We start from the raw sequence: 57,671 nt of genomic DNA, 5'->3' as shown, positions 1-57,671 counted from the left end.
GTGCGGTTGGCGACACCATGATCATCTCGCCGCCGCTGGTTATCAGCGAGGAGCAGATCGACGAGCTGATCGGCAAGGTGCGTCTGTGTCTGGATGCAACGGCCAAGGATGTGTTGGGTTGAGCGTGCGGCAGTTGGCGCCGCTCAGCTAAGGTTGTCGATTGCAGGTTGGTATGCGTTCGGCTTGTTGAAAAAAAGCCTCTGACCTTGCCAGACTGCGCGCGTGCTGGAAGCCAGACCTAACCAGGGGTGTGTCGATGCCGGCACACCTCCAGGCCGTCGCGCTGTTCATGGCCTGTTCCACTGCCCCGACATTAATGATGACAACAGGAGCTGCACGGATGAATCCCTTCGCCAAGACCCTACTTGCCATGACGCTGGCCGGCACCGTTGCCGGGGCTGCGCAGGCCCAGGAAAAGGTACTGCACGTCTACAACTGGTCCGACTACATCGCCGAAGACACCTTGGAGAACTTCACCAAGGAAACCGGCATCAAGGTCGTCTACGACGTTTTCGACAGCAACGAGGTGCTGGAAGCCAAGCTGCTGGCCGGTAGCTCCGGTTATGACGTGGTGGTGCCGTCCAACCCGTTCCTGGCCAAGCAGATCAAGGCTGGCGTGTTCCAGAAACTGGACAAGTCCAAGCTGCCGAACTGGGAAAACCTCGACAAGGATCTGCTCAAGGCGCTGGAGCCGAGCGACCCGGGCAACCAGTATTCGATTCCCTACATGTGGGGCACCATCGGTATCGGCTACAACGTCGACAAGGTCAAGGCGGTGCTGGGTGACAACGCGCCGGTGGACTCCTGGGATCTGGTGTTCAAGCCGGAAAACATCGAGAAGCTGAAGTCTTGCGGTGTCGCCTTCCTCGACTCGCCGACCGAGATGCTGCCGGCCGCGCTGCACTACCTGGGTTACGCCCCGGACAGCGGCAAGGCCGACGAGCTGAAGAAGGCCGAAGACCTGTTCATGCAGATTCGTCCGCATGTCGCCTACTTCCATTCCTCCAAGTACATCTCGGACCTGGCCAATGGCAACATCTGCGTGGCCATCGGCTACTCCGGCGACATCTACCAGGGCAAGTCGCGCGCCGAGGAAGCGGCCAACGGTGTCAATGTCGGCTACAAGATTCCGAACGAAGGTGCCGGCAGCTTCTTCGACATGCTGGCGGTGCCGGCCGACGCGAAGAACGTCGAGAGCGCCCATGTCTTCCTCAACTACCTGATGAAGCCGGAGGTGATGGCCTCCATCACCAACTACGTGCAGTTCCCCAACGGCAACGCTGCGGCCACGCCGCTACTGGACGAGGCGATCCGTACCGACGAAGGCATCTACCCCAGTCAGGCGGTGCTGCAGAAGCTCTACACCTTCCCGGACCTCGATCCCAAGACCCAGCGCGCTATGACCCGCAGCTGGACCAAGATCAAATCCGGGCGTTGATCCGGCCGCTCCTGTGTCGGGTCGCATGAGTCGTGCGCACCCGGCATGGGAGGCCGGTCAGCTGACTGCCGTCCCGGTGCTGCGCACCGGGCTGGTGCGGAATGACAGGGCGAAGGCGTCTGCCGGCGGTTCAAGCATTTCCGTTTATTCCCGCAACTGCACCGGTAATTACACCAAATCTGTTGATTTTTAGAGGTTTTTCCAATAAACAGCCCGCCTTTCCCGCCGGGATCACGCGCGGCCTGTAACAAGAGGACTCATCCATGCGCTCGACCCTCAAGTCGCTGATCGTCGCCGCCGCCGTAGTAGCTGCGACCAGCGCCCAGGCCGCCTCCGTGCACATCTACAACTGGTCTGATTACATCGGCGAATCGACGCTGGAAGAGTTCGAGAAGGAGACCGGCATCAAGCCCGTCTACGACGTCTTCGACTCCAATGAAACCCTTGAAGGCAAACTGTTGGCCGGCCGCAGCGGCTACGACGTGGTGGTGCCTTCCAACCATTTTCTCGGCAAGCAGATCCGTGCCGGTGCCTTCCAGGCACTGGACAAGAGCAAGCTGCCGAATTGGGAGAATCTCGACCCGGCGTTGCTCAAACAGCTGCAGAAGAACGACCCCGGCAACGCGCACGCCGCGCCCTATCTGTGGGGTACCAATGGCATCGGTTACAACGTTGAGAAGGTCAAGGCGGCGCTGGGCGTCGATGAGATCGACTCCTGGTCGGTGATTTTCGAGCCCGAGAACGCGGCCAAGTTGGCCAGCTGCGGTATCGCCTTCCTCGATTCAGCCGACGAGATGATCCCGGCCATGCTCAATTACCTGGGCCTGGACCCCAACAGCGAGAACGCTGCCGATTATCAGAAGGCCGAGGAGAAGCTCCTGGCGGTGCGTCCGCATGTGCGTTATTTCCACTCGTCCAAGTACATTTCCGACCTTGCCAATGGCAATATCTGCGTCGCCGCCGGGTTCTCCGGTGACGTGTTCCAGGCCGCCGCGCGCGCCGAGGAAGCCGGCAAGGGCATCGAGATCGCCTACGCCATTCCTACGGAGGGTGCCAACCTCTGGTTCGACATGCTTGCCATCCCCGCAGACGCCAGCAATGTCGAGCAAGCCCATGCGTTCATCAACTACCTACTGCGCCCCGAGGTGATTGCCGCGGTGAGCGATTACGTCGGTTACGCCAATCCTAATTTGAAGGCAGGCGAGCTGATGGACCAGGAGGTGCGTGCGGATGCCTCGGTGTATCCACCGCAGGAGGTGCTCGACCGCTTGTATGTCTCGGCCGAACTGCCGCCGAAGATTCAACGGCTGATGACCCGCACCTGGACCAAGGTGAAGTCCGGCAAGTGAATCCCGGAGTCCGTTCCATTTCGTCCACGGTGCTGCCAGGACGAAGCGGGGCGGCCTGAACGAAGGGCGCGTCCGATGACGCGCTCGTTGCAACGACCACTAGATACCCGGCCCAGGCCGGCCAACCTTTTTCATTTCGGGAGTTCGCGCATGGCCGTTGCCTCCAGCGCCTACAAGAAAGCCCTCAGTGGCGAGAGCAAGAACAAGCAGGTGCTGCTGAAGATCGACCGCGTCACCAAGAAATTCGATGAAACGGTGGCGGTCGATGATGTCTCGCTGAGCATCCATCAGGGCGAAATCTTCGCGCTGTTGGGCGGCTCCGGCTCGGGCAAGTCGACCCTGCTGCGCATGCTTGCCGGTTTCGAGCGGCCCACCGAGGGGCGCATCTTCCTCGATGGCCAGGACATCACTGACATGCCGCCGTACGAGCGGCCGATCAACATGATGTTCCAGTCCTACGCGCTGTTCCCGCACATGACGGTGGAGCAGAACATCGCCTTCGGTCTCAAGCAGGATGGCCTGCCGAAAGAGGAAGTCGAGGCGCGTGTGAAGGAGATGCTCGGTCTGGTGCAGATGACCCAGTACGCCAAGCGCAAGCCGCATCAGCTCTCCGGCGGCCAGCGCCAACGCGTGGCGCTGGCGCGTTCGCTGGCCAAACGGCCCAAGCTACTGCTGCTCGACGAGCCCATGGGTGCGCTGGACAAGAAGCTGCGCTCGCAGATGCAGCTGGAGCTGGTGCAGATCATCGAGCGCGTCGGCGTGACCTGCGTGATGGTCACCCACGACCAGGAAGAGGCCATGACCATGGCCGAACGGATCGCCATCATGCATCTGGGCTGGATTGCCCAGGTCGGCAGCCCGATGGACATCTACGAAACCCCGGCGAGCCGGCTGGTCTGCGAGTTCATCGGCAACGTCAACCTGTTCGAAGGCGAGCTGATCGAAGACATGGGCGACCACGCCGTCATCGCCAGCCCCGGCCTGGAAAACCCGATCTACGTCGGCCACGGCATCAGTACCCGCGCGCAGGACAAACAGATTACCTACGCGATTCGCCCCGAAAAGCTGCTGATCGGCACCGAACTGCCGGAATTGGAGCGCCCTGGCTACAACTGGGCCAAGGGCGTCGTCCACGATATCGCCTACCTCGGCGGTCATTCGGTGTACTACATCAAGCTGCCGTCCGGCGGCGTTTTGCAGGCCTTCATGGCCAACGCCGAGCGTCACGTGAAGCTGCCGACCTGGGAGGAAGAAGTGTACGTCTACTGGTGGGATGACAGCGGCGTGGTGCTGCAGGCATGAAGCGCTCGCCGTTGAATAGCGGACGCCGACTGGTCATCGGCGTGCCCTTCCTCTGGCTGTTCCTGTTCTTCCTGCTGCCGTTCGCCATCGTGCTGAAGATCAGCTTCGCCGAAGCGGATGTGGCGATACCGCCGTACACGGACATCTTCGCCTACGCCGACCAGCAGCTGCAGGTGCTGATCAACCTCGGCAACTACATCTTCCTCAGCGAAGACGAGTTGTATCTGGCGGCATATCTGGGCTCGCTGAGGATCGCCTTCTTCAGCACCTTGCTCTGCCTGTTGATCGGCTATCCCATGGCGTACGCCATCGCCCGGGCGCGCAAGGATCTGCAGACCGTGCTGCTGCTGCTGATCATGATGCCGACCTGGACGGCGATTCTGATCCGCGTCTACGCCTGGATGGGCATTCTCAGCAGCAACGGCCTGCTCAACAGCCTGCTGCTCGGCATGGGGCTGATCGACCGGCCGCTGCAGATACTCAACACCGATATCGCCGTGTACATCGGCGTGGTCTATTCCTATCTGCCGTTCATGATCCTGCCGCTCTACGCCAACCTGGTGAAGCACGACCCGAGCCTGCTGGAGGCCGCCTCCGACCTGGGCGCGCGCAACCTCACCAGCTTCTGGAAGATCACCGTGCCGCTGTCGAAGAACGGCATCATCGCGGGCTGCATGCTGGTGTTCATCCCTGTGGTCGGCGAGTTCGTCATCCCCGAGCTGCTCGGTGGTCCGGAGACGTTGATGATCGGTAAAGTGCTGTGGCAGGAGTTCTTCAACAACCGCGACTGGCCGGTGGCCTCGGCGCTGGCGGTGGTGATGCTGGCGATCCTGCTGGTGCCGATCATCCTGTTCAACCGGAACCAAGCCAAGGAACTGGAGGGCAAGCTATGAAACGCTGGAGCTTTTCCAACCTGATCCTGGTGCTCGGGCTCCTGTTCATCTACCTGCCGATGGTGATTCTGGTCATCTACTCGTTCAACGCCTCGCGGCTGGTGACGGTGTGGGGCGGCTGGTCGCTGAAGTGGTACGCCGGGCTGCTCGACAATTCGCAGCTGATGGGTGCGGTGATGCGCTCGCTGGAAGTCGCGGCCTACACCGCGATTGCTGCGGTGGCGCTGGGCACCATGGCTGCCTTCGTGCTCACGCGCATCCCGGTGTTCCGTGGCCGCACGCTGTTCGGTGGCCTGGTCACCGCGCCGCTGGTAATGCCGGAGGTGATTACCGGTCTGTCGCTGCTGCTGCTGTTCGTGGCTATGGCGCAGCTGGTCGGCTGGCCGGCGCAGCGCGGCCTGGTGACCATCTGGATTGCGCACACCACCTTCTGCTCGGCCTATGTCGCGGTGGTGGTGATGGCACGTCTGCGCGAGCTGGACCTGTCCATCGAGGAAGCGGCGATGGACCTTGGTGCGCGACCGTGGAAGGTGTTCTTCGTGATCACCATGCCGATGATCGCGCCTTCGCTGGCCGCTGGCGGCATGCTCTCCTTCGCCTTGTCGCTGGACGATCTGGTACTCGCCAGCTTCGTCTCCGGGCCGGGCTCGACCACCCTGCCGATGGAGATCTTCTCCGCCGTGCGCCTGGGTGTGAAACCGGAGATCAACGCGGTGGCCAGCCTGATCCTGCTCAGCGTTTCGCTGGCGACCTTCCTTGCCTGGTACCTCACCCGCCGTGCCGAAAAGCGCCGTATCCGCGCGATGCAGCAAGCGATGGATGAAAGCAATGCCAATCCCACCTGGCGTCAGGTGATCGACAGCCGCAAGGTGCTGGTACCGCCCTCGGCGCATAGCTGAGCGTCGGTTTGAGCACTAAACGACAAGGGCGCTTCGATGCGCCCTTGTCGTTTCAGGTAGTCCGTCCCCGCAATTGCGCGAGCCGTAGGGTGGATAACGCGAAGCTTGCCCACCGCTGGGCCTTCTCCGTCCTCGAGTCCGCCTTCATGGCTCGGTTTTCTGTTCGCAGCAACGATTCCCGCCCGGCGATGCAGAGCACCGCGAGAGGACTCCGGGTGTCAGCAGATGCGTCTGAGCACGATCAACTTTGTGGGCCGTACTTTACTGTTGCCAGTCGCAGAAACAGGCCACCGCCAGCGAGTGGGTGGCGCGGACCTTGCGCCCGGCGAGCACCGCATCGAGGATCGGCTCGACGAAGCTGTTGTCCGAGCTGCACACCGCGCCCTCGCTGTACGGGCCGATATAGACCAGTTCGCCGTTCTGGTCCCAGATGCCCACGGCGGGGCTCGCCGGCAATTGCTCGGCACCGGGCAGCTCGCTCAGTGGCTTCAGCGAAGCCAGCGGCGCGGGTAGCCGGCCTTTGCTGCCGGCCTTGCGCACTTCATAGAACTCGACGGGCTGCCCGGCGAAGCGTTTGAGCAATTCCTCAAGGTGCTGTTGATTGCCGACGTTGCATGGGCAACCCGGATCCCAGAAGTGCACGAAGCGCACCGGCCCTGGCCCCTGCAGTTCGGCCGGCAGGCGCAACGCGTCGCCGGAGAACAGCTCGGCACGCTCGCCGTCGAAGGTGCGCAGGTAGCGCGCTTCGAACCACCAGAACGCGGCCAGCATGGCGCCGCCCCAGAGCAGGGCGATCAGGGCGGCGATCAGGTATTTGCGACGGGCACTCATGGCTGGCTCCGATGTGGGTGCGCAAGCTTGCCATGACGCGGCCCAGAGCTGAATATCCCGAGTCCCAACCGTTCAAAGAAAGCCCATGCCTTCGCGTATCCAGCCCGATCGTCTGCGCAACAGCCTGCCTGCCCTGGCGGATGCGGCTGGCGCCTCCGCCGAAACGTTGCACTACCAGGCCTATTACGGCCTGGACATGCCACATCGGCGCAATGTGCAGCGCCGGCTGGGGCGTTTTCGCGTGCACGATTACGACGTGGTCGCTCAGGCCTGGTGGCCCGAACAGCCCCATGCCAGCCTGCTGATCCTGCACGGCTACTACGATCACATGGGCCTGTACCGCCATGTGGTCAACTGGGGACTTGAGATGGGCTTCGCCGTGCTCGCCTGCGACCTGCCCGGCCATGGCCTGTCCAGCGGTCCGCGGGCGAGCATCAACGAGTTCGATGAATATCAGGCGGTGCTCAGCGGGCTGTTCGAGCAGGCGCGTCAGCTCGATCTGCCACGTCCCTGGCATCTGCTCGGCCAGAGCACCGGCGGTGCCATCGCGCTGGATCATCTGCTGCACCAGGCCGACAATCCGGATCTGGGCCGTACCATCCTGCTGGCGCCATTGATTCGCCCGCGTGCCTGGTTGCGCTCGCGCATCAGCTACGAGTTGTTGCGGCGTTTCGTGCAGCAGATACCGCGCACGTTCAGCGAGAATTCCGGCGATCCGCGCTTTCTGGAATTCGTCCAGAGCCAGGACCCGCTGCAGCCGGACATCCTGCCCACGGCGTGGGTCGGCGCCCTGTCACGCTGGATCCCGCGTATCGAAGGGGCAGCAGGCAGCACGCACTCGCCGCTGATCATCCAGGGCGAGTCGGACATGACGGTGGACTGGCAGTACAACCTGCCGATCCTCGAGCGCAAGTTCGCTGGCGCGGAGGTCCTGCGCCTGCCCGAGGCACGCCATCATCTGGTGAACGAACGCGAGGAGCTGCGCCGCGCCTACTTCGACTTCCTGCGCGAGCGGCTTAAGTAACGCCGCTCAGATGCCCTGCTGCGGCTCCAGATCGGCGCCGCTCATGCCCACTGCCAGCCCGGCCCGCAGCGCCTGCAGCGCGGCCTGGTAATAGGCCTTGCCCGTGTCGGACTGGGCGAATTGCACGTACTCCTCCAGCTCGGCGTCGGACAGGTCGCGATAGACGTACAGCAGCGTGTTGTCGAGATCGGCTTCGATCTGCTCGATCATCCGCTTGCGCTGACTGCTCAGGAGGTTTTGCGCCTGATTGCCGCCGAGCAGGCCGGGAATCATCTGACTCAGGCTGTCGGCAGCGACACCGGCGAGCGCCAGGCTGACTTCTGCGCCCGCCTCGCTGGCAGGAATGGCCGTGGCCAGATGGCGGATCAGCAACTGCCGATTGCTGCCGGCTTCGACCCGCGGCAGCCCGTTGCTATGCTGAGCCAGTTGCTCGCGCCGCGCGGCCAGCACTTCGGCAGAGACGATCTTGCGGCCCAGGGTCGATTGGAAGAATTCCAGCGCCGCTTGCGGTTCTGGAAGATGTTCCCGCAACGCCCGTTGCGCGCGCTGGTCGATGGCATGGGAGGCGAAACGGCGGTTGCTGTTGGTCACCAGCGCCTGGAATACCGCAGGCGGCAGGGTGTCCTTGTAACGCTGCTGGGCGGCGCTCAGTGCATCGGCGAAATTGGCCCGCTGCTCGGTCCAGCCGGCGGTTTCGTAGAGTTCTTGATGAGTGTCGGCGAAGCTGGCGAAGCTGAAGGTCAGCAGTACACAGGTTAAAAGGGCGCGCATGGAAGCTCCTGTCTGGCGGGCGGTTCATTTTCCGTGCCCCGGCGCATGCTTGTCGAGGCGCGCGAGTGCTGCAGCCATCTGGCGCAGCGACGGTGCTTGTGGCGGGGTCGTAACAGACCCTAGACTCCTGCGGTATCCCTTCGGAGTCACTTCCTTGCAGTTCTCTTCGATCATCGACGACCTGGCCGAGCGCGGCTGGTCGCTGCAGAGTTCTTTTCTTCCCAGTGATGTGACCCACAAGCTGGCCGACGAGTGCCGCAGGCGCGAGGCCGAGGGCGCGCTGGCGCCTGCAGGGGTAGGCCGTGGCGAGGCACAGGCGGTGCGTGAAGGTATTCGCAGTGATCATATCCAGTGGCTGGAGCCGGGCCAGGCGGCGGTCTGCGACCAATACCTCGGGCTGATGGACGAACTGCGCCAAGCGCTCAACCGCGAGCTGTTTCTCGGCCTGGAAGAATTCGAGTGCCATTTCGCCTTCTATCCACCCGGGGCTTTCTACCAGACCCACCTGGATCGCTTTCGTGATGACGACAGCCGTTCGGTGACCGCGGTGCTCTACCTGAACCCGGACTGGCAGCCCGCCCATGCCGGTGAGCTGCGCATGCACATGCCCGACGGCTCGCAGCTCGACGTGCCGCCGCTGGCCGGCAACCTGGTGGTATTTCTCTCCGGCCATTTTCCCCATGAAGTGCTGGTCACCCAGGCCGATCGCCTGTCGCTGACCGGCTGGTTCCGTCGCCGCCCGGCGGACGTACTCGCCCTCTGACGAACCTGTTCTTCAGGCGAAAAAAAGCCCGGCGCAGGCCGGGCTAAAGGGAAGTAAGCGCTACGGGCTACATGCCCAGCCAGTTCGGCAGTGCCAGGGAAATCGACGGCACGTAGGTGATGATCATCAGGAAGCTCAGCAGCAGCGCCAGCCACGGCATCACGGCGCGGATCACCTGCGTCACCGGCATGCCCGTTACCGCCGAGGCGACGAACAGGTTCAGGCCCACCGGTGGCGTGATCAATCCGATCTCCATGTTGACCACCATGATGATGCCCAGGTGGATCGGGTCGATACCCAGCTGGATGGCGATCGGGAAGAGGATCGGCGCGAGAATCAGGATGATCGCCGAAGGCTCCATGAAGGCACCGGCGATCAGCAGCACGATGTTCACCACCAGCAGGAACATCCACGGTTGCAAGCCGGCCTCGATGACCCATGCGGTGATCGCCTGTGGAATCTGCTCGGTGGTCAGCACGTGGGCGAAGAGCATGGCGTTGGCGATGATGAACATCAGCATGATCGACAGCTTGCCGGACTCCAGCAGCACCTTCGGGCAGTCGCGGATGCGCAGGTCTTTGTAGACGAACAGCGCGACGAAGGCCGAGTACACCGCGGCCACCGCGGCGGCTTCGGTCGGTGTGAACATGCCGGAGTAGATGCCGCCGAGGATGATCACCATCAGCAGCAGGCCCCAGACCGCCTTGCGCGCGGCGGAGAGCCACTCGCGGAAGGTGGCGCGCGGCAGTGCCGGGAGGTTCTTCTTGATCGCGATGATGTAGATCGCAACCATCAGGCCCAGGCCGAGCATGAGGCCGGGGATGACACCGGCCATGAACAGCTTGCCAACCGAGGTTTCGGTAGCGGCGGCGTAGACCACCATGACCACCGACGGCGGGATCAGGATGCCCAGCGTACCGGCGTTACAGACGATGCCGGCGCCGAATGCCTGCGGGTAGCCGGAGCGCACCATGCCGGCGATGGCGATGGAGCCTACGGCAGCCACGGTAGCCGGCGATGAACCGGACAGTGCGGCGAACAGCATGCAGGCCAGCACCGCGCCGATTGCCAGGCCGCCACGGATGTGGCCGACGCAGGCGTTGGCGAAGTCGATGAGGCGACGGGCCACGCCACCGGTGGTCATGAAGGCACCGGCGAGCAGGAAGAACGGGATCGCCAGCAGGGTGTAGTGCTCGGAGGTCTCGAACAGCTTGATCGCCAGCGAACGCACCGAGTCCTGGCTGAAAATCATAATGGTCAGCGAGCCGGCGAGGCCAAGGGATACGGCCACCGGCACACCGATGAACATCAGCGCGAACAGGGCGAGGAACAGGAACAGAATGGTCATTACTTGGGCTCCTCTTCGCCGAGCTTGGCCGCTTCGGCCGCTTCATCGGCGAGGCCGAGTCCGGTCTGCTCGTTGCGCAGGATGCGCACGAAGATTTCGGCGAAACGGATGAACACCATGGCGAAGCCGAATGGCACGATCATGCCGATATGCCACTGCTTGATGCCGATATGGCCCAGGTCTTCCGCACCGATGTTGGCGATGAACAGGGTCTGGATCCATTCGAAGCTGGCCACCGTCAGCAGGCCGGCGTAACCCAGGCAGAACAGGCAGGCGATGATGCCGATGACGCGCTGGATATGCCGCGGTGCCAGCTTGACCAGCGCATCGACACCGATGTGGCCGGCAGTGCGCACGCCATAGGCGAGGCCGGAGAAAATCAGCCAGGCGAACAGCGCCTTGGTCAGCGCGGTGCTCCAGGTCATGGCCTGGGCCAGCCCGATGATGAAATCACCGATGGCGAACCAGAAGTCGGCGCTGCCTTCGAACCGGTCGCCCAGGTCGTAGAAGAGCGTGTAGAGGTTGTTGAGGATCACGTAGACGAAGGTCACCAGTGTCATGGCGGCCAACAGAAAGGCGATGAAACCTTCCTCGAAGTGGTCCCAGACGCGCCAGAGGGCGTTCATGGATGACATCTCCCGATGGACTGCTGTTGTGCGAAGGCAGCACGAGGTGCGCCGTGAACCAGCCGGGGCAGGCTGGGGACAGAGCAATGAAAAACTCTTGTTGTCACTGTCGAAGCGGCGTAGCCGGGGGATCACCTTGGCCAGGCCTGTCTGCCCTTGGTGCGGGCTTCGCCTTCGTCAGCTGCTATGTTTTTTCACTGAGCTGTCGAGTGTTTCGGGTGGTGCAGCAAAGGGGCGGGAGTACCCGCCCCTCGGCAAGGCTTAGTTAGCCTGGTTGGCTGCTTCGGCAGCCTTGATCAGATCAGCACCGATCTCGCCTTCGAACTTCTTCCAGACCGGCTTCATGGCTTCGCGCCACATTTCGCGCTGCTCCGGAGTCAGGTTGATGATCTCGGTGGTGCCAGCATCGACGATGCGCTGCTTGTCGGCCTGGTTCAGCTCGTCAGCCTGCTTGTTCACCGCGACGGTCACTTCGTCCAGGATGCTTTCCAGCTCGCCGCGTACGTCAGCCGGCAGACCGTTCCAGAACTTGGTGTTGGTGATCACCATGTAGTCCAGCAGACCGTGGTTGGACTCGGTGATGTACTTCTGCACTTCGTGCATCTTCTGCGAGTAGATGTTCGAGTAGGGGTTCTCGGCACCATTCACCACGCCAGTCTGCAGGCCCTGGTAGACCTCGGCGAAGCTCATCTTGCGCGGGTTGGCGCGCACGGCCTTGAACTGCTCGTCCAGTACGGCGGAAGCCTGTACGCGGAACTTCAGACCACGGGCATCCTTCGGCTCGCGCAGCGGCTTGTTGGCCGACAGCTGCTTCATGCCGTTGTGCCAGTAGCCCAGGCCGGTGATGTTCTTGTCTTCCATGGAGCGCAGCAGGCTCTGGCCGGCCTCGCCTTTCTGGAAGCGGTCGACTGCCGCGATATCGTCGAACAGGAACGGCAGGTCGAAGACCTGAACGCCCTTGGAGTAGTGTTCGAACTTGGCCAGCGACGGCGCGATCAGCTGAACGTCGCCCAGCAGCAGGGCTTCCATTTCCTTGCCATCACCGAACAGCGAGGAGTTCGGGTAAACCTGTACCTCGACCTTGCCGGCCAGACGCTCTTCCACCAGTTTCTTGAACATCAGCGCGCCCTGGCCTTTCGGCGTGTTCTCGGCGACGACGTGGGAGAACTTGATGGTGATCGGGTCAGCCGCATTGGCCAGACCAGCGATGCTCAGCGACAGGGCGCATGCCAGCGCCTTGGCAGTCAGTTTGAACATTGATGTTTCCTCTTGTTGTGGGTGGGAAGCCGCAGGGCATCCCGGCAGTAACCAGCAGGGCAAGTCTAGGCGCTCAGGCCTGGGTGCGATGCTCTATCGCTACTCGATCCGGCCGGTTCATTGAGTTTCAGGAGCAATGCCTGTGCCAATAGCTGGCAGAGCCGCCTGTGGGCAGCGAGTTTACCCAGCAATAGATGAAGGTTTGAATGGCCAATTGCCCGCAAGCGCGTCTAAGTCGCACCTTTGCGCGGGATTATCGGTACTCGCTAGGGCCGCGGCCTTACGACGGTCATTGCTGACTGGCGCAGCGCAAGCGGGCGGCGGTGATGGCGGTTTTCCGCCATCTATTCGCTTTCATCGGGCGGGCTTCCGCCAGCATCGGTGAAACTCAGGCCATGCTTGCGCAGCTTGTCGTGCAGCGTCTTGCGTGGCAGACCCAGCGCCTCGGCGACGCTGCGCAGCGAACCGTGCGGTCGGCTCAGTTCGGCGGCGATCAATGCGCGCTCGAAAGCCTCGACCTGCTCGCTGAGGTTGCCAGCGCCGGCGATGCCGACAGCCGGTTCGCCCGCCGACTGATCGAGCCCCAGGCCGAGGCCCAGGGCGAAGCGCTCGGCGGTGTTCTGCAGCTCGCGCACGTTGCCCGGCCAAGCGTGACGCAGCAATGCAGCGCGCTGCTCGGGCTGCAGTTCGCGAACCGGCAGGCCGTGGCGCTGGGCAGCGGCTTCGGCGAAATGCTGGAACAACAGCAGGATGTCCTCGTTGCGCTCGCGCAGCGACGGAATCCGCAGCGGTGCGACGTTGAGCCGGTAATACAGGTCGGCACGGAAGCGGCCTTGGTCGGCGGCTACGCGCAAATCCTCCTTGGTCGCGGCGATGACGCGGATATCCAGCGCGATCGACTGGTTGCCGCCGAGCCGCTCGACCACCCGTTCCTGCAGCAGCCGCAGCAGCTTGACCTGGACATCCAGGCTCATGCTCTCGATTTCGTCGAGAAACAGCGTGCCGCCATTGGCGAACTCGAACTTGCCGATCCGCCGCTTCTGCGCGCCGGTGAATGCACCCGGCTCATGACCGAACAGCTCGCTTTCCACCACCGATTCGGCCAGCGCCCCGGCGTTGATTGCGACGAAGGGCCCGTTACGCCGGCTGGACAGGTCATGTAAGGCACGGGCGACCACCTCCTTGCCGGCGCCGGTCTCGCCGAGGATCAGTACATCGGCCTGGGTGCCGGCCAGCGCGCCGATCTGTTCGCGCAAACGCAACATCGCCTTGGATTGGCCGAGCAGGCGCGCCGAAAGCTGCTGGCGGTCCGCCAGGGCCAGGCGCAGCGAGCGGTTGTCCAACACCAGCTGGCGCAGTGCCAGGGCACGCCGCACGCTGTCGAGCAGCGCTTCGCTGGCGAAGGGCTTTTCCAGGAAATCGTAAGCGCCGGCGCGCATGGCCTGTACCGCCAGCTGGATGTCGCCATGCCCGGTGATCAGGATCACCGGCAGCTCGCCGTCGCGGCTGCGCAATTGCTGCAGCAGCTCCAGGCCGTCGATCCCCGGCATGCGAATGTCGCTGACCACCACGCCCGGCCAGTCCGCCGGCAGCCGCGCGGCCAGCTCGCGGGCATCGCCCAGGCTGACCACCTGGAGGCCGGCGAGGTCGAGGGTCTGGCTCAGGGCCTGACGCAGATGCGGATCGTCGTCGATCAGCAGCACCTGCGCCTGGGCGCTGATCGGCTGGTCACTGCTCATTGAAAGTGGTCCTCGGTGGGGAAGGCGACGCCAGGTTCGGCGCAGCGCAGAAACAGGCCAAGTTGTGCGCCACCCTCGGGATGATTGCTCATGCGCAGCTCACCGCCGAGGGCGCGGGTGAGGGTATCGCAAATTGCCAGCCCAAGGCCCAGGCCCTGGGCGCTGGTCTTGGTGGTGAAGAATGGCTCGCGGGCACGCTGCAGCGCTTCCTCGCTGAAGCCGGGGCCGTTGTCGCGCAAGCTGAGCAACACGCCATCGCCCTGCTGCTCCGCGCGCAGCCAGATGCGCCGAGGTTGCGGCCGTTCGGCCAGTGCATCAAGGGCATTGGCCAGCAGATTGGCAAGGATCTGCCGCAGCCGCGTCTCGCCTGCCTGGACCCAGAGGGTGGCCTCCGGCAGATCGCGAATCAGCTCGACGCCCATGGCCTGGCGGCGCTTGGCGAGCAGAGCTAGGGCGTCGTCCAGCGCCGGTTGCAGCGCGACCCGTTCCGGTGCGTGCTGATCGCGCCGGGCGAAGGCGCGCAGGTGGGCGATGATCGAGGCCATGCGGGCGGTCAGTTCGCTGATCAGTCGCAGGTTGTCGCGTGCTTCGGCGTTGCGCTGCTGGTCGAGCAGCACCCCGGCGTTATCGGCATAGCTGCGAATGGCTGCCAGCGGCTGGTTGAGTTCGTGGCTGATGCTCGCCGACATGGTGCCCAGGGCCGATAGCTTGCCGGCCTGCAGCAGCTCGTCCTGGGCGCGCACCAGTTCCTGCTGGGCGTGTTCGCGCTCGAGCACTTCTACCTTGAGCCGACTGTTCAGCGCCTCCAGATCACGGGTGCGCTCCAGCACGCGCTGTTCCAGCTGCTGGCGCGCCTGGGTATCGAGGGCGAGCCGCTCGAGGAAATGGCGACGGCGCTGCATCAGCAGGCCAATCCAGAGCAATAGCGCCAGCAGCGTGGCCGCGCCGATGGCGACCACGGTGCGTACCGGTCGCTCGATCAGGTTTATTGGCGCGAGGATGCGCACCGTCCAGCCGGTCTCCTTGAGCTCCCGGCTCTGGATCAGCCAGGCATCGATGTTCAGCGTCAGATCCTGCGGATACAGGGTCGGATAGGGCTGATCGACGGCGATCTGCTCACGTTCGTCGACGCCCAGCCCGCGGGTCGCGCGAAAACGCCATTCCGGCCGCGAGGTGAGGATGACCACACCGAAGTTGTCGGTCACCAGCAGCTGCTCGGGTGTGCTGCCCCAGAGCGTTTCGGTGTGGTCGAGGTCGACCTTGACCACCAGCACGCCGAGGACCTGGTCGCCGTCGCGCACCGCCGCGCCGAAGTAGTAGCCGCGCTTGCCGGAGGTGGTGCCGAGGCCGAAGAAGCGGCCGAGGCGCCCTTCCATGGCCTGGCGAAAATACGGGCGGAAGGCGAAGTTGCGGTCGACGAAGCTGTCTTCCTCGTCCCAGTTGGAAGCGGCGAGGGTGTTGCCGTCCGTTCCCATGAGGTAGATCACGTCGGCGCCGGTCTGGTTGCGCAGGCGCTTGAGCAGACGGTTGGCGTTGTCACGCACCGCGGGTGAGTCAGCCTGCAGCACGGTGCGCAGCGCCGGCAGGTCGCCGAGAATGCGCGGTAGCACTTCATAGCGATTCAGTGTGCCGAGCAGGTTGGCCACGTAGAGGTCGAGGGTCTGTCGGTTCTGTTCGGTCAGTTCATTGCGGTAGTAGCGCTCGGCGAGCTGTTGCAGCGGCCAGAGCAAGGGCGCCAGCAGCAAGGCCAAAAGGGCGAGGTTGCGCCAGCGAGGGCGACGGGGAGGATGCAGTGCGGTCATGCGTGGGCGCCTGGGTGTCCGGCGCATTATGCACGCACAGCGTGCCGGCGTTCAGCGTCGATGATCGAGCCGGCTCCGTAGCGGGTGGGCCGAACGACAGCTGACAGATTGCCGCCGCCAAGCCGCCATGCGGGCTCAGCGACCGGCTGCGGCGGCCTGTGGGGGGGTAATAATGCCGAAGTCCTGCGACTGGGCAAGGCAGTCATGCATCGCAGTTTCCCAATCCGGTAGGCGGATGCCCCAGTCGCTCTGCAGGCGTGCGCAGTTGAGACGGGAGTTGAGCGGGCGCTGCGCCGCGGTGGGGTAGTCCTTTGACAGGATCGGCGTGATCTTGGCGCGTAGACGGCCCTGCTGGCGCAACTTCTCGGCGATGCTGCAGGCGAAGCCATACCAGGATGTCTCGCCGCTGGCGGTGAGGTGATACAGGCCGCTCGGGCCTGCTTCGCCTGTGCTGCGCTTGCGCACCATCTCGGCCGTGGTACGAGCGATGGTGGCGGCCCAGGTCGGCGCACCGATCTCGTCGCTGACCACCGAAAGCGCATCGCGCTCCTGCAGCAGACGCTGCATGGTCAGCAGGAAATTCTTGCCGTGCTGTGAATAGACCCAGCTGGTCCGCAGGATCAGGTATTCCCCTCCGACCGCCTGAATCGCCTGTTCTCCGGCCAGCTTGCTGGCGCCGTATACGCTCAGCGGCTGTGGCACGTCCGCTTCGGTATAGGGTTCGCCCTTGCGGCCGTCGAACACGTAGTCGGTGGAATAGTGGATCAGCGGCACGCCCAGGCGCGCGGCTTCTTCAGCGAGCACTCCGGGCCCGCGCGCATTGACCGCAAAGGCCAGCTCACGATGAGTTTCTGCCGGGTCGACGGCGGTGTAGGCCGCCGCGTTGATGATCAGGTCCGGCCGCACCAGGCGCACCTGTTCGCGGATCTGGTCCGGATCAGCGAGATTCAAGGCGTTGTGCCCGAGCGCCAGCAGCTTGCCGGCGCCCGCCAGCTCCAGCTGCAGTTCGCGGGCGAGCTGCCCCTGGCTGCCGGTGATCAGGATCTTCATGGAAACAGCTCCGCGTCGCTGAGGCGCTTGCCAGCCTGGTCCTTGGCGGACAGTTGTGGCGGTTCGTCGAACGGCCACTCGATGCCGAGCTCCGGATCGTTCCACAACAGGCTGCGCTCGTGCTCCGGCGCGTAGTAGTCAGTGGTCTTGTAGAGGAACTCGGCACTTTCGCTGAGCACCACGAAACCATGCGCGAACCCTTCGGGAATCCACAGCTGGCGTTGGTTCTGTGCACTCAGGTGCGTGCCGAACCAGCGGCCGAAGCTGGGCGAGCTTTTGCGCAGGTCGACAGCGACGTCGAATACCTCGCCGGCCACCACGCGCACCAGTTTCCCCTGCGGCTGCTGGATCTGGTAATGCAGGCCGCGCAGCACGCCACGCTGGGACTTGGAGTGGTTGTCCTGGACGAACTGGCGCTTGAGCCCCGTGGCCGCCTCGAAGGCGGCCGCGTTGAAGCTCTCGTAGAAGAAACCGCGTTCGTCGCCGAAGACCTTGGGCTCGATGATCAGTACGTCGGGAATGCTGGTTTCGATGATCTTCATGCGTCTTCACCGGCCAGTTTGAACAGGTACTGGCCGTAGCCGGTCTTGCCCAGGGCATCGGCGCGGCGCAGCAGCTGCTCGCGGTCGATCCACTTGTTCTGGTAGGCGATCTCCTCCAGGCAGGCAACCTTCAGGCCCTGGCGGTGCTCGATGGTCTGCACGTACTGCGAGGCCTCCAGCAGGCTGTCGTGGGTGCCGGTATCCAGCCAGGCGAAGCCACGGCCGAAGCGCTCGACGTTGAGATCGCCGCGCTCGAGGTAGGCCATGTTGACGTCGGTGATCTCCAGCTCGCCGCGTGGCGATGGCTTGATCGACTTGGCGATCTCGATCACGTCGTTGTCGTAGAAGTACAGGCCGGTCACCGCGTAGCTGGACTTGGGCTTCTTCGGCTTTTCCTCGATGGACAGCGCCTTGCCGGTCTCGTCGAAGTCGATCACGCCGAAGCGCTCCGGGTCCTTGACCCAGTAGCCGAACACGGTGGCGCCGCTCGGCTGGGCCGCGGCGCGCTGCAGCTTCTCGGTGAAGTGCTGGCCATGGAAGATGTTGTCGCCGAGGATCAAACACACCGAGTCGTCACCGATGAATTCTTCACCGATCAGGAACGCCTGGGCCAGGCCATCCGGCGAGGGCTGCTCGGCATAGCTGAAGTTGACACCGAACTGGCTACCGTCACCCAGCAGGTTCTTGTACTGCGGCAGATCCTGCGGCGTGGAAATGACCAAAATGTCGCGGATGCCGGCGAGCATCAGCACCGAAATCGGGTAGTAGGCCATCGGCTTGTCGTAGATCGGCAAGAGCTGCTTGGATACGCCAAGGGTGATGGGGTGCAGACGGGTGCCGGAGCCTCCGGCGAGGATGATTCCTTTCATGCGTTCTCCAGTGCGCCAAGGCGCTCGCGTTGATAGCTGCCGTCCTGAACGCGACGGCACCATTCGAGGTTGTCCAGATACCACTGCACGGTCTTGCGCAGGCCGGTCTGGAAGGTTTCCTGTGGCACCCAGCCGAGCTCACGCTCGATCTTGCTGGCGTCGATGGCGTAGCGCAGGTCATGGCCTGGGCGGTCCTTGACGAAGGTGATCAGGTCTTCATAGCGGGCGAGCCCGGCCGGCTTGCTCGGCGCTAGCTCTTCCAGCAGCGCGCAGATGCCGCGCACCACCTCGATGTTCTTCTGCTCGTTGTGGCCGCCGATGTTGTACGTCTCGCCAACCACGCCTTCGCTGACCACCTTGAACAGCGCGCGGGCATGGTCTTCGACGAACAGCCAGTCGCGAATCTGCGAACCGTCGCCGTACACTGGCAGCGGCTTGCCATCCAGCGCGTTGAGGATCACCAGCGGGATCAGCTTCTCGGGGAAGTGATACGGGCCGTAGTTGTTCGAGCAGTTGGTGATCAGCACCGGTAACCCGTAGGTGCGTTGCCAGGCGCGAACCAGGTGGTCCGACGAAGCCTTGCTGGCCGAGTAGGGCGAGCTGGGCGCGTAGGGTGTGGTCTCGGTAAACAGGTCATCGACGCCATGCAGGTCGCCATAGACCTCATCGGTGGAGATGTGGTGGAAGCGGAAGGCCTCGCGGCGTTCGGTCGGCAGGCTCTGCCAGTAGGCGCGGGTGGCCTCCAGCAGCTGGTAGGTGCCGACGATGTTGGTCTGGATGAACTCCGCCGGGCCGTCGATGGAACGGTCGACGTGGGATTCGGCGGCCAGATGCATGATGGCGTCCGGCTGGAAGTCCAGCAGCGCCTCGCTGACCCGCTCACGATCGGCGATGTCGGCCTGGAGGAACTGATAGCGCGGGTTGTCTTCCACGGCTGCCAGCGACTCCAGGTTGCCGGCATAGGTCAGCTTGTCCAGGTTGAGCACGCTGTGCTCGGTATCGAGAATGAGATGGCGGATCACTGCGGAGCCGATGAATCCGGCCCCGCCGGTAACGAGAATGCGCATAATGATTGGGCTTCCTTGGCGCGCTGTCGAGCGTCAGGCTCTTAGCATGTCGGCACGATAGACCGGCCGTCGATACAAAAATTCCCGAGCGGTGTCGGTAGCGGATGGCGATTACGGTGCGGCACGGCTTGATGGTTAATCGCGGTACCGGGCGGCCCCGCGTTGCAGAGCAATCGCTCGATGGCCTCGAATGTTCCGAGATGCTCGCAAAGGAGATTGGTCTTGTCGCAGCTTCCGCCAGCAGGTGCTGACCACGATACGCACGCGGTGCCAGCGTCCGGCGAGCAGAGTCATGGTGTCGCCAGCATCCTCGACCGCCTCGATGCGCTGGTTTACGTCTCCGACATGCAGACCTACGAATTGCTTTACCTGAACGAGTACGGCCGCAACGTTTGGGGCGACTACCAAGGTAAAACCTGCTGGCAGGTATTGCAGGCCGACCAGGACGGGCCATGCCGCTTCTGCAGCAATGGAAGGCTGCTCGATGCTCAGGGGCGGCCGGCGGGCGTGCATGTCTGGGAATTCCAGAACACCGCCAACGGTCATTGGTACCAATGCCGGGACCAAGCGATACCCTGGCCGGACGGGCGCATCGTGCGGCTGGAGATCGCCACCGACATTACCGCGCGCAAGCGCATCGAACAGGAACTGCATCTGGCCGTGACACGCGCTGAGGCGCTGGCGCGAACCGACGAGCTGACCGGGTTGAACAATCGTCGGGCATTCTTCGAACTGGGCGAACGGCTCTTCCCGCACAACCGTCGGGCGCGGCCGATGGCAGTCATCATGTTCGATATCGATCACTTCAAGCAGGTCAACGATACCTATGGGCATGCGATAGGCGATCAATTGCTGTGTTCGGTAGGTGAGGCGCTGCGTCCGTTGGTGCGCCCGAACGATGTGCTCGGGCGTCTGGGGGGCGAGGAATTCGCAGTGATTCTCGCCGATACGACGTTGGAACAGGCGGCGGCCACTGCCGAGCGGCTGCGCGCGGTAATCGAGGCGGTACAGGTGGCGGAGGGTGATCGAACAGTACGCTGTACCGCGAGCTTCGGTGTCGCTGCATGCAATTGCGCCACCTGCAACCTCGACGCTGTGCTCAGCGAGGCCGACGGCGCCCTGTTCCGGGCCAAGCACAGGGGGCGTAATCGCGTTGTGGCAGGTAGATCGGCCTAGCGCAACGACACCCGCAAGCGAGACAGTGCGCCAAGAAAGAACACCGCGCCGATCACCACCAGCGCCAGTAGCTGCGGCCAGACGATCGCCGCGCCGGCATTGCGGAACAGGATCGCCTGGGCCAGCTCGACGAAGTGCGTGGTTGGCGCTACCAGCATGATGTTCTGCACCAGCTCCGGCATGCTCTCACGCGGCGTCACGCCGCCGGAGAGGATCTGCAGCGGGATCAGGGTGAGGATCACCAAGAGACCCAGTTGCGGCATGGAGCGCGCCACCGTGCCGAAGAAGATGCCCATCGAGGTGGCGGCGAACAGGTGCAGCGCCGCGCCGCCGGCGAACAGCCACAGCGAACCCTGAATCGGAATATCCAGCCAGCCTTCCACCACGAAGCGCAGGGCGAACGCCGCTGCGGCCAGCACCACCAGGCCCATCGCCCAGACCTTGCCGACCATGATTTCGAATGGCGTCACCGGCATTACCAGTAGGTGTTCGATGGTGCCGTGCTCGCGTTCGCGGATCAGCGCCGCGCCGGTGAGGATGATCGCCAGCATGGTGATCTGGTTGATCACCTCGTTCACCGCGCCGAACCAGGCTCGGCTCAGGTTGGGATTGAAGGCCGTGCGCACCACCGCCTCGACTGGCAAGGCATCGCTGCTGCGATAGCGGCGGACGAACTCGGCGGTCTCGCTGGCGATGATCTGCTGGATATGCCCGGCGCCGGTGAACGCCTGGCTGACCTGGGTGGCATCGACGTTGAGCTGGATGGTCGGCTGGCGGCCGGCGAGCAGGTCCTGCTGGAAGCGCGGCGGAATGTTCAGGGTGAAGGTGTAGAGGCCGTCGTCCATGCCGCTGTCCATTTCCTGCAGGCTGATCGCTTTCGGCTCGATGAAATAGGGCAGCTGGAAGGCGTTGATGATGCGCAGCGAGGCTTGCGAGCGATCCTCGTCGACTACCGCGATGCTCGCCCGGTGCGGTGCCTCAGGCACGGCGGTGGCACCTTCGTAGATGGCCAGGGTGAACGAATAGATGATCAGCACCAGCATCGCCGGGTCGCGGTAGAGGCTGCGCAGCTCCTTGAGGCCGAGCTGGAAGATGTTGCCGAGTTTGCGTTGCAGGTAGCCCATGTCACTTCTCCTGCTTGCGCAGCCCGGCGACGCTGAGCAGGGTCAGCAGCGGGATGGCCAGCAGCATGGGGATGAAGTAGGGATACAGCTCGGCCAGCCCGAGCGCCTTGGAGAACACCCCGCGGCTGATGATCAGGAAGTGACTGGTCGGGTAGAGCTTGCCGATGAAGGCGCCGGCGCCCTCCATCGCCGAGACCGGGTGGATCAGTCCGGAGAACTGGATGGCCGGCAACAGGGTGACGATGGTGGTGCCGAAGATCGCCGCGATCTGGCTGTTCAGGATCGACGACATCAACAGGCCCAGGCCGGTGGCACAGGTCACATAGAGCAGCGCGCCGAGGCAGAGGGTGAACAGGCTGCCCTTGATCGGGATGCCGAAGACGAACACCGCCAGCAGTGCCAGGGTGGCGAAATTGAACATGCCCAGCGCGATGTACGGCAGCTGCTTGCCGAGCAGAAATTCCAGGCGGGTGGTTGGCGTGACGTAGAAGTTGGTGATCGAGCCCAGCTCCTTTTCGCGCACCACACCCAGGGCGGTGAGCATCGCCGGGATCATCATCAACAGTAGCGGGATCATCGCCGGCGCCATGGCCGGCAGGCTCTGCACGTCGGGGTTGTAGCGATAACGGATGGCAACGTCGGCTGGCGACACCTGCCCATCGACACCTGCCTCGCGGGCCAGCTGCTGCAGATACGTCAGGTGGATGCCCTGCACGTAGCCCTTGATGGTGTCGGCGCGCATCGGCATGGCGCCATCGATCCAGAAGGCCACCTGAGGCACCGCACCCCGTTTGAGATCGCGGCCGAAGTTCGGCGGAATCTCCACGGCCAGGCTGATGTCGTTGCTGCGCATGCGTTGATCGAGTTCGGCATGGTTGGCCAACGGTGCCTTCTCGATGAAATAGCGCGAACCGGCCATGTTCAGCAGGTAGTGCTGGCTGGTGGTGGTCTGGTCGCGGTCGAGCACGGCATAGGTCAGGTTCTCCACGTCGAAGCTGACGCCGTAGCCCATGATGAACATCAGCAGCACGCTGCCGAGCATCGCCAGCGTGGCGCGGATCGGGTCGCGGCGCAGCTCCATGGCCTCGCGACGGGTGTAGCTGAGCAGGCGGCGCAGGCTGAAGCGGGCCTGACGGCCATTGTTGCCGGCCGGTTGGATCGGGTTGCGTGTCGCGGCAGGAGGCGCTGCTGGCTGTTCGGCGGCATGTGCGGCGGCGGCTTCCTCCAGGTAGGCGATAAAGGTCTCTTCCAGCGTCGGCAGGCCGCGCTTGGCCATCAAGGCCTGCGGAGTATCACTGTCGAGCACCCGCCCGGCGTGCATCAGCGAGATGCGATCGCAGCGCAGCGCCTCGTTCATGAAGTGGGTGGAGATGAAGATGGTCACGCCGTCTTCGCGGGACAGCTGCACCAGCAACTCCCAGAAACCGTCGCGGGCTACCGGATCGACCCCCGAGGTGGGTTCGTCGAGGATGAGGATTTCCGGGTTGTGGATCACCGCCACCGCCAGCGACAGGCGCTGGCGCACGCCCAGCGGCAGGCTGCTGGGCAGGCTTTCGGCATCGCCGGTGAGGTCGAAGCGGGTGAGCATCTCCTGAATGCGCGTGGCGCGCCGCTCCACCGGCAGGTGGAACAGTCGCGCATGCAGCTCGAGGTTCTGCAGCACGGTCAGCTCGCTGTACAGCGAGAAGGCCTGGGACATGTAGCCGACGCGCTGGCGGGTCTGCATGTCGTGCGGGTCCACCGGTTTGCCGAACAGCAGGGCGTCGCCCTCGCTGGCCGGCAGCAGGCCGGTGAGCATCTTCATGGTGGTGGTTTTGCCACAGCCATTGGAGCCGAGGAAGCCAAAGATCTCGCCGCGGGCAATGCGGAAATTGACCTGATCCACTGCGACGAAATCGCCGAAACGCATGGTCAGGCCGTGAGCCTCGATGGCAATGCTGTCACTGTGCGGCTGCGGAGGGATGACCAGTTCGCGATGCTGGCTGCGTTTGGCCTCGGGCAGCAGGCGGATGAAAGCCTGCTCAAGCGACTCGCTGTCGGTGCGCGCCAGCAACTCGGCTGGCGTACCGGTGGCGAGTACGCGCCCGGCGTCCATCGCCACCAGATGATCGAAGCGCTGCGCCTCGTCCATATAGGCGGTGGCGACCAGCACGCTCATCTGCGGGCGCTCGCCGCGGATGCGCTCGATCAGCTCCCAGAATTGCGCGCGCGACAGCGGGTCGACGCCGGTGGTGGGCTCGTCGAGGATCAGTAGGTCGGGGTCATGGATCAGTGCGCAGCAGAGGCCGAGCTTCTGCTTCATGCCACCGGAGAGCTTGCCCGCCGGGCGGTCGACGAAGGGGCCAAGGCCGGTGCTGCGGGTCAGTTCGGCGATGCGCCAGTGCCGTTCCTCGGCGTCCTGGCCGAACAGCCGGCCGAAGAACTCGAGGTTCTCGAACACCGTCAGCGTCGGATACAGGTTCTTGCCCAGCCCCTGCGGCATATAGGCGATGCGCGGGCAGACGGCGCGGCGGTGGCCGGCATCGGCCATGTCGCCGTCGAGCACCTGCACATGGCCCTGCTGCAACTTGCGCGCACCGGCTATCAGCGCCAGCAGGCTGGATTTGCCGACCCCGTCCGGCCCGATCAGGCCGACCATGCAGCGCGCCGGCAGGGACAGGCTGAGGTCGTCCAGCGCGCGAGTCTTGCCGTACTCCAGGCTGACCCCTTCCACTTGCGCCACAGGCGCGAGCGACTGGCTCATGAGCCGACATTGATCTGCAGGTGCGCCGGCCACTCGGCCTCAGCGTCGAGCTTCAGATAGGCCATGCCCGGCAGCCCGGTCTTGACCTGCTCCATGTGCTTTCTCAGCAGCTCCGGGTCGATGCGTGCCTTGACGCGGAACATCAGCTTTTCGCGCTCGCTCTCGGTCTCTACGGTTTTCGGCGTGAACTGCGCGACGCTGGCGACGTAGGTGACCTTGGCCGGAATCACGTACTGCGGCGCTGCATCGATCACCAGGCGCACCTCGCTGCCCATCGCCACTCGGCCGGCCTGGCGCTCGGGAAGGAAGAAGGTCATGTAGACGTCGGCCAGATCGACCAGATTGAGCAGCTTGCCGCCGGCACCCAACACCTCGCCCGGCTGTGCCACGCGGTACTGCACCCGGGCCACACGATCGGTTTTCAGCTCACTGTCGCTGATGTCTGCCTGCAGCCGCACGACGCTGGCCTGGGCCGCTTCCAGAGCCGATTGCGCTTCGATGACCTGGGATTTGGCGGCGGCGATGCCGGCATCGGCCGAGAGCACCTGCGAACGCGAAGCGGCCAGAGCGGCCTGCGCGCTTTGCATGGCGGCGAGGTCGTCGTCCAGCTGCTGGCGCGGCAGGGCATTGCGTCCGACCAGGGTTTCGGTGCGCTGGTGGCGCTTCTGCGCAGCGGTCAGTTCGGCGCGCCGTTGCAGTACCACTGCCTCGGCCGTGGCCTTTTCGCTCTCGCGCTGGGTAACCAGCGCCTGGGCGGTGAGGATGGCGTTCTCCGCCTGACGCACCTGGGCACGGGCCTGGTTGAGCTGGGCCTCGAGCACTTCGGTATCCATGCGAGCGATGACCTGGCCCGGTTGGACGAAGTCGCCTTCGTCGACGCTGATCTCGCGGATTCGCCCACCGAGCTTGGTCGCCACGTCGATCTCGGTCGCCTCGATACGCCCGTTACCGCTGGCGAACCCGTCGCCCAGGCCATCCGTGCGCAGCTCCGACCAAGCCAGCAGGCCGATGACCACGAGCGCGACGAGCGCGAACAGCACCCGGCGAAGATTTTTCTGGGCTGGCGCTTTCATGAGCGTTCCTTACGTGAAGCGATAGTTCGCATGCTAAGCGATTGCCATGAAGCTTGCGTTTAGCCTGCGTCAATAAAACTGCGGTTCAGCGCCTTTAATCGACTTTTTCGCCGGTTTTCACTGCGCGGGATGGCTTTTTGCTACCGCCACGACCCAACCTTGCAACTGCTGACTCAGCTCGTCGCTGGCCTGGGCGAAGGCATCGACGACGCTTTCCAGTTGTGGGCTGTGGGCGGGCTGGAGAATGTCGAAGCGGCGACTGGCGAGAATCCGCTGGTCAGCGGTCGAGGCGAGCTGCGCGTCGAGACGGATCCGCACATGAGGGCGGCCGTCGATGTATTCGCTTTGAAATGCCCTCAGATCGCTGAACAGCTCCAGCTCGGCGAACAGGTTGCTGTCTTCGCTGCTCACCGGCGTCGTTCCGCTCTGTCTGAACTGTTCGATTAGCCGATCGCGCAGCAGTGTCGGCGCGGCATCGCCCCAGCGCGCGCCCTGATAGCTGCTGATCTGGTTGCCATCCGGCACCACGGCGATGCGTGGCCCGGCAAGGATACGGCTGGCATGTGGGGTGTGGATGCGCAGCGCCTGCTGCAGCGGCGTAGCGGATTGGTTTGTGGGTGCGTCCGTGATCGGCAGCAGGTAGACCCGGATAGGCTCCGCTTCTGGCAGCAGCGTGCAGGCCGAGAGCGCGCCGAGCAGCGTCGCGAGGGCGAAGGAACGGATCTGCGCTATGCGGCTCATGGGGTGAACTCCTGGATCTTCTCGCGACCGAGCAGGAAGCCGCTCGGGTTGTCTTCGAGGCGCTGGGTGACACGACGCAGCGCCCCGAGGGTGCCGCGCAGTTCATTGATTGCCGGACCGAGGTCGCTGAAGCCCTGCAGGCCGTTGTTCAGCGCGCCCTGGTTGTCGCTCAGCAGCGTGTCCAGGCGCGACGTGGCACGCTCCAGCGCAGCCATCGACTCGCCGGCGCGGCTCAGCAGCTGGCGCCCCTCCTCGTCGATCAGACCGTTGGCGTTCTGCGTCAGGCGAGTGATTTCCGCCAGTGCGGTGTTGGTCTGCTGCCCCAGTTGGCCGAGCTGGGTCAGGGCCTGGCTGAGGTCGCCCCGTTGTTCGGCCAGCACGCTGGTCGCCTGTTCCAGATTGGCCAGGGTGCGGCCGATGCGACCGGCATTGTCCTCGGAGAGCATCAGGTTGGCGCTGCGCAGCAGGTTGTTGATGTTGGTCATCAGGTCTTCGCCGTTCTCCAATAGCGCGCTCAGCGGCGATGGATCGGCGATGATCAGTGGCGGCTCGCCGCGCTTGCCCTCCAGTGGCGGGCTCTGCGGCGTGCCGCTGTGCAGCTGGATGATCATGCTGCCGGTGATGTTGGCCAGCGCCAGGCGCGCTCGGGTGTCCTGCTTGATCGGTGTGCCGGAATACACGCGGATGCGCGCCCGCACCTTGCGTGGGTCGTCCGGCTCCAGCCACAGCGCTTCGACGTCACCGACCTTGATGCCGCTGTACTCCACCGAGCTGCCATTGGACAGCCCGCTGACCGCGCGATTGAAGCTGATCTCGTAGTAGTTGTACTCGCGGTCCATGCTCGACTTGCCAAGCCAGAGGGCGAACAGCAGGGCGCCGCCGACTGCCAGTACGGTGAACAGGCCGATCAGCACGTGATGGGCGCGGGTTTCCATGTCAGTTCTCCTGCAAGTCGGCAGCCTGTTGCGCCGCCCGGCCACGCGGGCCATGGAAGTAGTCGCGAATCCAGGCGTCGTCGGTGGCTTCCACCACCTCCAGTCGATCGGCCACCAGCACGCGCTTGCGCGACAGCACGGCGACCCGGTCGCAGATGGTGTAGAGCGTATCCAGATCGTGGGTCACCAGAAACACGCTCAGACCCAGCGCGTCGCGCAGCGTCAGGATCAGCTGGTCGAAAGCCGCCGCGCCGATGGGGTCGAGGCCGGCGGTGGGCTCGTCGAGAAACAGCACCTCAGGGTCGAGCGCCAGCGCCCGAGCCAGGGCGGCGCGCTTGACCATGCCGCCGGACAGCTCGTCGGGATATTTGCAAGCGGCATCCGCCGGCAGGCCGGCCAGTGCCAGCTTCAGCCGCGCCAAGTGCTCGGCGTCGCGGCGGTCGAGCCCGGCGTGTTCGATCAGCGGCAGGGCGACGTTCTCCTGCAGATTCAATGAGGTGAACAGCGCGCCGCGCTGGAACAATACGCCGAAGCGCCGCTCCACCTGCGAGCGGCGCTCGGCCGACAGCTCCAGCAGGTTCTCGCCAAATACCGTTACGCTGCCGGCGTTGGGCCGGCGCAGGCCGACGATGCTGCGCAGCAGCACCGACTTGCCGGTGCCCGAGCCGCCGACCACGCCGAGAATCTCGCCACGGCGGATGTCCAGGTCGAGATTCTCGTGCACGGTCTGGCTGCCAAAACGATTGACCAGCCCGCGTACCTGGATCAGCGCGTCGTTGGTCACCAGCCCATCTCCATGAAGAACATTGCGGCGATGGCGTCCAGCAAGATCACCATGAAAATCGCCTGGACCACGCTGGAGGTGGTGTGCTCGCCCACCGACTGCGCGCTGCCGCTGACCTTGAAGCCCTCCAGGCAGCCAATTACCGCGATGACGAAGGCGAACACAGGCGCCTTGGCCAGCCCGACGAGGAAATGGCTGACGGCAATATCGCGCGCCATGATGGTGAAGAACATGGTCGGGGAGATGTCCAGCGCCAGCACGCAAACCACCAGCCCGCCGGCGATGCCGCTGAGCATGCCGACGAAGGTCAGGATCGGCAGGGTGATCAGCATCGCCAGCACCCGTGGCAGCACCAGCAGCTCGATCGGGCTCAGGCCGAGGGTGCGGATGGCGTCGATCTCTTCATTGGATTTCATCGAGCCGATCTGCGCGGCGAAGGCGCTGGCGCTGCGTCCGGCGAGCAGGATCGCCGCCAGCAGCACGCCGAACTCGCGCAGGAAGGAGAAACCCACCAGGTTGACGGTGTAGATGGTCGCGCCGAAGTCGGCGAGTACGGTCGCGCCGAGAAACGCCACCACTGCGCCGACCAGAAAAGTCAGGAGCGCGACGATCGGCACCGCGTCCAGCCCGGTCTGCTCGATATGCACAGCCAGTGAGGTCAGCCGCCAGCGCCGCGGCCGTGGCAGCGTCAGCAACAGCGTCTGCAGGGTCAGGCCAATGAAGCCGAGCAGGGCGCGCTGCTGTTTCCATATCGCCGCTACGGTGCGGCCGATATGTGCCAGCACATCGCCAAAGGCATAGCCGCGGGGCGGCTCGGCGATGTCCGGCTTATCCAGGGCGGTGGCGACGGTGCGCAGCAGCGCCAGGCGTTCGGCCGGCAACTGCGGCGCCCAGGCTTCGATGGCAGCGATGCGCTCGCGGCCCAGCAGCTCCACCAGCAGGCCAGCGCCTGCCGTATCCAGGGCACCCAGCCCGCCCAGCTCGATCTGGCTGCGCTCGTCGATCCGCGCCCTGAGCCGCTGCACCTCTCGACGCAGTGCTGCGTAATGGGCGAGGGTCCAGTCACCGACGATGCGCGCCCGCAATGGCGAAACCCCTTGATCAAGGGTCACCGAACCGGGAGACGAGGACAGGGTGGCGCTCATCTGCTGCAAACGGGTGCCTATGTCGGGCGATGGGAACCTGATTGATGCTAGCAGGGCTCTGCCCGGCAAGACAGGATCAGGTGGCCCTGGGTCGGCAATCGGCGGCAGGCGTCGGCTGCTGATCCATGGACCACGACGATCGTGTCAAAGTGCGCCGTTACGCTCGAGCCGATAGCTGCTGATCGCCTCGTACACCGCCTTGCGCAGCCGATTGATGCCGCCGATGGGGCGATGTTCCGGCAGCGCGTGCCAGGGGTCGAAGCTGAGGTTGTCGCAGGCGAGGTTCTGCTCGGGGCTGTCGAAGTCCTGCGGCGGCAGATGGATGTCTGCGACCGTCTCGAATGGCGCGATGGCTTCGTCCCACTCGATGCTGGTGTCCTCGATGGGCATGTAATGCTCGGCGTTCTGCCGCTGCACCTGCAGGGCGAAGCAGGCGGGGGCGCGGTCGAGGGACAGCTGCTGGTAAAGCGCGCTGCGCAGGAAATTCGGCAGGTCGCGATTCTGCTCGGGCAGTTGGTAGGTTGGGCAGTTTTCCGGTGTTGGGATGACCCGGTACTTGATGTTGTGCGGACCGAGCTTGTACGGCGCCACCGAGCTGTAGGTGGTGGCAACCGGGCTTTCCGGTGCAGGCGCCAGGGTCTGTAACGCGATAAAGAGATGGCGCAGCTCCCAGCTGCGCGGATCGATGCTGGGGAAGAACGCCAGCGCCTTCTTGCCCTGCGCCTGGGCGGCGAAATTGCTGCGGTATTCGGCGACGTCGCGGACGAAGAACACCGGGTGGTTGAACATCACGAAGTCCTGCTCGCCGGCGTGGCGCGGGTCGCGGCTGAGCTTTTCCCCCGGCACGTCGAGCAGCTTGATCGCCATACCGCGGGCATCCCGGATGCGGTCGAACTGCGGGTAGGCGTTGCCGTTGGACAGCCTCACCCAAGCCTGCCAGGTCTTGCCCGGCTCGCTGAAAACGCCCTGACGCAGCATGGGCTCCAGGTCGGCGCGCACGCTGACTTCGGCACGAACGCAGCCGTGGGCCTTGGCATGGGCGTCGCGCAGCACACGGGTGTTCTCGCTGTGCTGCTCCACCACGGCAATGGCGTCGGCGATGATCGCCTGGGTGTCGGCCGCTTCGCTCGGCGCGATGGCTTCTTCGCTGGAGACGGGGCCACGATGGGTGAGGTGAAAGTGCACGGCGGCAATCGCCCAGCCGGCCAGGCCCAGGATGGTAATGGCAAGCAGCAGCCGGCCCAGCAGGCGGCCGATCCAGAGCCAGAGTCTTGTCAGCATGAGGCAGATCCTTGTGCGAAGGGCAGTTCAGGGGCAGCGTGGGCCGGGGTTGTGGGGGCGCGCCGGCAGTTCCTCGAGGTGCGGTTCGAAGCGGGGATCGCCGAGCACTTTGAGGTACTCGACCAGCGCCCAGCGCTCATGCGGTGCCAATGCCCGGCCGATCACGCCATTGCCGCGACAGCCGGCGCGGAATTCATGGCCGCGGTTGCTGTTGCCGGTGATGGCGGTATTCAGCAGAAAGCCGCCGTCGAAGCGCTCGGTGCGGATGCCCAGGTGCTGTGGATCGTATTCGCGGCTGCCGACCCAGAACTGCTTCTGCCGTTCGGCAACCGGCGACAACAACTGGAACAGCGTCGGCACCGAGCCGTTGTGCAGGAAGGGCGGCGTCGCCCAGATGCCGTCCAGCGGGCGTGCCTTGTAGCCGCGCAGTTCCTGCACGCCGATCGGCAGGCCGAAGCCGTCGAATTCCGCGCGCTCGGTCTCGTCGATGCCGGCGTCACGGTAGGCGCGCTCCTCGACATAGGCGGTGATATAGGCCAGCCCCTTGGCGCTGGACAGGCTGGCGAGATCGAGCGGGCCGGATGGCGCGCCATACAGCTGGACGTCCAGACGATCCAGCTCGTCCTGAGTCCAGCCCAGGCGGGTCAGGTCGAAGCGGTGGTCGGCAATATTGTCGGCTGTGGTCGGATCGGTACCGACGAAGGAGGTGGGGATCACCTTCACGCGCCACTCGGGGTCACGTTCGGCAGCGAAACGCTTGTCGACCGGCTTGGGCCTGGGGTCGTGGCAATGCGCGCAGTTTTCCTTGTACAGCGCGCGACCGAGGCTGGCCTGTTTGAGATCGATCGCGCCCAGCACGTCTTCAGGCCAGCGAGGCGGGGCCAGCTGCATGAGAGTGGTTTCCAGCCTGTGCAGGTCGCGTACGCGAACGCCCGATGCGTAGCGCTCGGCTTCGGCGATGGGCTGGCCGTTCTCGTGCAGCAGCCGCAGCGTGGCGCCAACACCCAGCGCCTCGCCGATATTGCGTGCCATCGGCTGCATGGCCGAGCCGTTCCACTGCACCCAGTCGAACTTCCAGATATCCCACAGATGCGGGTAGTTCACCGGCGCGTTGGCCACGCGGTAGTTTGCTGGATCGATGGCGTCGCCGAACACGCTGTTGGCGATGCGGCCAAACGCATCGGTACGGCCGAAGCCTTCTTCGGTGGGGTAGAGCCCGTGGTGCCAGTCGTTGTAGGCGGTGCCGAGCAGACGGTCGAGCACCTGCTTGAAGTCGTGGCGCAACTGCGCGCGGTCCTGCTCGTAACGCTCGCCCAGCACCTGCTCGGCGAAGCGACGGAACTTGAGCGGGTTGTAATAGGTGAAGGCCATGCTCATGCCCAGCGCCTGGCCAAAGGCGCCACCGCGCAGGGTCGGCACGGTGGAGGCCAGCGAATGCATCGCCGCGCCACCGTCGATACGAATGGCCTGCCCCCCGTAGCGCAACTCGCCGGTGTGGCAGGCCGCGCAGGTCACATCCAGATAGGCGCGACCGGTCTCATCATCCTCGTGGCGGGCAAAGCCGACCGGCAGGTCGCCGGGGTTCAGCGCGGTGGCTTGTTGCGCGGGATCGACCAGAAAGCCGAAGCGGGCGAGGTAGTCCGGCGTGGCGAACTTGTCCCGGCTGAAGGGCAGTTCCAGCGCACGGAACCAGTCGTACTCCAGCCCCTTAACCTGGGTGCCCTGCGGCGTGTAGTAGTAGGTCTGCCGCTGCGTGGCGTCCCACTGCTCCAGATAATGCAGCGCCTCGGGCGCTTCGTACTCTGGAAAGTTCGGGTAGGCCACAAAATACAGGGCGGTTGCAGGGGCTGAGTGCAACACGGTTATTGAATTGAAGCAGGCGCATCATGCCGCATAGCCATGGCTTCCTGCATCACTTTGCCCATAACTTCAATTGGGCATTTGAAGTCGAAGCGCTTACGTGGGCGCATGTTCAGTTGCAGTGCGATGGCATCCAGTTCTTCCTGGCTGTGTACCGACAGGTCTGTGCCTTTGGGCAGGTACTGGCGGATCAAGCCATTGATGTTTTCGTTGCTGCCGCGCTGCCAAGGGCTGTGCGGGTCGCAGAAGTAAATGGCCACCCCGGTCTGCTGAGTGATTTCAGCATGCCGCGCCATTTCTCGGCCCTGGTCGTAGGTCATGCTCTTGCGCATCGCCAGCGGCATGCCATTGAGCGCTGCACTGAAGCCTTCCATCGCCGAGGTCGCCGTCGCGTCGTTCATCTTCACCAGCATCAGGTAGCCACTGGTGCGCTCCACCAGCGTACCTACAGACGAGGCGTTGGCCTTGCCCTTGATCAGGTCGCCTTCCCAATGCCCTGGCATCAGCCGGTCTTCGATCTCCGGCGGACGTACATGAATACTGACCATCTCAGGGATCTGACCGCGCCGATCCACACCGCCAGAGCGCGGCCTGCGCGTCGTCTTGCTTTGGCGCAGGCAGATGATCAGCTCCTTGCGCAGTTCACCGACCGGCAGGGCATAGATCGCGTTATAGATCGTCTCACGACAGACGTAGGCCTCTCTGAGGCTGGGAATGTTCATGCTGCGCAGCTTGCCGGCAATCTGCTCGGGAGACAAACGCTCACGCAGCATATGAACCACCAGCTCAAAGCGCTCGCTACCCGGCAACAGCTTTCGCATCGGTCGACACACCTGGCGGCGGGCTTGCATCTGCTGTTGGGCTACACGGGCCGAGTAGCCACCACAGGCATCTCGATTGCGGCGCAGCTCCCGGCTGATGGTCGAAGGGGATCGGTTGATCAAGCAGGCAATCCCACGCAGGCTGAAACCTTGGGCATGACCGATTTGAATGGTGGCGCGCTCTTCAACGCTGAGTTCGGTATAAGACATGGGGGCAGCACCGTACCGGAAAGGTCAGGTGTTGCACTCAGTTTTTGCCGCCGCCAGCCCGACCCCCACGGCCAGCACGGCCAACAACAAGACAGCCCCCAGGGCTTGGCGCAGCAATCGCATCGGTACATCCTTGTAGCGTCATGGCGAAAGCGCGGTTATGGCAGGCTTGAGGGGTGATGGCAATATGTGCGGGCATTATTGGGTCTGCATTGCTGAGGTATTTCAACTGTAAGGGCATCGTTCGGTTCCACCTTTTTTAACTTGAGCGATGTGCTGTCGTGATTTGTACAACGACTGTATTCGTGTTTACCGGTCAGAGGCTAAAAGCGGCTCCGAAGGTCTGGTAGGTTTTTGTTTAACAGTTGAACTCAAAGACAAGGTAACGTGCCGGTCCTCCGATTCGTTGTAATCTGAATGATGCACTGCTTAACCTTGGTGAGCGTGACACTCAGGCCGCCAGCGGTGTATGCCATACGGAGCTCGATAAAGTCGTCTGTTGCAGCATCTGGGCGACGCCTGAACGTCGGGAGAACAGGGATTCAGCAGAATTGGCGGGTTAATCTTGATCCCCCTGTCCTTACCTGGCGCGCTGCGGGCACGAATTAGCGTAAGTTGGCTACAGACGACTCCTTGTCTAGGTTTTGTTTGAACTTGAGCGCTATAAGCCATCAGCTCCCATCGGCGTAAGATACTTTTGCTCAAACTCTTCCTGGCTTATTGAATTAGTTATGGTTGTATTTGTTCTGACATTGGTTACGCGTTCAACTCCCCTAGGCTTCTCATACTCATACTCATACTCATACTCATACTCATACTCATACTCATACTCATACTCATACTCATACTCATACTCATACTCATACTCGGCAGAGTGCTTTTCGTTGCCCACCGACTTGGAGGCAATGTAACGGCAACAGCCATCTCGAGATAAGGATAGTATGGCCTTTTCGCTATGCAGAACCTTTGGGCTCGACAGCATTGAAATTTCCTTGGAATGTTCAAATGCTCTTTTGCTGGGATCGTAAGTCCAGACAATATAAGTCCTATTGGATCCGTTGCTGGTCTCGAGTACTCTCAAGTCAGGGAGGCCGTCAAAGTTATGGTCCTCAAAAAAGATTGATATCGTATCCGTTAGAGTATCTATTTCAAAAGCTTGGCTTCTGCCGTCAATAAAAGTAATGACTATCTTAGTGCTTTCGTTGTTCTTGAAAACGTCTATTCCGCCAATGAGATTTTTGTAGCTTTTGCTTAGAGCGCTGGCACGAAAGCTGTGGCTAGCCTTGTCACTTTTCCAGATACCTTGTATCAATCGGCTATTAAACTCGGCAGTTATCTCTGCTTCGCTATAGGCTGTCTTTTCCGTCAGAGTAATATGATTTTTTTCGATTGAGCCTCGCAGCGGTATAGTTGTGCCATATCTTGTATAGTGGTAACTGCCCACGATACCGCCGTTGATCTCGGGCAGAGTCATAAAAATGTCGCTTTCAGCAATCTTACCTTTATAGGCAATGATCTCTGTGACAGATGCATTTTCAGCATGACATATATGCAGATAAGCTAACGCGAGAGTTGCGACGACTATTCTCTCCATAAAATTCCTAAAGCTCGCTTCGCTCGATCTGTAGAAGCGCCTCAGCAGTCGATGCGCAACGATGTGTTCAAAGGTTCGTCCGCGGACAGCCTGCTGCCATACCAGTAATTGTCTCATTCTGAGGCCCCTCCCGCTTCAAACGGGCTATGCGGTTTAGGCCTGCGGTATTGCCTTGGCTACGCAGCTCTCGATGAATCCGGATAGATCCATATGTTTGGCGGCTATTGAGATGAGCGACCTCAATCTGGCTTAGCAGCGTGCGGTTTGCTTTGGAGCGCCGAGACTCTGCTCTGTTACGCCGCACGTAGTATCTGCTTGGCGAAGCCTGCGGATCGGATACTGCTCAGCATGATCGCGGACGAAGGCGTACTTCACACGAGGCTCTTGGCAAAGTACGCACGTGCCGAACTGGTATTGGACATAGCTTTTCATGTGTGGCGGGTCTCTTCTTTACGACCATTATCGGCACTGTGCCAGTGCGCAATCACGTTCGGGCTGTTCAAAGGTCTCAGCCATAATGCTCACGTTGATACCGGAGTCATTGTTCTCACCCCGTGTCCAGTTGAGTGGCAAGGCCTACTGCACCTCGTGCAACCTGATGCTTTTGCTCAGTTTCTTGAAGCGCGGGATGACCTCTTCTGGTGGTGGCGTCAGCTCAGTCAGGTTGTCCGTACCTTTCTGAAAGGTGAACATCTGCACCGCCAATAGCGGTGAGCCCGTCCCACCTCGATGCGCCAGGGCGAACCAGGCTCGCTCCTGCTCGCCGGAGCCCGGCTTGGGATCCAGACGCCAGCCCTCCAGGCCAGCCAGGCGCTTGCCGAGCTGGATGCGCTCGGTGAAGGAAGTCTTGCGCCATTTCTCGGCGTCATAGCCGGGGCGATAGTCGCTGTCGTAAGTGCCCTGCGTGGGTTTGGTCTGCCAGGGGTCGTTGGCCGAGGCCGTGAGCAGGGTGAAGATCACATTGGGCGTTTTAGTGAAGCGCAGGCTGTTCTTGATGCTGTAGGCGGTCTTGCCATCGTCGGCGATAAAACCGTAGGGGAAGCAGAAGCCTGGGCCTTTGGGTACTTCATAAAGATTGCGGGTTCGGAAGCGCGCCATCAGCGCCTTGATACGCTCGGCGGAGTCGGGGCCGGCCTTGGAAAAAGAGAAGTAGTAGACGCGATTGTTACGCCAGAGCAAAGCTTTGCCAGGGGCGAGATGCCCTCCCAGGAAATAGGCGTCGGGAATGCCGAGGTCGTATTCGTGGATTTTGGTTATAGGGATCTTGCGTTCCACTTCTTCTATATTCTTCGCAAACCTTTTTACTGCTTCTCTGGTCGTTTTTGTATTTTCCATTCTGTCAAGCTCCTTTAATTCCTCAAGCGCATTTTTTTTTCTGGCCGCCTCTTTGATCAGTTCCTCTTGATACAAGCTCGCCGTGCCTTTGATATATCTTGCAGCCCCATCAAATGTGTCACGCTCGACAATATCGCTCACTCGAATGGCCAGGCCGTCATAGTCATAACTACCGCCATCCCCTTTGGCTGTTACTTTGGGGGTAAATAAATGCCCCCCCCATACATCGGTGATTCGGTCGATTCGTTGAGCGGAATAGGTTGCCCATTGCATGTCCTCGGGCACATCGAAGGTCATGCGTCCAAGGCACTCCTGTCGTGGTTCATTGGCCAACGCCATGCCTGCAGGAATCATCAGGCCGAGGCTTAGATACCGGAAAAAGCTTTTCATGTGCGGCGGTTCTCTTCGTTACGTCCGTTATCAACCTGCGCCAGGGCACGATCACGTTCGGAATGCTCAAAGGTCTGAGCCAGAATACTCAGGTTGATACCTGAGTCGTTGTTCTCACCCCGCGTCCAGTTGACGGGCAAGGCGCAGATAAAGCCCTGCACACCGACGGGTGGCGAGAACATCTTCACGTCAGCCAAGGTATTGGAGCGCCAGAAGCGCTCTTCATGGGGCATAGGCTCCAGCAGCTCCCCGCCGCGATTGATAAAACCTAGATCACGGTAAGCCCAGGTAGGCCACGTGGAGGTGGGGAATCCGTCCAGATAACCGGTCATATCCGGAGTTTTGCGAGGCTGTACCTGGCTGATGTTTTGTGGAATGAAGTCAAAAGAACCGTTGTAAAAATCCGTATTCGTTTGCGCGCGCGCCTGTATCTCCTTCCACGTTTCCTCCGCTGCCGGCTGCTCCAGATACTGCGCCAGCCCGGTGGCGGGGCTGACGCCGGAGGAGCCCCCAGCCATGGACAAGCCAAAGTGCTTCTTCCATAGATCGACCCGTAACTGATGCACGGCCTTACCGACGGTATGCGGCTGCTTACCATCGAGCTTGACCTGTACAGGCGAGCTATCACGCACGATGACCGCCAACTCTGAGTCTCGCGAACCCAGCAAACTGCGGTCATTGATATTGGCGCTGCCGAGAATGGCCACACGGTCATCGGCGATCAGCAGCTTGCTGTGCACGTAGATCTGTTCGGTGACCACACGTCCCTTGAGGTTTTCCCAGGTACGCAGGTTGAGCAGGGTCAGGTAGCGGCTCCAGTCCTGCTGTTCGTAAACGGGCCGGCCGCTCGCGTCCTTGTGCTCGATGATTTTGAGCGCCTCCTCACGACTCGCCTTGCGATCCAGCAGTCCACGCAGTGCCATGCGCTTCTGGATACGTTTGATCAGACTATTCTCGCCAAAGACCAGGCTCTGCATGGTGAGCGTAACCTGATGCATGATATTGAGGACGTTCAGCGCGCCTTCCGGATGCACCGGCAGAATTATGTAGACGTGAAACGGGCGTTTCTCATCGATGGCACGGCCAATGCGATTGGCCAGGGCTTCGCCAATCTCGTTGAGCAGGCCCGACTGGGCATCGCCAAGTTTATGGGTGAGCCAGCCCTGGGCATTGACGCCCCACATGGCTTGCAGACTTTTCAGGAACTGGCGGGCTTCGGTACTGGGTTCCTTGGCGATAGCATCGATTTCTTTCCAGTCCAGTTGCCAGATGTTCTCGGCCGCCATCGCCTCACGTAGCCGCACACGGGCGACGTAGTCCTGGCGCAGGCTGGCAGGGTCACGCAGGCTGGCCATCGGGCCGGAAAGCGGAGCATCATCAAATATTTCGCGCGCTTCACCATACGCACTCTGAAAGAACTGGTTCTCGATATAGATGAAGTGCTGCGCGCTGGAGATGGCCTGCAGCATCGCCGCCTTGCAGTTGGCCTGCACGCCGCCAGTGTCGATACCTGCCGGTAGGGGCAGGTTGACGCCCGCCTTACTACGCCCCACCTGCTCCTGTTGGGTCATGCTGCTGGAGGCGCTGCGCAGAACCTGCACGCTCATGCCGCCCGGCTGGAGGCCGGGCGCCACGGGCAATTGTGTGGGCGCGTTGATCCATACCGGCTGTGACTTGGGAAAGCTCAGGCGTGGGGCTTCATTCACCGTGAGCCCCATGCCCAGACGGTCGAGGCCTGTCTCACTGACCAAGGTATTGAGCCAACGCACGACGGCTTCCAGCAGATTACGCACCAGCGTGGTGTCCTGCAGCGCCGGCGCATCGGCCAGGTAGGCCTGCTGTCCATTCCAGCGGTCGATGAAGTTACGTGCCACGTCATAGACGGAGGGGCCTTCGATACGGCAGTGCACATCCTCCCAGGGCATACGCGGCTGATATTCGGCCAGGCGCCCATTATCCGGCGAGGCCAGTGGCTGCGGCTTCTCATGCAAATAGGCATAAGGCTCCAGATGCTGCCCCGAGCGCTCCTGCAGCAAGTGATAGATAAACCAGAGCATCGAGCTGGCCAACTCGTTGGTGCTCTCCCGGTATGCGCCAGGAATATCCTCGAAGCTCTTGCCGCTGAGCACGGTCAAAACGCGGCCGAGTTCAGTCTCACTCATCCACTGGCTGATCAGTTCGATGCTCTTGATGCGCAATGACTCGGAAAGATTACCTGCCGCCTCACGCAGCTCCTGCAACCAAGCTTGCAGACGCAGCTTCAATCCCTCGGCCATCGGAACGTTATCGAGGTTGTCGCTGATCAGCCTGGCCATCGCCTGAATGCTTTTACCCACCATCTGGCGCTGGGCAGCGCTGAGCCGCTCGAAACCCTCATCGAGATTTTCCTGAGCGCTGTTCTTGGCACGATTCAGCCACTGCAGAGCGGAAAACGGAGGGCTGCGGAAAAGGTCCGCAATATGGCTCGCGCCATTGAGAGCCGTACTCCTGCTCAGTGGAATGAGGTTGCTGCCCGACACGGGCTTTGAAAGATCGAACAGTGTGGCCATCATCAGCCCCATCGAGCTGACATGCTTGTCTATATCCATCCAGCCCAGTTTCGGTAGCCCTGGATTGTAGGCATCGTTGCCTTGCCTGCTACTGGCGTCCAGGCTGAAGTTATTGTCATCACGGCGCCCGTAGGCCAGGTCAATGCCCCCGACATAGGCGATGCAGTTGTCGACTACGACTGATTTCTGATGGTGAGAAAATGCAACACCGAGCCCCTTCATGTCGCTTTGTTGGATCGCCGGAGTGCAGAAGGCACGAGGGCCGCCAGTCAGGCCCGCATTGAGCTGGAAGACTGCCAGCATGGTCTCGAAGTCGTAAGTGCCAAGGCTGCCAGAGGGGCTCAGCCAGGGCATGACATAAACTCTCAAGGTCGGCTGGTGTTTGAGAGCCTGATGCAGGCACTGCCAAAGGCTTCGCTTGCCATCAAGCAATACGTCGTAGTTGACCTGCCAGCCGGTTATAAAAATGCATCGAGCGGCCTGATCGATGGAGGCCGCAACGTCCTTGAAGTAATCGCTGCCGGTCGTGAAAAAACGAACCTGATTCCCCGTGCGCTTGGGAGCGAATAGATTCGCTTCGTTCAAAAAGAAATCGGGGGCGGAATACGCCGCATAAGCCTTTCCGTCCTGCGTGTTGATCTGGTTGAGTTCCTTTGCACGAACGCCGTTGTAGGCAGAGTCAGTTGCCATGGCCAATCATTCCTTGGATTGCAGGTGGGTGTAGAGGTCGCTGCTGCACTGGCTATCCTGCTGGCTGCGTTCTTTTTCCAGCAGCGCATTCCCTGTGGTATTGCGACTGAGGCAATTGCTGAAATCCATCGCGCCCAGGGCATAGCGCTCACTGTCCCAACCCTGTCGCTCCAGATGAACCCGCAGGGCTATCCGTTGACCGGGATAGCTGAGCCAGAGACTCCCTGGTGCCTGAGCGTAGGCCTTCGCTAGCTGCTTTTGCTGAGTATCATCCAGCAGCACGCGGCCATCGGCATCGGTCTCTCCCTGCAGCAGCACGTTGTCATCCTCACCTAACTCAATGCCCCATGGGGTATGTGCCAAGGGAAATCCTTCGTCGCCTGGTACATCCTGAAGACGAATATTGAATCGGTACCCGCGCGCTACCACAGCGGCCGATTTGGACAGGCCGCCCTGTACCTGCTTCAACAAGCGCCCCGCCTTGTCGCTATCCGCCGCTCCCGGCAGCACCGGTGGCTTGATCTTGATCCCTGAGCCCTTGCCCGGTGCGCCGCCGGCGTTGATCCGCGCCAGCGGGCCGGAGACGGTGATGCCGCCCGGGTCGAGCTTGATGAAGCTTCCTCCGGCCTTGAGGGTCAGTTCGACGCCGGCTTCGATGACCATCTTTTGCCCGGCCTTGAGGTGGATCTCACGGCCGGCCTTGGTCAGATGGGCAGTGCCGAGCTTGATGTGCTGGGTCTGGCCGACAGTGAGGTGGTCGTCGGGTTTGACTTCGACCTTGCGATCGCCGGCAACGATCAGGTGTTCTTCGGCCTTGAACTCGCTGTAGCTGTTGGCCTTCACGGTGTCGTGACGTTCGTGGCCGACGCGGATCTTCTGGTCGTGCTCGATGTTCTCGTCCCAGTCGCGCTGGGCGTGGAGGTAGATCTGCTCGGCGCCCTTGCGGTCTTCGATGCGCAGTTCGTTGTAGCCGCCACCGCCGGGGCTGCTCAGGGTCTTGAACACCGTGCGGGTCTTGTTCGCCGGCAGGTCGTAGGGGACCTGGTGTTCCTTGTGGTACAGGCAGCCGGTCACCAGCGGTTGATCGGGATCGCCTTCGAGAAAGGTCACCAGTACCTCCATGCCGACCCGTGGGATGGCGATGCCGCCGTAGCGGTCACCGGCCCAGCTGGAGGAGACGCGCAGCCAGCAGCTGGTCTTGTCGTCGGCCTGGCCTTCGCGATCCCAGTGGAATTGAACGCGCACGCGACCGTACTGGTCGCAGTGGATTTCTTCGCCCGCCGGGCCGGTGACCACGGCGGTCTGGCTGCCGAGGATTTTCGGTTTCGGATGGTTTATTGCCGGGCGGAAAGGGATATCCCAGGGCGTAGCGGTGAAGTGGTTGCGGTAGCCCTGAGTGAAACCGACACCGGTACCGACATGGCTGGTGACCGACTCTTCCAGCACCTGCGGCTGCTTGCCCTCGTGCAGCACTTCGGTAAGCAGCCACAGGTCGTTCCATTCGCGGCGCGGGTGGTCGGAGATTTCCAGCAGATGGCCACTGACCAGCCGCGGCTGGTCACTGTTGCCCTCGGCCAGGCGGTAGTCGTGGCGGTGGCGCTCCAGCGCGCGTTGCGAGAGGTGTTTGCCGCGGGCGCGCTCGGTAAAGCGGCCGGGGTAGTCGTAGTCCTCCAGATCGGGTTGCGGCATGGCGTTCGCCGCCGGCTCGCCGCGGTGGGCTGCCTCCATCAGCAGCCTGGGTTGTTCGAAGTCGTAATCACGGCGGCTTACCCGACTGGTGCGAGTCGCGACGCGCACGGCGAAGCGCTTGATCACCGGCTCGTCAGCCGTCATGCCGTTGTCCTGCAGATAGGCGGTCGGCTGGCCGAGTCGGGCGAAGCTGGTCTGGTCGTCGCCGAAGACCAGCACGTGGCCTCTGGTGCTGTGCTCGAAGTGGTAATGGATACCTTCTTCCTCACACAGGCGTTGGATGAAGTGCAGGTCAGATTCGTCGTACTGCGCGCAGTAATCGCGCTCTGGGTAGATCACCGGGCCAAGCCCGAAGCGGTAGGCATCGGCCTGGATGCCGTGTTCCTCGAGCACCTGGGCGACGATCTGTGGCACGCTCAGGTGCTGGAAGATGCGCTGGTTAGTGCGATGGGCGAGGTAGGCCAGCTGCGGCACCAGCGTGAGCCGATAGCGGGTCAGGCGCTTGCCCGATTCACCCTGGGCGATACGGTGGACCAAGCCGTGGATGCCCATGCCGGCGGGGTCGACGGTGAGAAAGGCGGGCTTATGCAGCAGTGCCTGCAGATCAAGGTCGGGGCGCTCGCTGACCAGTTCCAGGTCGAAACGATAGGGCTGGCTGATGGCCTCGCGGCCCCGGAATTCGAGCACCTTAAAGTCGTGATCGACGCCTTCGAGGGTCAGGCTGAAGTGGGTTTCATTGGCCGCGTTGAACATTGGGCTGTCCTTGTCCTGATGTCATCCGTGGGAGTGGCCGAACCAGCGCTGCCAACGGCTCGGTGCGGGGCGGCTGAAGGCGTGCAACAGGCCCGCCGCATCGATGCTGCGCTGCGCTTCGTCGAATGCCAGCGCCAGACGCAGCGCCGGCCAGCAGTGCGCGGGCAGCTGCGGCGGCCGTTGCAGCGCGCGATCCAGCTCCATGGCCTTAGCCTGGCGGGCGCTGAGCCTGCGATAAGGGTGGCTGCCGCTGGCCAGTTCATAGAGCACGCAGGCCAGGGCGTACACATCCGCCGCCGCGGTCAGCTCGCCGCCGTCGAGCAGTTCCAGGGCTGCATAACGCGGCGTCCAGGCGGCGAAGCGCGTGCGGCACAGGCGCGGTAAACCGGGCAGCAGGCCTTCCAGCGGTTGGCCGAGGCCATAGTCGAACAGGCGCAGGCCGTCATCGGCGAGCATCACGTTGCTCGGTTTCAGGTCGCCATGCAGTACGCCCAGGCTATGGGAGTAGGTCAGCGCTTCCAGCAGTGGTAACGCGATGCCCTGCAGTTCGCTCCAAGGCATGCCCTGCAGGCGTTCGCAGAGCAGCTGGTCGAGGGTTGGCCCCTTGAGCAGCTCCAGGGTGATGAAGGCGCGCTGGCTGTTTGGGTCGATCTCGAAGTTGTACAGGCGCACCACATGCCGATGGCTGAGGCGTGTGGTCAGTGCGTACTCGCTGTAGAGCAGCGCGCTGGCATCGGGGTATTCGGCGAAATCCTCACTGAGCGTCTTCAGCGCTACGTAGGGTTCCGGATCGCCGAACTGTTCACGCAACAGGTCACGGGCGCGATAGACCGCACCCATGCCGCCGACGCCGAGCAGGCGTTCGATCCGGTAGCGGCCACCGAGCACGTCCGGCAGTTCGCCGACAGGCGTCTTCGGTTCCACCGGCACCGGCGTGGCCGCGGTGGACGCGAGCGCAAAATAGGTGAGATCGCAGGCGGGCTGGGCATTCATCGGCGGATCACCACGGCGCTGAGATTGTCTCGCGCCGGGCCCTTCAGTGCCTGGCGAAACAGCCGTTCCAGCGCCAGCTGCGTGGACGGCAGACTGAGTGCGGCGCCGAGCGCGTCGGCGGACATGCTCTGGTAGAGCCCATCGCTGCACAGCAGCAGCGTGTCGCCCGGGAATACGGCGAATTCGAGGATATCCAGCTCCAGCTTCTCGCTGGCGCCGATGGCGCGGGTCAACGCATGGGCGGCTGGGTGTTTGGCGGCTAGCTCGGGGCTGAGCTGCTGCTCGTCGATCAGTTGCTGCAACAGCGAGTGGTCGCGTGACAGCTGATAGAGACGGCCGCTGCGCCACAGGTAGCAGCGGCTGTCGCCGGCCCAGATGCACGCGGCGCGGTCACCTTCCATGAGCAGGGCGACCACGGTGCTGCCGATCACCGGATCGGGGCGTTCGGCGGTGACCGTCAGTTCCTGGCTGAGCCGGCGATTCAGCTCATGCAGGCAGCGCCGCAACGCCAGCAGCCGCTCTGGCAGATCGCCCGTAGTGGATAGATCGGCCAGCTGCTCAATGATCAGGCGACTGGCCAGAGCGCCGTTCTGGTGTCCGCCCATGCCGTCGGCCACGGCCCATAGCCCGGCCTGCGGCAGGTCGAGGAAGGCATCCTCGTTGCGCGCCCGCACCTTGCCGGTGTCGGTGCGCGCTGCGCTGCGCCAGCTGCATGCCGTTGCGTTCATCACAGCGTCGCCGGCAGCTTGAAGCCGCGCAGCAGCGCGAGGTCGAACGGATTCGGCGAGCGCTGCGCATGCAGCAGGTAGTTGGCGCGCAGGCCGCCGAGATCGGCCTTGAGCATCAACACGTCGCGGCCGCTGTGGTAGTCGACCTGCATCAGGTCGATCAGGCGGAACAGCGACCAGGGCCCGGTGTTCTTCTCGATACCCACGCGACGGCCGCCGAGTTCTTCGACCACCAGGCTGGTGCGTCCGTCGTCGGCTTCGGCCGGCCAGCGGAACGCGGTCTGCACGATCGGCCCGTGGCGGTATTCCATCTGCTGGTTGCCGAAGCGGAAGTCGGCACGACCCAGGCTTGAATCCAGCGAATAGGGCTCGAGTTTGAACAGGATCAGCGGCTCGTTGGGGTTCTCGGCGAAGAAGCTGCGGCGAATGGTCTGCGCGCGGCTCATCTGCGCGAGGAACTGCTCGGACAACGGCAGGCCGCGACCGTCGACGCGGCGTAACCGGTACTGGCCGGCGCTGCCGCTGACGAAGGGCTTGAGGTAGCGCTCGAAGAAGCTGTCCGCCAGGCCCTGGGCCTTGAAGAACTCGCGGAAGTCGGCGAGGGCGACGTCGCTGGCGCTGTGGGCGCTGAATGGGTAACGCTCGCGCAGCGAACCGCGGTAGCTGGCGTAGAGCTCGTTGCGATAGCGCTGGTTGAGGTAGTGATAGGCGTCGCTGAGCACCAGCGACCAGCTGTCCTCTGCCAGCAGACCAAGCCACTTGCCGACCGGTTGCGGCAGACGAGCAGCACTGCTGCGCAGCTGGTTGATGGCGTCGCGCTGACCGCCCATGCGCGCCTTGGCCATCTCGAATGCGGCCTGTTCCGGTGCGCTGGCGTGGGCCAGCGAGGCCAGTTGCAATTGCAGAGCATCAAGTGCCTGCAGGCTTGCCGTCAGCTCCGGGCCAGCCGCGCCGTTTTCGTCGAGCAGCTGGTGCAGCGGCGCGAAGCGGCGTTCGAGGGTCTTGCGTGCGGTGTCCGGTACGTTCTTCAGCAGAGCAGCTTGTGCCTGCTCCGCCGCGGCGGTGGCCAGCTTGGCCGCCTTGCCAAGCTTGCCACCAGCGTTCTGGGCAGCAACGGCCAGTTCGCCGGCCTCCACAGGCGCGTCCGCGAGACCAGCGAAGCGGGTGTTTTCGCGCACCGCCAGCAGTAGTTGCAGCAGCGGCGAGTTGGCAGCGGTGAGTCCGGCGAGCTGCGCGGCACCCTGCGCCGCACTGCCGGCCGGGAGGACGTTCAGCTGGGCGATTGCTTCGCTCCAGTGCGTGGCGTAGTCACGGAAGTACAGCTGCTCCATTTCCACCAGCAGGCGGCCCAGGTCCTTGGCACTGAGGCTGTCACCTTCGCCCAGCACCCAGTTGTCGCGCAGGATTTCGCTTACCAGCTCGGCGCCTTGGGCGACGAACAGCTTCTGATAGCCGCGCTGGGTGTAGAAGCCGGGAATCGCATAGTCGCCGCCGACTAACAGTGACGCTTGCGGGCCGAGCTGCGTGTTCAGTCGATAGTCTGGAAGGTTGCGTGCCTGATCGCGCAGCATGCGGTACACCACTGCCGCCAGCGATTCGCTGCGTAGCTGGGCGCGGGCCTTGGCCACCAGGTTGTCGTTCAGCTGATAGGGCGCGAACGACTTCTCCAGCAGGCGGGCAAAATGGGTGTTCAGGCCTTGCTGGGCAACCGCGTTGCCGCCATGACGCAGCGACCAGTCGGCGGCCAGCCAGTCCTTGAGGAAGGCCGCATCACGGCGCTCGGCAAGGTTCAACATGAGGTACGCGCGCAGGCTGCCGAGCAGCTGTTCGCGGTCGTTCAGGTTGGCGCGAATCTGCGCTTCCAGCTGCCGACCGACACGTGGCAGCAGCAGCGTTTCCAGATCGCGGCGGTAGGCGTCGTGCAATGTCGGGTCGACCGCCTCGCCCTGATACAGGCCACCACGGCGTAGCCAGGATACATCGTCCCTGGGCGGATAGACCTGAGTTGCCGCGTAGCTGCCATCCAGCACCTTGAGGGTACGCAGTGCTTCGTCTTCCGCCTCGATGGTCTTGCGTTCGCCGCCCAGCGTCTGGGCGATGCCGCGCAGTTGTTCGAGGCGCTCGTGGTTGCTGGAAAAGCTCAGTGCCCAGGCGCCGCCGAACAGCACCAGGCAACCGAAGGCGCCTGCATAAAGCGCGCGCTGGCCCCAGTCGATGCGGCGGACCTCGCGCTGGTCGAGGCCCGCCAGTTCGGCTTCGGGGAAGATCACCCGGCTGAGTAGTTGATTGATGAAGCGTGCACGACCGCTGCGGAAGGTCGGCAGTGCGCTGCTGGCCAGGCCAAGCTGGCGGCCGATGCCGGCAGTGAGCGGGTCGAGACCTTCGCGCAGTTGCGGCGCGCTGGTCAGGTAGAAGCCACGCAACTGGCTGGCACGCTGGTAGCGGTTGCCTGCAAACGCGAGTTCGATGAACAGGCTCAGGCGCTCGCCGATCTGCCCCAGCTGATGGGGAAAGTCGAGGATGCGGCCGCGGCGCTGGGTGTCACGTTCCTGGTGCATGCGCATGATCACCTGGCTGTTCAGCCGGCGCAGGAGTTCCTCGAACTCCTCGCGCACCACCTGCGCATCGCTGCCATTCTGCTCCTTACGGAAGCTTGCACCGAGCACCTGATCGCTTTCCTCGCGGGACAGCTGATCGAAGAACTCGTCGAAACCGAGAATCCGATCGGCCTTGCTCAGCACCAGATAGACGGGTGCATCGACGCCCAGGCGCTGGTGGATTTCATGCAGGCGCTGGCGGGCCTGACGGGCAAGGTTTTCCAACTCCAGTTCATTGCCGCCTAGCAGCTGATCCACCGGCAGGTTGACCAGCACGCCGTTGAGCGGTCGGGCACGGCGCTTGCGCAGCAAGCCGAGCAGGGTGTCCCAGGCGCTACCGTCGACGACGGCGTCGGACTGCGTCAGATAGCGGCCGGCGGTGTCGATTAGCACGGCATGATCGGCGAAGTACCAGTCGGCGTAGCGGGTACCGGAAACGTCCTTGGTCAGGCGCTGCTGTTCGCTGCGGTTGAGCGGGAAATCCAGGCCGGAGAAGTCCAGCAAGCTGGTCTTACCGCTGCCCTGCGGGCCGATCAGCAGGTACCAGGGCAGCTCGCTGCGCCATTTTTCGCTGCGCCCGCGGTAGAGGCTGGAGGTTTTCAGGGTGCGCAGCGCCTGCTTGAAGCGATGGCGCAGTTCCTGTTGCTCCTCGCCGATCAGACCGTCGCGGCGCAGCTGCTCCTGAACGTCCTGGTCCTCGGCGTCGCGCTTCTTGCGTGCGCTGGCGCGCCAGCTGGCGAAGACCATGGCCAGGCCCCAGCCGAGAAACAGCACGCTGATACTCAGCAGACGGCTGCTGGATGACTCCCAGAAACGGTGGTCATTCACCGCCAGCAGCGGCCCGACGAACCACACCAGAACCGCAAGCAGCAGGACCAGCAGCAGGCTCCAGACCCAGGTTCGGCGCAGCACGGCGCCGAGTTTGCCGAAGAACGTCTTCATCTCATTTCATCCCTGAAAAGGTGGAACCGCCGGCATCCATGTCCAGCGAGCGATAGGGTTGCAGCACGCTCTCGCGTTGTTCGCCCAGCACCCAGGCGAAACCGCCGTAGATCACCCCGAGGCACATCAGGGTGAACAGCGCGACCATCCACCAGGGCACGATGCGCACCAGGCGCCGACGGGTATCCTTCAGGCCCTCCCAGTGCGGCGACAGCTCGCGCGGTATGTCGCCACGCATCTGCCGGATCTGCCGGTAGAGGCTATCGCGCACTGCTTCCAGTTCGAGCATGCCGCGCGGCAGCACGCGGTACTTGCCCTCGAAACCGAGGGACAGGCACAGGTACATCAGTTCGAGCATCGGCAGGTGCTTGACCGGGTTGCGCGACAGCCGCTCGAGCAGCTGGAAGAACTTCTCGCCGCCGAAGGTCTCGTTGTGGAAGCTCGACAGCAGGCTCATCTGCGACCACTCGCTTTCGTTGCCCCAGGGCGTGGTCACCACGGCCTCATCGAGAGTGGTGCAGAGCACGTAGCGCGCTGCCATCACCTGGCTGCTTTCGGCGCCGTCATGCAGCGCGCGATGCTCGAACAGCTTGATCGCGCTGCTCAACTGGCCATGCAGGGCCTGCAGGTCTTCGCTTTCGAGGCTGTGCTTGAAGCGCACCACTTCCGACAGCAGCGGCGAGGCGGCAGCCACCAGCGGATTGAGGCTGATGTTGAAGGTTTCCGCCGGGCGCAGGCGCGCGGCGTAGATCATCCGCTCCTCCAGCTGCTCGAAGCGCGGCGGGGTGTCGAAGTCGGTCAGCGGGCTCTGTGCCGGCGCCTCTCCCGCTCGATTGACGATGACCGTGCGGTCGTCCTGTCCGTAATCCATTTCCTTGATCATGTCGCTCAGTCCCTGACCGCCCAGAATTTCAGTTCGAGCCCGGTGAAGTCACCGGACACATGGAAGGCAAAGCCGCCGGAGCGCTCCAGCTGCGCCTGGTCCTCGGCGCTGAGCTCCAGGGCGAAATAGGTCTTGCCGGCATGGAAGGGGATCTGCCGCGGCGCCACCGGTAGCGGCTTGAGGCGGATGCCCGGCAGATGCAGGTTGACCAGCTGGCGGATGCGCTCCACGGGGCCGATCTTCAGGTGCGCCGGCAGCCGCGTACGCAGGGTTTCCGAATCGCACTGGGCGCTGGCGGCGAGCACGAAGGACGCCGTGCCGAGCAGCTTGTGATCGTGCAGCGGCGATACCTGGATGCCGTACTGACGCTGCTGCAGCAACAGCTCGATGGCGTGCTGTTCGAGCACCATCGACAACACCTGGCGAATCGCGTCCATCAGCTTGCGGAAGCTCGCGCCCTGGTCGCTGTGTTGGTAACGACCGTCCAGGCGTGGGCGCTTGCTCTCGCTGGAGAAGGTCGCCAGTTCGCCGAGCAGGCCAAGCAGGTCGCGGTAGATCTGCTCCGGATGCACCTGCTCCACGCCCAGGTAGTGGCGCAGCACCGGTTCGTGACGGTTGATCAGCTGCAGCATCATGAAGTCGCCGACCTCCGCGCCACCGACCTTGCCGGTGGCGCTGATGCGCTCGGCGAGGGTATCGCCGCGGTGGGCGAGCATGCTGATCACTTCCTTCAGGCAGGACAGCAGGTAGCCGGAAGCCTGGAAGTTGACATAGGTGGGGATGAACTCGGGGTCGAGGCTGATGACCCCGTCCGGCGTGGTGTCCAGCACCTCGCACAGCTGCAGCTTCACGTAGGCCTGGTCGCTCTGCTGCTCGCCCAGCAGCAGGCGGAAATCCGGCAGGCCGGTGCTGACCTGGCTGGTGCTGCTGTCGCCGGCATTGGAATCGGCGACCTCCAGCTCATGGGCGGTGTAGCGCGCCAGCACGTCCTTCTGCTCGGGCCGGCGGGTTTCGATGTGGTTGCCGGTGACCAGCGGCAGTGCGAGATAGACCGGTGTGCTGCCGGTATTCGGCGGAATGTCCAGGGCCAGTGGCTCGCGTTCGCTGCCCAGCTCGAACAGGGTACCGTCCGGGAGGATGCCGCTGGCCTGGCTGAGTACCAGCTTGCCCATGTTGAGGAACTGGCGGTCGATCTCCAGGTTGAAGAACCCCCAGGCATAGCTGCCCAGCTTCTGGGTACGCGCCTTGAGTTGGTGATCGTAGTAGCGATCGCTCTGCTGGAAGTGCTGCGGACGCAGCAGCATGCCTTCCTGCCAGACAACCTTGTGCAGGCTCATGCTTATTTTCCTTCTTCGGCGAGCGGGTCGAACAGCGCGATGCCGCGCTCGTCCAGGCTCAGGGCGACACGGGTGCGTTCTTGCGGCGGCACGGCGATGACGTAGCGCCAGCTGGCTTCCGGTAGGTCGCGGTAGGCCGCCAGTACGCCGACATAGCGGCTGCCGTCCTGCACCGAGAGCTTCAGCTCGCGGCTTTCGCCGGGGCGCAGTTCCAGTTCCTCGGAGGTCACCAGGTCCGGCGCCAATGCTTCCTTGGGCCGCTGGTAGAGGGCGAAGAAGTCGCCGTTTTCGAACGCCACCGGATGCTTGAGCTCCAGCAGGCGCAGCACGATCGGCGACGGCCGTCCGTTGAGGTCGGGGTTGAGACGGTCGCTGCCGTGCAGCTCGAGGTCCAGCTTGGTCAGCTTGGAGTACGGCGACAGTGCCGAGCAGCCGCCCAGTACGAGCAGCGAGGCCAGCATGGCCAGGGTGATGCGACGAGGCATGGGATCATCCTTGATGGGTTGAATCGAGCGTGGCGATCAGGCGCACCTGCTCCTCATAGGTCTTCGCGAAGTCGCGGGCGAACAGGCGTTCGCTCCAGTCGGCATCCTGGCCGAGGCTGTGATGCAACCGGCGATAGGCGCGCCAGCGACTGCCGGCGGTGGCGATCAGCGGCTTGCGGCCTTCGCGTTCGAAACGCAGTGCCAGTTGCTCCGGCGCCAGCTGTTCGAACATGGCGTGAACGGCGGCGCGGCTGGCCGCCAGCAGTGCTACCTGATGCGCCTGCAGATCGCGGAAGGCGCGACCGATGGCCTGTTCGGCCGGCAGTTGGCCGGGCTTGCTAGCGCGCAGCAGGGCGCTCAGCGCCTCGCCCGCATCGGCGCTGTGCTTGAGTGGGTTGTTGCCGGCGCTCTGCACGGTGGTCAGCGCCAGGCGCAGCTCGTTCTTCAGCTCGCTACGGGTGCGCAGGCTCTGCTGCAGACCGCCGATGCTTTGCTTGAGCAGGCGGGCGGCATTCAGTGCCAGTGCTTGGCGCTGGTCCTCGTCCAGATCCTTGAGATCGACACCCAGCGCGTCGCCGAAACGCTCCCAGAAGCCGGCTGGCAGGCATTCGGGCTCTGGTTCGCGCTTGGGTTCGGTTGCCGCCGGCGGCATGACCAGCTCCGGCAGCGGCAGGCTTTCGGTGTCGATGCGTGCGTAGTCGCGCTGCTGGGCCTGGCGTTGCGGTGCCACCAGCGTCAGGTCAAGGTCGTCGACTTCGGCATAGATGCGCTCCTGCTGATCCATGGCGACCAGCGGATCGAGGTCGAGGAAGGCATCGTCGGGGATGATGGTGCCGGCCGGCTGCGGGCGGCCAATGTCGCCTTCGAACAAGGCCGGGTCCTGGATCAGTCGGGCGCGGATCTCGAAGTCGCCCAGGCAGTAGACGCTGCCGTGTTCGATGCGTTGCGGCTGGCCTTTGACCAGACTGGCGCCGCTGTCCTTGAGCTGGATGCCATTGCTGCTGGTATCGGTGAGAAAGAAGCCGCCGTCGCGGTAGCTGATCACCGCGTGACGCCCGGAGAGGACGCGCTTGCGATCCGGGATCACCCAATCGCAGCCTTCGGCCCGGCCGATCACGCCGCCGGCCTGCTTGAAGGTTTTGGTGGTCAGCAGCCCGGGCACGAATTGCTGGGCGCCTACCATATCGAAGACCAGTTCCATGGTCGTGTCGCTCCTTGCGGTTACTTGCCGCGATTCAAGGCTTGCGGGTCACCCAGCGGGCGATAGTGGTCATCGTCGAATTTGTAGTTGCCGGTGCAACCGGCGAGCAGCGCGGCGGCGATGAGCGAAACGAGGGCGTAATAGCGCACGGGCACGCGATTTCCTCCTTGAAGTCGTGTGTGGGGGCAGGGAGCGCATGGCGCGACCTGAGCGAGGCATTGAAGTTCAGTTCTCGTGCAGGCTCGGTGAACGGGTTCACAGAACACCCGACGGATGCGTCTAAAACGAGCGTGAGGTCAGGTTGAGGCGGCTCGGTGACGCCGCATGACAGGTTTGCCTTGCGCCGGCCGGTCGTAGCTGGCAGGCGATTTGGCGATCGCTGACAACGGACCTGTAGAAACGACAAAGCCCGCAGTGAGCGGGCTTTGTCGGAACGCTTCGAGCGGGACTCGAAACGACTAGCTATATGGCGCATCCGGCGGGATTCGAACCCACGACCCCTGCCTTCGGAGGGCAGTACTCTATCCAGCTGAGCTACGGATGCGTTGCGGGGCGCAATCATACGCATGTCATTGACGGGCGTCCATGCTGGTGCGGCCGGGCGGATGCGCCCAGGTGCGGCTTTTTCGCAGCTGCCTGGGGCCGGTCCGGCTGGTACCCTTGCGTGTCGCGGCCGGGGGTCGTGGTTGTTCGGATGGCGAGGGGAAGGGGATGTCGGGCCATATCAAACTCTGGGACGCGCCACTGCGGCTGTTTCACTGGTTGTTTGCCGGGGCGGTTATCGCGGCCATCGTCACGGGCTGGATCGGCGGCAGCCTGATGCCGTGGCATGGCCGACTTGGCCTGCTGGTGCTGGGCCTGCTGGTGTTCCGCCTGATCTGGGGCTTCGTTGGTTCGACCTACGCACGCTGGGCGCGGATCTTCGCTGCCACGGTTGGCGTGAAGGACTATCTACAGGGCAACTGGCGCGAAGCCGGGCACAACCCACTCGGCGCGTTCTCGGTGCTGGCGATGCTACTGCTGGTGGGCTTTCAGGTGACCAGTGGCTTGATGGCGACGGATGACATCGCCTTCCAGGGCCCGCTTTATGCACTGGTCAGCAGCGAAACCGGCAGCGCGCTGAGTGGCCTGCATCGGCAGGCGAAGTGGCTGCTGCTGGTGCTGATCGGCATGCACATCGCAGCCATCATCTATTACACGCTGGTGATGCGTCGTCCGCTGGTGCGCGCGATGATCGCGGGAAAGACGCAGCGCGAACACCCGACCCAGCAGGATGCCCGCGGTGGCTCGCTGTTCGCGGCGGTACTGGCGATTGCGCTGGGTGCGGCTTGTGTCTGGGGTGTGCAAGCGGTGGGGGAATGGCTGCGGCCTGAGCCGGCGGCGGTGGCGCCCAGCCTGGACTGGTAAGCCAGCCGACGGCAGGTGTCGGCTGGCTGCGCGCGATCAGTCGGCGCGGAACTTGTCGTGGCAGGACTTGCAGCTGCCGCCGACGTCGCCAAAGGCTTTCTTGATGGCGGCCTGATCGCCTTCTGCGGCGACTTTGGCGAGCTGGTTGGCGGCGACGGTGAAGTTGCGACCGATCTGCCCGGCTTCGTCGAGGTTCTGGAAGAACTCAGGCTTCAGGCGAGTCGCCTTGCCCAGCTGCTCGGTCGTGGTGTCCGGGCTGTACAGGCTGCCCATGCCGGAATTGGCGATGGCGGCGATGGCATTGGCGGCGGCGGCCACCTTGGCCTGATCGTAGGGCTCCTTGCCATCGACTACCTGGGCCTTGATCTTGCCCATGTTCCACGACATGAACTGGTAGCCGGCCTGGCGGGTTTCGACCATCTCTTCCGGCTTCATCTGCGCTTGGACGGCAGCGCTGGCCAGCAGGGCGGCGGCCACGGCGCCTGTCATCAATGCTTTCACGGTAACTCCTTATCGATCCTTGGTTGTCGGCGACTGGCGCCGCTCGCGCGCAACTATACCCCGGCCAGTAGCAGGGTTTGGGTAACAAGTCGTGACAGGCCGTGCGATGCATCAGGCTGGTCAATGGCGCGACAACGTCATGCGTCATGAGCTTGCCGGGCCAGTGGCTGCGGTCCTAGCATGGCCGTTCGCAGTGCAATGCGGCGACAGGAACCGGGCGGCGAAGGACGGTTCAGATGAGCGTCGTATCAGCCAAACTTTCCGCAGCGGGCCTGCCGCTACGATGCCCGAGGAGACTGCCATGCAACTCAAAGACACCGCTCTGTTCCGTCAGCAGGCCTATATCGATGGCGCCTGGGTCGATGCCGACAGCGGCCAGACCATCAGCGTGAACAACCCGGCCACCGGCGAGACGCTCGGCACGGTGCCGAAGATGGGCGCTGCGGAAACCCGCCGCGCCATCGATGCCGCCGAGCGGGCGCTGCCGGCCTGGCGTGATCTGACCGCCAAGGAGCGTTCGCAGAAGCTGCGTCGCTGGTTCGAGCTGCTGATGGAGAACCAAGACGACCTCGGCCGCCTGATGACGCTGGAGCAGGGCAAGCCGCTGGCCGAAGCCAAGGGCGAGATCGCCTACGCCGCCTCGTTCATCGAGTGGTTCGCCGAGGAAGCCAAGCGCATCTACGGCGACACCATTCCCGGGCACCAGAAAGACAAACGCATCATCGTCATCAAGCAGCCGATCGGCGTGACCGCGGCCATCACACCGTGGAATTTCCCGGCGGCGATGATCACCCGCAAGGCCGGCCCGGCGCTGGCGGCCGGCTGCACCATGGTGATCAAGCCCGCGTCACAGACGCCGTTCTCGGCACTGGCGATGGTCGAGCTGGCCGAACGCGCCGGCATTCCCAAGGGCGTGCTCAGTGTGGTCACGGGTTCGGCCGGCGACATCGGCAACGAGCTGACCGCCAACCCGAAGGTACGCAAGATATCCTTCACCGGCTCCACCGAGGTCGGCGCCAAGCTGATGGAGCAATGTGCGCCGGGGATCAAGAAGGTGTCTCTGGAGCTGGGCGGCAACGCGCCGTTCATTGTCTTCGACGATGCCGATCTGGACGAGGCGGTGAAGGGTGCCGTGCAGTCCAAGTACCGCAACGCCGGGCAGACCTGCGTCTGCGTCAATCGCATCTATGTGCAGGACGGCGTGTACGACGCCTTCGCCGAGAAATTCCAGGCGGCCGTGGCCAAGCTTCGGGTTGGCAATGGCCTGGAGGAGGGTACCGATCTCGGCCCGCTGATCGATGATCGCGCCGCCGCCAAGGTCCGCGAGCACATCGAGGATGCCGTCGCCCAAGGGGCGCGGCTGGTAGCGGGCGGCCAGGCCCATGCACTGGGCGGCAGCTATTTCGAGCCGACCGTGCTGATCAACGTGCCCGATAGCGCCAAGGTGGCCAAGGAAGAAACCTTCGGCCCGCTGGCGCCGCTGTTCCGCTTCAAGGACGAGGCCGACGCGATCGCCAAGGCCAATGACACCGAGTTCGGCCTGGCTTCCTATTTCTATGCGCGCGATCTGGGCCGGGTGTTCCGCGTCGCCGAGGCGCTGGAGTACGGCATGGTCGGTATCAATACCGGGCTGATCTCCACCGAGGTGGCGCCATTCGGCGGGGTGAAATCCTCTGGCCTCGGCCGCGAGGGCTCCAAGTACGGCATCGAGGATTACCTGGAGATCAAGTATCTCTGCATGGGGATCTGAGCCGAGCCACCTGCGACAGCTAGCCTCAGGGCCTGAGGCTGGCTGTTTGCCATCATTCCGTGCAAAATCGCGCCCCCACTGGCGCGATCCCTTCTCGTGAAGACCGTCGCCGCCTACCTATGCCGCTGCTAGGCTGTGGTGACATCTTCAACGAGTAGCGCAGTGAGCATCTCGGCCCAAGTCTCCTTCGTTCTGGTTGCCTACAACGAACCCTGGCGCGCGGATCAGCTTTGTCAGCTGGTGCGTGAATTGCGCCCTGGTATGCGTGTGCAGCCGGCGGCGGATGGACATGCTGCGCTGGAGCTGTGCAAACGACAGGTGCCCAGCCTGCTGATCGTAGATGGTGAACTGGATGGCCTCGATGGCCGCCAGCTGCTGCGCGAACTGCGCCGCTACGGTCCGACCCAGCGACTGCCCTGCGTGCTGATCAGTGCGCGTACCGATACCGCCAGCGTGCGCACCGTGCTCCCGCTGACGCCGGCTGCCTATCTCGGCAAACCCTACGATCTCGCAGACCTGCGCCAGCGGCTGGACAAGCTGCTGCCGCGATCGGCCGGATGGAGCGGCGCGTCCGTCGTTGCTGCTGTAGACGATCTCGATAGCTTTCTCGAGCGTATGCGTCCGTACAACCGTGGAGCGCCGCTGCTGGACGCGGTACTGACGGCGCTGCAACGCTTGCAGGGCGGCGATCAGGACTTCGCGGAACTCGAAGAACTGCTGTCGCACGATCCACAGGTCACGGCGAGGCTGATCAGCGTCGCCAGCAGCGATTCGCAACAGGCGAGTCCGTGTCTTAGCCTGGCGCAGGCGCAACGGCAGCTGGGTGCCGCGCGCAGCTTGCAACTGGTAACGGAGCTGGCCCTGCAGCACAACGCCAGGCTGGTGGAACCGCGTCTTGCCGAGCTGGCGGCGCAGCTGAGCGTCCAGGCGCTGCAGACGGCCCGCCTGGCGCAGTGGCTGGCGCGCCAGTTGAAGCTGGATGCCGAGCTTTGCTTCAGCGCCGGACTGCTGCAGAACATTGGCGAACTGGCGTTGTTGCGCAGCCTTCAGGAGTGGCTCGACAGCGGCGGTGTGCTGGATGAGTCACAGCTGCAGCGTTGCCTGCGCGAGCGTGCGGCGGGCTTCGGCTCGGCGCTGCGTGCGCAATGGGCGCTGCCGCTGGAGCTGCGCCAGGTGATCAGTGCGTACTACGCTCTGGGTGCCGGCGCGCTGCGCCGCGAAGCGCTGGTGCTCAATCTCACGCGATTGCTGATCGAGCTGCCCGGCGATGCCGAGCCGGCCAGCCTGGCTGGCGAGCGCACGGTTCGCCTGTTGCGTATTGACCCCGACTTGCTCGCCCGCGCCCCTCGTCACGCGGTTGGCGGCTGAAGCTTCGGCGTCCGCTTTGGCGCCGACATTCCCCTGATTGATAGTGCTGCCCGTTGCCAGTCGGACTGCCTGCAATATCAAGCCTTACGTGCGCTACGCCTGCGTTTCCGCGATCACATGCCTGACGGCGAAGGCCTATCGACACGCGTAACATGACTCCTTTATTCTGCTGTGCGAAACATGATTCCGTGAAATTACAATTCCAATTAGCATTTCACACAGCGGAGGCCAGTCATGACAGATGTCGTACGGCTCGAAGTTCAGGGCGAGATCGCGCTGATCACGGTCAACAATCCACCAGTCAATGCCCTTGGCCAGGCGGTGCGTGAGGGGCTGCAGAAGGCCTTTCAGCATGCCGAAGCGGACCCGCAGGTCCGTGCCGTGGCGCTGGTCTGCGAGGGCAACACCTTTATCGCCGGCGCTGACATCAAGGAATTCGGCAAGCCGCCGCAGGCGCCGAGCCTGCCCGAGGTGATCGAAATCATCGAAGCCTGCAGCAAACCGAGCGTCGCGGTCATTCACGGCACCGCGCTAGGTGGTGGGCTGGAAGTCGCGCTGGGCTGCCATTACCGGATCGCCCGGCCGGACGCCAAGGTCGGCCTGCCGGAAGTGAAGCTGGGTTTGTTGCCCGGCGCCGGCGGCACCCAGCGGCTGCCGCGTCTGGCCGGTGTCGAAAAGGCGCTGGACATGATCGTCAGCGGCCAGCCGATCAGTGCGGCCGAGGCGGTCGAGCACAACATCGTCGACGAGCTGTTCGAGGGTGATCTGGTGGAAGCTGGCCTGGCCTATGCCCGTCGCATGGTCGAGGAAGGCCGCACACCGCGCCGTACTGGCGAGCAGACCCAAGGCCTTGAGGGCGCCGACAACGAGGCGCTGATTCGCGCCAAGCATGCCGAAGTGGCCAAGCGCTTGCCTGGACTGTTCTCGCCGCTGCGTTGCATCGCGGCGGTCGAGGCGGCGACGAAGCTGCCGCTGGCTGAAGGTCTCAAGCGCGAGCGTGAGCTGTTTGCCGAATG

At 63.4% G+C, this 57,671-nt stretch carries 48 protein-coding genes and 1 tRNA gene (2 of these 49 only partly in view); 13 read left to right on the top strand and 36 right to left on the bottom strand.

All coding sequences use genetic code 11. The features are described 5' to 3' along the window. The 6 genes from UIB01_RS21355 to UIB01_RS21330 form a co-directional block, all read left to right on the top strand. A protein-coding gene (locus UIB01_RS21355) for an aspartate aminotransferase family protein (RefSeq protein WP_038665059.1) crosses the window boundary here: on the top strand, window positions 1-122 show its final stretch. 1,237 nt of this gene lie to the left of the window's left edge; only the last 122 of its 1,359 coding nucleotides appear in the window; the start codon falls outside the window, past its left edge; the stop codon is at window positions 120-122. A gap of 218 nt (window positions 123-340) precedes the next feature. Beyond that, window positions 341-1,438 carry a polyamine ABC transporter substrate-binding protein gene (locus UIB01_RS21350; RefSeq protein ID WP_038665057.1) on the top strand — a complete coding sequence of 366 codons (1,098 nt, stop codon included), beginning with the start codon at window positions 341-343 and terminating at the stop codon, window positions 1,436-1,438. Window positions 1,439-1,701: 263 nt separating this feature from the next. Beyond that, window positions 1,702-2,787 (top strand): polyamine ABC transporter substrate-binding protein, encoded by a 1,086-nt coding sequence (locus tag UIB01_RS21345; RefSeq protein WP_038665055.1) that lies wholly within the window; start codon window positions 1,702-1,704, stop codon window positions 2,785-2,787. Window positions 2,788-2,937: 150 nt separating this feature from the next. Next, window positions 2,938-4,089: a polyamine ABC transporter ATP-binding protein gene (gene potA / locus UIB01_RS21340; RefSeq protein WP_038665052.1), complete on the top strand. Its 1,152-nt coding sequence runs from the start codon at window positions 2,938-2,940 to the stop codon at window positions 4,087-4,089. Next, entirely contained in the window at window positions 4,086-4,982 is an 897-nt protein-coding gene (locus UIB01_RS21335; RefSeq protein ID WP_038665049.1) for an ABC transporter permease subunit, read from the top strand. Before potA ends, UIB01_RS21335 begins: the two co-directional genes overlap by 4 nt. After that, on the top strand, window positions 4,979-5,881 hold the full coding sequence (locus UIB01_RS21330; protein WP_038665047.1) for an ABC transporter permease subunit: 903 nt from the start codon (window positions 4,979-4,981) through the stop codon (window positions 5,879-5,881). The genes UIB01_RS21335 and UIB01_RS21330 overlap by 4 nt, the downstream gene beginning before the upstream one ends. 261 nt (window positions 5,882-6,142) lie before the next feature. On the opposite strand, the gene UIB01_RS21325 is transcribed toward UIB01_RS21330, so the two are convergent. Further along, a complete protein-coding gene (locus tag UIB01_RS21325; RefSeq protein ID WP_038665044.1) occupies window positions 6,143-6,712 on the bottom strand; it encodes a DUF6436 domain-containing protein in 570 nt (189 codons plus the stop codon). 85 nt (window positions 6,713-6,797) lie between these two features. Between UIB01_RS21325 and bipL the strand changes: the two genes are divergently transcribed. After that, a complete protein-coding gene (gene bipL, locus UIB01_RS21320; RefSeq protein ID WP_038665041.1) occupies window positions 6,798-7,736 on the top strand; it encodes a phospholipase BipL in 939 nt (312 codons plus the stop codon). A gap of 6 nt (window positions 7,737-7,742) precedes the next feature. Here the strand turns inward: bipL and UIB01_RS21315 are convergent, their stop codons facing one another. Next, window positions 7,743-8,507, bottom strand: a complete 765-nt coding sequence (locus UIB01_RS21315) for a hypothetical protein (RefSeq protein WP_038665038.1) — start codon at window positions 8,505-8,507, stop codon at window positions 7,743-7,745. 154 nt (window positions 8,508-8,661) lie between these two features. Between UIB01_RS21315 and UIB01_RS21310 the strand changes: the two genes are divergently transcribed. Beyond that, window positions 8,662-9,270: a 2OG-Fe(II) oxygenase gene (locus tag UIB01_RS21310; protein WP_038665035.1), complete on the top strand. Its 609-nt coding sequence runs from the start codon at window positions 8,662-8,664 to the stop codon at window positions 9,268-9,270. Between the two features lie 67 nt (window positions 9,271-9,337). Here UIB01_RS21310 and dctM read toward each other — a convergent pair whose 3' ends face one another. The 9 genes from dctM to rfbB form a co-directional block, all read right to left on the bottom strand. Further along, window positions 9,338-10,618 (bottom strand): C4-dicarboxylate TRAP transporter large permease protein DctM, encoded by a 1,281-nt coding sequence (gene dctM, locus UIB01_RS21305; RefSeq protein ID WP_038665032.1) that lies wholly within the window; start codon window positions 10,616-10,618, stop codon window positions 9,338-9,340. Continuing rightward, complete coding sequence (locus UIB01_RS21300; RefSeq protein WP_038665029.1) at window positions 10,618-11,244, bottom strand: TRAP transporter small permease; 627 nt, start codon at window positions 11,242-11,244, stop codon at window positions 10,618-10,620. Before UIB01_RS21300 ends, dctM begins: the two co-directional genes overlap by 1 nt. Window positions 11,245-11,505: 261 nt before the next feature. Continuing rightward, window positions 11,506-12,501 carry a C4-dicarboxylate TRAP substrate-binding protein DctP gene (dctP, locus tag UIB01_RS21295; RefSeq protein WP_038665025.1) on the bottom strand — a complete coding sequence of 332 codons (996 nt, stop codon included), beginning with the start codon at window positions 12,499-12,501 and terminating at the stop codon, window positions 11,506-11,508. A gap of 344 nt (window positions 12,502-12,845) precedes the next feature. Further along, window positions 12,846-14,240 (bottom strand): sigma-54-dependent transcriptional regulator, encoded by a 1,395-nt coding sequence (locus tag UIB01_RS21290; RefSeq protein ID WP_038665021.1) that lies wholly within the window; start codon window positions 14,238-14,240, stop codon window positions 12,846-12,848. Then, entirely contained in the window at window positions 14,237-16,042 is a 1,806-nt protein-coding gene (locus UIB01_RS21285; protein WP_038665018.1) for a sensor histidine kinase, read from the bottom strand. The genes UIB01_RS21290 and UIB01_RS21285 overlap by 4 nt, the downstream gene beginning before the upstream one ends. Window positions 16,043-16,177: 135 nt before the next feature. After that, entirely contained in the window at window positions 16,178-17,092 is a 915-nt protein-coding gene (rfbD, locus tag UIB01_RS21280; RefSeq protein WP_038665015.1) for a dTDP-4-dehydrorhamnose reductase, read from the bottom strand. Then, window positions 17,089-17,634 (bottom strand): dTDP-4-dehydrorhamnose 3,5-epimerase, encoded by a 546-nt coding sequence (rfbC, locus tag UIB01_RS21275; RefSeq protein WP_038665011.1) that lies wholly within the window; start codon window positions 17,632-17,634, stop codon window positions 17,089-17,091. Before rfbC ends, rfbD begins: the two co-directional genes overlap by 4 nt. Further along, complete coding sequence (gene rfbA, locus UIB01_RS21270; RefSeq protein ID WP_038665008.1) at window positions 17,631-18,503, bottom strand: glucose-1-phosphate thymidylyltransferase RfbA; 873 nt, start codon at window positions 18,501-18,503, stop codon at window positions 17,631-17,633. The genes rfbC and rfbA overlap by 4 nt, the downstream gene beginning before the upstream one ends. After that, entirely contained in the window at window positions 18,500-19,570 is a 1,071-nt protein-coding gene (gene rfbB / locus UIB01_RS21265; RefSeq protein WP_038665005.1) for a dTDP-glucose 4,6-dehydratase, read from the bottom strand. Before rfbB ends, rfbA begins: the two co-directional genes overlap by 4 nt. Window positions 19,571-19,792: 222 nt before the next feature. Here rfbB and UIB01_RS21260 point away from each other — a divergent pair, with 222 nt between their 5' ends. Then, complete coding sequence (locus UIB01_RS21260) at window positions 19,793-20,746, top strand: GGDEF domain-containing protein (protein WP_230585273.1); 954 nt, start codon at window positions 19,793-19,795, stop codon at window positions 20,744-20,746. Here the strand turns inward: UIB01_RS21260 and UIB01_RS21255 are convergent. The 24 genes from UIB01_RS21255 to UIB01_RS21145 all read right to left on the bottom strand — a co-directional run bounded on the left by UIB01_RS21255 (window position 20,743) and on the right by UIB01_RS21145 (window position 52,173). After that, window positions 20,743-21,870 carry an ABC transporter permease gene (locus tag UIB01_RS21255; RefSeq protein ID WP_038665002.1) on the bottom strand — a complete coding sequence of 376 codons (1,128 nt, stop codon included), beginning with the start codon at window positions 21,868-21,870 and terminating at the stop codon, window positions 20,743-20,745. The genes UIB01_RS21260 and UIB01_RS21255 overlap by 4 nt on opposite strands. 1 nt (window position 21,871) lies before the next feature. Continuing rightward, window positions 21,872-24,613 carry a ribosome-associated ATPase/putative transporter RbbA gene (gene rbbA / locus UIB01_RS21250; RefSeq protein ID WP_038664999.1) on the bottom strand — a complete coding sequence of 914 codons (2,742 nt, stop codon included), beginning with the start codon at window positions 24,611-24,613 and terminating at the stop codon, window positions 21,872-21,874. Next, entirely contained in the window at window positions 24,610-25,686 is a 1,077-nt protein-coding gene (locus UIB01_RS21245) for an HlyD family secretion protein (protein ID WP_038664996.1), read from the bottom strand. The genes rbbA and UIB01_RS21245 overlap by 4 nt, the downstream gene beginning before the upstream one ends. A 117-nt stretch (window positions 25,687-25,803) precedes the next feature. Further along, entirely contained in the window at window positions 25,804-26,427 is a 624-nt protein-coding gene (locus tag UIB01_RS21240) for an ABC-type transport auxiliary lipoprotein family protein (RefSeq protein WP_038664993.1), read from the bottom strand. Further along, window positions 26,424-27,362: an MlaD family protein gene (locus UIB01_RS21235; RefSeq protein WP_038664990.1), complete on the bottom strand. Its 939-nt coding sequence runs from the start codon at window positions 27,360-27,362 to the stop codon at window positions 26,424-26,426. The genes UIB01_RS21240 and UIB01_RS21235 overlap by 4 nt, the downstream gene beginning before the upstream one ends. Before the next feature lies 1 nt (window position 27,363). Beyond that, window positions 27,364-28,149, bottom strand: coding sequence for an ABC transporter ATP-binding protein (locus UIB01_RS21230; protein ID WP_038666063.1), 786 nt, complete (start codon window positions 28,147-28,149; stop codon window positions 27,364-27,366). After that, window positions 28,143-29,291: an MlaE family ABC transporter permease gene (locus UIB01_RS21225; RefSeq protein WP_038664986.1), complete on the bottom strand. Its 1,149-nt coding sequence runs from the start codon at window positions 29,289-29,291 to the stop codon at window positions 28,143-28,145. Before UIB01_RS21225 ends, UIB01_RS21230 begins: the two co-directional genes overlap by 7 nt. A 144-nt stretch (window positions 29,292-29,435) precedes the next feature. After that, window positions 29,436-30,572, bottom strand: a complete 1,137-nt coding sequence (locus UIB01_RS21220) for a catalase family protein (RefSeq protein WP_038664983.1) — start codon at window positions 30,570-30,572, stop codon at window positions 29,436-29,438. Between the two features lie 27 nt (window positions 30,573-30,599). Further along, window positions 30,600-32,432, bottom strand: coding sequence for a di-heme-cytochrome C peroxidase (locus UIB01_RS21215; protein ID WP_369678952.1), 1,833 nt, complete (start codon window positions 32,430-32,432; stop codon window positions 30,600-30,602). Between the two features lie 2 nt (window positions 32,433-32,434). Further along, complete coding sequence (locus UIB01_RS21210) at window positions 32,435-33,463, bottom strand: IS30 family transposase (RefSeq protein ID WP_038661402.1); 1,029 nt, start codon at window positions 33,461-33,463, stop codon at window positions 32,435-32,437. 661 nt (window positions 33,464-34,124) lie between these two features. Next, window positions 34,125-35,174, bottom strand: coding sequence for an XAC2610-related protein (locus UIB01_RS21205; protein WP_155268722.1), 1,050 nt, complete (start codon window positions 35,172-35,174; stop codon window positions 34,125-34,127). Continuing rightward, the gene (locus UIB01_RS23650) at window positions 35,125-35,361 is read right to left on the bottom strand and encodes an IS3 family transposase (protein ID WP_080695122.1); all 237 of its coding nucleotides are present in this window, start codon (window positions 35,359-35,361) and stop codon (window positions 35,125-35,127) included. Before UIB01_RS23650 ends, UIB01_RS21205 begins: the two co-directional genes overlap by 50 nt. A 272-nt stretch (window positions 35,362-35,633) precedes the next feature. Continuing rightward, a complete protein-coding gene (locus tag UIB01_RS23490) occupies window positions 35,634-36,782 on the bottom strand; it encodes a T6SS immunity protein Tli4 family protein (RefSeq protein ID WP_230585272.1) in 1,149 nt (382 codons plus the stop codon). Next, window positions 36,779-40,021: a phospholipase D-like domain-containing protein gene (locus tag UIB01_RS21195; RefSeq protein WP_038664970.1), complete on the bottom strand. Its 3,243-nt coding sequence runs from the start codon at window positions 40,019-40,021 to the stop codon at window positions 36,779-36,781. The genes UIB01_RS23490 and UIB01_RS21195 overlap by 4 nt, the downstream gene beginning before the upstream one ends. A 6-nt stretch (window positions 40,022-40,027) precedes the next feature. After that, on the bottom strand, window positions 40,028-42,463 hold the full coding sequence (locus UIB01_RS21190) for a type VI secretion system Vgr family protein (protein ID WP_038664967.1): 2,436 nt from the start codon (window positions 42,461-42,463) through the stop codon (window positions 40,028-40,030). A gap of 21 nt (window positions 42,464-42,484) precedes the next feature. Beyond that, window positions 42,485-43,456 carry a serine/threonine-protein kinase gene (locus UIB01_RS21185; protein ID WP_038664964.1) on the bottom strand — a complete coding sequence of 324 codons (972 nt, stop codon included), beginning with the start codon at window positions 43,454-43,456 and terminating at the stop codon, window positions 42,485-42,487. Beyond that, window positions 43,453-44,184: a PP2C family protein-serine/threonine phosphatase gene (locus UIB01_RS21180; RefSeq protein WP_038664961.1), complete on the bottom strand. Its 732-nt coding sequence runs from the start codon at window positions 44,182-44,184 to the stop codon at window positions 43,453-43,455. Before UIB01_RS21180 ends, UIB01_RS21185 begins: the two co-directional genes overlap by 4 nt. After that, the gene (gene tssM / locus UIB01_RS21175) at window positions 44,184-47,723 is read right to left on the bottom strand and encodes a type VI secretion system membrane subunit TssM (RefSeq protein WP_038664959.1); all 3,540 of its coding nucleotides are present in this window, start codon (window positions 47,721-47,723) and stop codon (window positions 44,184-44,186) included. The genes UIB01_RS21180 and tssM overlap by 1 nt, the downstream gene beginning before the upstream one ends. Before the next feature lies 1 nt (window position 47,724). Beyond that, the gene (gene icmH, locus UIB01_RS21170) at window positions 47,725-48,606 is read right to left on the bottom strand and encodes a type IVB secretion system protein IcmH/DotU (protein ID WP_038664956.1); all 882 of its coding nucleotides are present in this window, start codon (window positions 48,604-48,606) and stop codon (window positions 47,725-47,727) included. A gap of 5 nt (window positions 48,607-48,611) precedes the next feature. Beyond that, on the bottom strand, window positions 48,612-49,943 hold the full coding sequence (tssK, locus tag UIB01_RS21165; protein WP_015278868.1) for a type VI secretion system baseplate subunit TssK: 1,332 nt from the start codon (window positions 49,941-49,943) through the stop codon (window positions 48,612-48,614). A gap of 2 nt (window positions 49,944-49,945) precedes the next feature. After that, window positions 49,946-50,428, bottom strand: coding sequence for a type VI secretion system lipoprotein TssJ (gene tssJ, locus UIB01_RS21160; RefSeq protein WP_038664954.1), 483 nt, complete (start codon window positions 50,426-50,428; stop codon window positions 49,946-49,948). Window positions 50,429-50,432: 4 nt separating this feature from the next. Beyond that, window positions 50,433-51,629: a type VI secretion system-associated FHA domain protein TagH gene (gene tagH, locus UIB01_RS21155; RefSeq protein WP_038664951.1), complete on the bottom strand. Its 1,197-nt coding sequence runs from the start codon at window positions 51,627-51,629 to the stop codon at window positions 50,433-50,435. Window positions 51,630-51,649: 20 nt separating this feature from the next. Then, window positions 51,650-51,751 carry a type VI secretion protein gene (locus UIB01_RS21150; protein WP_373278835.1) on the bottom strand — a complete coding sequence of 34 codons (102 nt, stop codon included), beginning with the start codon at window positions 51,749-51,751 and terminating at the stop codon, window positions 51,650-51,652. Window positions 51,752-52,096: 345 nt separating this feature from the next. Continuing rightward, a tRNA-Arg gene (locus tag UIB01_RS21145) sits at window positions 52,097-52,173 on the bottom strand. Between the two features lie 167 nt (window positions 52,174-52,340). Between UIB01_RS21145 and UIB01_RS21140 the strand changes: the two genes are divergently transcribed. Then, the gene (locus UIB01_RS21140; protein WP_038664948.1) at window positions 52,341-53,036 is read left to right on the top strand and encodes a cytochrome b/b6 domain-containing protein; all 696 of its coding nucleotides are present in this window, start codon (window positions 52,341-52,343) and stop codon (window positions 53,034-53,036) included. A 36-nt stretch (window positions 53,037-53,072) separates the two neighbouring features. On the opposite strand, the gene UIB01_RS21135 is transcribed toward UIB01_RS21140, so the two are convergent. Continuing rightward, window positions 53,073-53,525 (bottom strand): c-type cytochrome, encoded by a 453-nt coding sequence (locus tag UIB01_RS21135; RefSeq protein WP_038664945.1) that lies wholly within the window; start codon window positions 53,523-53,525, stop codon window positions 53,073-53,075. Window positions 53,526-53,838: 313 nt separating this feature from the next. On the opposite strand from UIB01_RS21135, the gene gabD reads away from it, so the two are divergent. From gabD to UIB01_RS21120, 3 genes are all read left to right on the top strand, one after another. Next, complete coding sequence (gene gabD, locus UIB01_RS21130; RefSeq protein WP_038664942.1) at window positions 53,839-55,287, top strand: NADP-dependent succinate-semialdehyde dehydrogenase; 1,449 nt, start codon at window positions 53,839-53,841, stop codon at window positions 55,285-55,287. 162 nt (window positions 55,288-55,449) lie between these two features. Then, window positions 55,450-56,655 carry an HDOD domain-containing protein gene (locus UIB01_RS21125; RefSeq protein ID WP_038664939.1) on the top strand — a complete coding sequence of 402 codons (1,206 nt, stop codon included), beginning with the start codon at window positions 55,450-55,452 and terminating at the stop codon, window positions 56,653-56,655. A gap of 234 nt (window positions 56,656-56,889) precedes the next feature. Then, window positions 56,890-57,671, top strand: the beginning of a protein-coding gene (locus UIB01_RS21120) for a 3-hydroxyacyl-CoA dehydrogenase NAD-binding domain-containing protein (protein ID WP_038664936.1). Its footprint extends 1,324 nt past the window's final position; only the first 782 of its 2,106 coding nucleotides appear in the window; the start codon lies at window positions 56,890-56,892; the stop codon falls past the right edge of the window.

The organism is Stutzerimonas decontaminans (assembly GCF_000661915.1).
Taxonomy (GTDB): Bacteria; Pseudomonadota; Gammaproteobacteria; order Pseudomonadales; family Pseudomonadaceae; genus Stutzerimonas; species Stutzerimonas decontaminans.
Note: the sequence above shows the minus strand (reverse complement) of the source record. Positions and strands in the feature narration are given on the sequence as shown.

Coding starts and splice junctions, on each gene's coding strand:
- UIB01_RS21350 (WP_038665057.1), top strand. CDS start 341: ATGAATCCCTTCGCCAAGACCCTACTTGCCATGACGCTGGCCGGCACC.
- UIB01_RS21345 (WP_038665055.1), top strand. CDS start 1,702: ATGCGCTCGACCCTCAAGTCGCTGATCGTCGCCGCCGCCGTAGTAGCT.
- potA (WP_038665052.1), top strand. CDS start 2,938: ATGGCCGTTGCCTCCAGCGCCTACAAGAAAGCCCTCAGTGGCGAGAGC.
- UIB01_RS21335 (WP_038665049.1), top strand. CDS start 4,086: ATGAAGCGCTCGCCGTTGAATAGCGGACGCCGACTGGTCATCGGCGTG.
- UIB01_RS21330 (WP_038665047.1), top strand. CDS start 4,979: ATGAAACGCTGGAGCTTTTCCAACCTGATCCTGGTGCTCGGGCTCCTG.
- UIB01_RS21325 (WP_038665044.1), bottom strand. CDS start 6,712: ATGAGTGCCCGTCGCAAATACCTGATCGCCGCCCTGATCGCCCTGCTC.
- bipL (WP_038665041.1), top strand. CDS start 6,798: ATGCCTTCGCGTATCCAGCCCGATCGTCTGCGCAACAGCCTGCCTGCC.
- UIB01_RS21315 (WP_038665038.1), bottom strand. CDS start 8,507: ATGCGCGCCCTTTTAACCTGTGTACTGCTGACCTTCAGCTTCGCCAGC.
- dctM (WP_038665032.1), bottom strand. CDS start 10,618: ATGACCATTCTGTTCCTGTTCCTCGCCCTGTTCGCGCTGATGTTCATC.
- UIB01_RS21300 (WP_038665029.1), bottom strand. CDS start 11,244: ATGAACGCCCTCTGGCGCGTCTGGGACCACTTCGAGGAAGGTTTCATC.
- dctP (WP_038665025.1), bottom strand. CDS start 12,501: ATGTTCAAACTGACTGCCAAGGCGCTGGCATGCGCCCTGTCGCTGAGC.
- UIB01_RS21290 (WP_038665021.1), bottom strand. CDS start 14,240: ATGAGCAGTGACCAGCCGATCAGCGCCCAGGCGCAGGTGCTGCTGATC.
- UIB01_RS21285 (WP_038665018.1), bottom strand. CDS start 16,042: ATGACCGCACTGCATCCTCCCCGTCGCCCTCGCTGGCGCAACCTCGCC.
- rfbD (WP_038665015.1), bottom strand. CDS start 17,092: ATGAAGATCCTGATCACCGGCAGCCAGGGGCAGCTCGCCCGCGAACTG.
- rfbC (WP_038665011.1), bottom strand. CDS start 17,634: ATGAAGATCATCGAAACCAGCATTCCCGACGTACTGATCATCGAGCCC.
- rfbA (WP_038665008.1), bottom strand. CDS start 18,503: ATGAAAGGAATCATCCTCGCCGGAGGCTCCGGCACCCGTCTGCACCCC.
- rfbB (WP_038665005.1), bottom strand. CDS start 19,570: ATGCGCATTCTCGTTACCGGCGGGGCCGGATTCATCGGCTCCGCAGTG.
- UIB01_RS21255 (WP_038665002.1), bottom strand. CDS start 21,870: ATGGGCTACCTGCAACGCAAACTCGGCAACATCTTCCAGCTCGGCCTC.
- rbbA (WP_038664999.1), bottom strand. CDS start 24,613: ATGAGCCAGTCGCTCGCGCCTGTGGCGCAAGTGGAAGGGGTCAGCCTG.
- UIB01_RS21245 (WP_038664996.1), bottom strand. CDS start 25,686: ATGAAAGCGCCAGCCCAGAAAAATCTTCGCCGGGTGCTGTTCGCGCTC.
- UIB01_RS21240 (WP_038664993.1), bottom strand. CDS start 26,427: ATGAGCCGCATAGCGCAGATCCGTTCCTTCGCCCTCGCGACGCTGCTC.
- UIB01_RS21235 (WP_038664990.1), bottom strand. CDS start 27,362: ATGGAAACCCGCGCCCATCACGTGCTGATCGGCCTGTTCACCGTACTG.
- UIB01_RS21225 (WP_038664986.1), bottom strand. CDS start 29,291: ATGAGCGCCACCCTGTCCTCGTCTCCCGGTTCGGTGACCCTTGATCAA.
- UIB01_RS21220 (WP_038664983.1), bottom strand. CDS start 30,572: ATGCTGACAAGACTCTGGCTCTGGATCGGCCGCCTGCTGGGCCGGCTG.
- UIB01_RS21210 (WP_038661402.1), bottom strand. CDS start 33,463: ATGTCTTATACCGAACTCAGCGTTGAAGAGCGCGCCACCATTCAAATC.
- UIB01_RS21205 (WP_155268722.1), bottom strand. CDS start 35,174: ATGAGACAATTACTGGTATGGCAGCAGGCTGTCCGCGGACGAACCTTT.
- UIB01_RS23490 (WP_230585272.1), bottom strand. CDS start 36,782: ATGAAAAGCTTTTTCCGGTATCTAAGCCTCGGCCTGATGATTCCTGCA.
- UIB01_RS21195 (WP_038664970.1), bottom strand. CDS start 40,021: ATGGCAACTGACTCTGCCTACAACGGCGTTCGTGCAAAGGAACTCAAC.
- UIB01_RS21190 (WP_038664967.1), bottom strand. CDS start 42,463: ATGTTCAACGCGGCCAATGAAACCCACTTCAGCCTGACCCTCGAAGGC.
- UIB01_RS21185 (WP_038664964.1), bottom strand. CDS start 43,456: ATGAATGCCCAGCCCGCCTGCGATCTCACCTATTTTGCGCTCGCGTCC.
- UIB01_RS21180 (WP_038664961.1), bottom strand. CDS start 44,184: ATGAACGCAACGGCATGCAGCTGGCGCAGCGCAGCGCGCACCGACACC.
- tssM (WP_038664959.1), bottom strand. CDS start 47,723: ATGAAGACGTTCTTCGGCAAACTCGGCGCCGTGCTGCGCCGAACCTGG.
- icmH (WP_038664956.1), bottom strand. CDS start 48,606: ATGATCAAGGAAATGGATTACGGACAGGACGACCGCACGGTCATCGTC.
- tssK (WP_015278868.1), bottom strand. CDS start 49,943: ATGAGCCTGCACAAGGTTGTCTGGCAGGAAGGCATGCTGCTGCGTCCG.
- tssJ (WP_038664954.1), bottom strand. CDS start 50,428: ATGCCTCGTCGCATCACCCTGGCCATGCTGGCCTCGCTGCTCGTACTG.
- tagH (WP_038664951.1), bottom strand. CDS start 51,629: ATGGAACTGGTCTTCGATATGGTAGGCGCCCAGCAATTCGTGCCCGGG.
- UIB01_RS21140 (WP_038664948.1), top strand. CDS start 52,341: ATGTCGGGCCATATCAAACTCTGGGACGCGCCACTGCGGCTGTTTCAC.
- UIB01_RS21135 (WP_038664945.1), bottom strand. CDS start 53,525: ATGACAGGCGCCGTGGCCGCCGCCCTGCTGGCCAGCGCTGCCGTCCAA.
- gabD (WP_038664942.1), top strand. CDS start 53,839: ATGCAACTCAAAGACACCGCTCTGTTCCGTCAGCAGGCCTATATCGAT.